53 protein-coding genes and 1 pseudogene (1 of these 54 cut by a window edge) are annotated in these 56,470 nt (G+C 64.6%); 47 read left to right on the plus strand and 7 right to left on the minus strand.

What is annotated here, in order from left to right; genetic code table 11:
• On the minus strand, positions 1-973 hold a 973-nt coding region (locus tag RT282_RS00005), incomplete at its 3' end, for a RecQ family ATP-dependent DNA helicase (RefSeq protein WP_313311009.1).
• A gap of 199 nt (positions 974-1,172) precedes the next feature.
• On the minus strand, positions 1,173-3,146 hold the full coding sequence (locus tag RT282_RS00010) for a gamma-glutamyltransferase family protein (protein ID WP_313311011.1): 1,974 nt from the start codon (positions 3,144-3,146) through the stop codon (positions 1,173-1,175).
• A gap of 180 nt (positions 3,147-3,326) precedes the next feature.
• Between RT282_RS00010 and RT282_RS00015 the strand changes: the two genes are divergently transcribed.
• Positions 3,327-4,364: a homocysteine S-methyltransferase family protein gene (locus RT282_RS00015; RefSeq protein WP_313311013.1), complete on the plus strand. Its 1,038-nt coding sequence runs from the start codon at positions 3,327-3,329 to the stop codon at positions 4,362-4,364.
• Positions 4,365-4,422: 58 nt separating this feature from the next.
• Here the strand turns inward: RT282_RS00015 and RT282_RS00020 are convergent, their stop codons facing one another.
• On the minus strand, positions 4,423-5,028 hold the full coding sequence (locus RT282_RS00020) for a TetR family transcriptional regulator (RefSeq protein WP_313311016.1): 606 nt from the start codon (positions 5,026-5,028) through the stop codon (positions 4,423-4,425).
• A gap of 108 nt (positions 5,029-5,136) precedes the next feature.
• Between RT282_RS00020 and RT282_RS00025 the strand changes: the two genes are divergently transcribed.
• From RT282_RS00025 to RT282_RS00085, 13 genes and pseudogenes are all read left to right on the plus strand, one after another.
• Positions 5,137-6,795: an isovaleryl-CoA dehydrogenase gene (locus tag RT282_RS00025; RefSeq protein ID WP_313311018.1), complete on the plus strand. Its 1,659-nt coding sequence runs from the start codon at positions 5,137-5,139 to the stop codon at positions 6,793-6,795.
• 114 nt (positions 6,796-6,909) lie between these two features.
• Positions 6,910-8,109, plus strand: a complete 1,200-nt coding sequence (locus RT282_RS00030) for a threonine ammonia-lyase (protein ID WP_313311020.1) — start codon at positions 6,910-6,912, stop codon at positions 8,107-8,109.
• A gap of 60 nt (positions 8,110-8,169) precedes the next feature.
• Positions 8,170-8,331, plus strand: coding sequence for a hypothetical protein (locus RT282_RS00035; RefSeq protein WP_312303931.1), 162 nt, complete (start codon positions 8,170-8,172; stop codon positions 8,329-8,331).
• Positions 8,332-8,594: 263 nt separating this feature from the next.
• Entirely contained in the window at positions 8,595-10,463 is a 1,869-nt protein-coding gene (locus RT282_RS00040; RefSeq protein ID WP_313311023.1) for a phosphoenolpyruvate carboxykinase (GTP), read from the plus strand.
• Between the two features lie 243 nt (positions 10,464-10,706).
• Positions 10,707-11,915 (plus strand): site-specific integrase, encoded by a 1,209-nt coding sequence (locus RT282_RS00045; protein WP_227334535.1) that lies wholly within the window; start codon positions 10,707-10,709, stop codon positions 11,913-11,915.
• 38 nt (positions 11,916-11,953) lie between these two features.
• Positions 11,954-12,313: a type II toxin-antitoxin system RelE/ParE family toxin gene (locus RT282_RS00050; protein WP_313311025.1), complete on the plus strand. Its 360-nt coding sequence runs from the start codon at positions 11,954-11,956 to the stop codon at positions 12,311-12,313.
• A gap of 3 nt (positions 12,314-12,316) precedes the next feature.
• A complete protein-coding gene (locus RT282_RS00055) occupies positions 12,317-12,637 on the plus strand; it encodes a helix-turn-helix domain-containing protein (protein ID WP_063598478.1) in 321 nt (106 codons plus the stop codon).
• Between the two features lie 34 nt (positions 12,638-12,671).
• Positions 12,672-13,652 (plus strand): ABC-three component system protein, encoded by a 981-nt coding sequence (locus RT282_RS00060; protein ID WP_063598479.1) that lies wholly within the window; start codon positions 12,672-12,674, stop codon positions 13,650-13,652.
• Entirely contained in the window at positions 13,621-13,869 is a 249-nt protein-coding gene (locus RT282_RS00065; RefSeq protein WP_012249080.1) for an ABC-three component system middle component 8, read from the plus strand. The genes RT282_RS00060 and RT282_RS00065 overlap by 32 nt, the downstream gene beginning before the upstream one ends.
• Entirely contained in the window at positions 13,856-15,652 is a 1,797-nt protein-coding gene (locus tag RT282_RS00070; protein WP_063598480.1) for a DUF2326 domain-containing protein, read from the plus strand. Before RT282_RS00065 ends, RT282_RS00070 begins: the two co-directional genes overlap by 14 nt.
• A gap of 457 nt (positions 15,653-16,109) precedes the next feature.
• A pseudogene (locus tag RT282_RS00075) lies at positions 16,110-16,502 on the plus strand (ATPase).
• Between the two features lie 773 nt (positions 16,503-17,275).
• Positions 17,276-18,103 carry a DUF932 domain-containing protein gene (locus RT282_RS00080; protein ID WP_227334534.1) on the plus strand — a complete coding sequence of 276 codons (828 nt, stop codon included), beginning with the start codon at positions 17,276-17,278 and terminating at the stop codon, positions 18,101-18,103.
• A 65-nt stretch (positions 18,104-18,168) separates the two neighbouring features.
• Positions 18,169-20,238, plus strand: coding sequence for a ParB/RepB/Spo0J family partition protein (locus tag RT282_RS00085; protein ID WP_063598483.1), 2,070 nt, complete (start codon positions 18,169-18,171; stop codon positions 20,236-20,238).
• A 230-nt stretch (positions 20,239-20,468) separates the two neighbouring features.
• Here RT282_RS00085 and RT282_RS00090 read toward each other — a convergent pair whose 3' ends face one another.
• Positions 20,469-21,254, minus strand: a complete 786-nt coding sequence (locus tag RT282_RS00090; RefSeq protein WP_155739997.1) for a hypothetical protein — start codon at positions 21,252-21,254, stop codon at positions 20,469-20,471.
• Positions 21,255-22,243: 989 nt separating this feature from the next.
• On the opposite strand from RT282_RS00090, the gene RT282_RS00095 reads away from it, so the two are divergent.
• Positions 22,244-22,558, plus strand: coding sequence for a DUF736 domain-containing protein (locus tag RT282_RS00095; RefSeq protein WP_063598485.1), 315 nt, complete (start codon positions 22,244-22,246; stop codon positions 22,556-22,558).
• Positions 22,559-22,916: 358 nt separating this feature from the next.
• On the opposite strand, the gene RT282_RS00100 is transcribed toward RT282_RS00095, so the two are convergent.
• Positions 22,917-23,213 (minus strand): helix-turn-helix domain-containing protein, encoded by a 297-nt coding sequence (locus RT282_RS00100; protein ID WP_063598486.1) that lies wholly within the window; start codon positions 23,211-23,213, stop codon positions 22,917-22,919.
• Positions 23,214-23,435: 222 nt separating this feature from the next.
• Here RT282_RS00100 and RT282_RS00105 point away from each other — a divergent pair, with 222 nt between their 5' ends.
• The 12 genes from RT282_RS00105 (at position 23,436) to RT282_RS00160 (ending at position 34,547) form a co-directional block, all read left to right on the plus strand.
• On the plus strand, positions 23,436-23,783 hold the full coding sequence (locus RT282_RS00105) for a DUF2958 domain-containing protein (RefSeq protein ID WP_227334532.1): 348 nt from the start codon (positions 23,436-23,438) through the stop codon (positions 23,781-23,783).
• Positions 23,784-24,126: 343 nt separating this feature from the next.
• Positions 24,127-24,909 (plus strand): DUF2285 domain-containing protein, encoded by a 783-nt coding sequence (locus tag RT282_RS00110; protein ID WP_063598488.1) that lies wholly within the window; start codon positions 24,127-24,129, stop codon positions 24,907-24,909.
• Positions 24,910-24,992: 83 nt separating this feature from the next.
• A complete protein-coding gene (locus RT282_RS00115) occupies positions 24,993-25,274 on the plus strand; it encodes a helix-turn-helix transcriptional regulator (RefSeq protein ID WP_063599493.1) in 282 nt (93 codons plus the stop codon).
• Between the two features lie 26 nt (positions 25,275-25,300).
• Positions 25,301-26,158 (plus strand): replication initiator protein A, encoded by an 858-nt coding sequence (locus RT282_RS00120; protein ID WP_063598489.1) that lies wholly within the window; start codon positions 25,301-25,303, stop codon positions 26,156-26,158.
• Between the two features lie 253 nt (positions 26,159-26,411).
• Entirely contained in the window at positions 26,412-27,050 is a 639-nt protein-coding gene (parA, locus tag RT282_RS00125; RefSeq protein ID WP_063599494.1) for a ParA family partition ATPase, read from the plus strand.
• Entirely contained in the window at positions 27,047-27,331 is a 285-nt protein-coding gene (locus RT282_RS00130) for a hypothetical protein (RefSeq protein ID WP_063598490.1), read from the plus strand. The genes parA and RT282_RS00130 overlap by 4 nt, the downstream gene beginning before the upstream one ends.
• Positions 27,328-27,885 (plus strand): DUF2840 domain-containing protein, encoded by a 558-nt coding sequence (locus tag RT282_RS00135; RefSeq protein ID WP_227334530.1) that lies wholly within the window; start codon positions 27,328-27,330, stop codon positions 27,883-27,885. The genes RT282_RS00130 and RT282_RS00135 overlap by 4 nt, the downstream gene beginning before the upstream one ends.
• Positions 27,882-28,469, plus strand: a complete 588-nt coding sequence (locus tag RT282_RS00140; protein ID WP_313311034.1) for a S26 family signal peptidase — start codon at positions 27,882-27,884, stop codon at positions 28,467-28,469. The genes RT282_RS00135 and RT282_RS00140 overlap by 4 nt, the downstream gene beginning before the upstream one ends.
• Positions 28,470-28,906: 437 nt before the next feature.
• Positions 28,907-30,892 (plus strand): relaxase/mobilization nuclease and DUF3363 domain-containing protein, encoded by a 1,986-nt coding sequence (locus RT282_RS00145; protein WP_313311035.1) that lies wholly within the window; start codon positions 28,907-28,909, stop codon positions 30,890-30,892.
• A 215-nt stretch (positions 30,893-31,107) separates the two neighbouring features.
• A complete protein-coding gene (locus RT282_RS00150; RefSeq protein ID WP_063598493.1) occupies positions 31,108-32,451 on the plus strand; it encodes a ferric reductase-like transmembrane domain-containing protein in 1,344 nt (447 codons plus the stop codon).
• 14 nt (positions 32,452-32,465) lie between these two features.
• Entirely contained in the window at positions 32,466-33,131 is a 666-nt protein-coding gene (locus RT282_RS00155; protein ID WP_012204578.1) for a response regulator transcription factor, read from the plus strand.
• A 3-nt stretch (positions 33,132-33,134) separates the two neighbouring features.
• On the plus strand, positions 33,135-34,547 hold the full coding sequence (locus tag RT282_RS00160) for a histidine kinase dimerization/phospho-acceptor domain-containing protein (protein WP_313311037.1): 1,413 nt from the start codon (positions 33,135-33,137) through the stop codon (positions 34,545-34,547).
• Positions 34,548-34,570: 23 nt separating this feature from the next.
• Here RT282_RS00160 and RT282_RS00165 read toward each other — a convergent pair whose 3' ends face one another.
• Both RT282_RS00165 and RT282_RS00170 read right to left on the minus strand, forming a co-directional pair.
• Entirely contained in the window at positions 34,571-35,278 is a 708-nt protein-coding gene (locus tag RT282_RS00165; protein WP_313233450.1) for a VIT family protein, read from the minus strand.
• Between the two features lie 41 nt (positions 35,279-35,319).
• Positions 35,320-35,874 carry a cytochrome b gene (locus tag RT282_RS00170; protein WP_063598496.1) on the minus strand — a complete coding sequence of 185 codons (555 nt, stop codon included), beginning with the start codon at positions 35,872-35,874 and terminating at the stop codon, positions 35,320-35,322.
• 311 nt (positions 35,875-36,185) lie between these two features.
• On the opposite strand from RT282_RS00170, the gene RT282_RS00175 reads away from it, so the two are divergent.
• From RT282_RS00175 to trbG, 20 genes are all read left to right on the plus strand, one after another.
• Positions 36,186-37,409, plus strand: a complete 1,224-nt coding sequence (locus RT282_RS00175) for an efflux RND transporter periplasmic adaptor subunit (protein ID WP_063599495.1) — start codon at positions 36,186-36,188, stop codon at positions 37,407-37,409.
• A 13-nt stretch (positions 37,410-37,422) separates the two neighbouring features.
• Entirely contained in the window at positions 37,423-40,518 is a 3,096-nt protein-coding gene (locus tag RT282_RS00180; protein ID WP_313311038.1) for a CusA/CzcA family heavy metal efflux RND transporter, read from the plus strand.
• Positions 40,515-40,835 (plus strand): DUF3240 family protein, encoded by a 321-nt coding sequence (locus tag RT282_RS00185; protein WP_062168876.1) that lies wholly within the window; start codon positions 40,515-40,517, stop codon positions 40,833-40,835. Before RT282_RS00180 ends, RT282_RS00185 begins: the two co-directional genes overlap by 4 nt.
• Positions 40,832-42,130 carry a TolC family protein gene (locus RT282_RS00190; RefSeq protein WP_231113295.1) on the plus strand — a complete coding sequence of 433 codons (1,299 nt, stop codon included), beginning with the start codon at positions 40,832-40,834 and terminating at the stop codon, positions 42,128-42,130. Before RT282_RS00185 ends, RT282_RS00190 begins: the two co-directional genes overlap by 4 nt.
• The gene (locus RT282_RS00195) at positions 42,111-42,899 is read left to right on the plus strand and encodes a phosphatase PAP2 family protein (RefSeq protein ID WP_231113296.1); all 789 of its coding nucleotides are present in this window, start codon (positions 42,111-42,113) and stop codon (positions 42,897-42,899) included. Before RT282_RS00190 ends, RT282_RS00195 begins: the two co-directional genes overlap by 20 nt.
• Positions 42,900-42,922: 23 nt before the next feature.
• A complete protein-coding gene (locus RT282_RS00200) occupies positions 42,923-44,569 on the plus strand; it encodes a phosphoethanolamine--lipid A transferase (protein WP_313312556.1) in 1,647 nt (548 codons plus the stop codon).
• An 11-nt stretch (positions 44,570-44,580) separates the two neighbouring features.
• Entirely contained in the window at positions 44,581-45,003 is a 423-nt protein-coding gene (locus RT282_RS00205) for a diacylglycerol kinase (RefSeq protein WP_313311041.1), read from the plus strand.
• 42 nt (positions 45,004-45,045) lie between these two features.
• Entirely contained in the window at positions 45,046-45,972 is a 927-nt protein-coding gene (locus RT282_RS00210) for a LysR family transcriptional regulator (RefSeq protein WP_313233458.1), read from the plus strand.
• 13 nt (positions 45,973-45,985) lie between these two features.
• Positions 45,986-46,216, plus strand: a complete 231-nt coding sequence (locus RT282_RS00215) for an EexN family lipoprotein (RefSeq protein ID WP_063598501.1) — start codon at positions 45,986-45,988, stop codon at positions 46,214-46,216.
• 217 nt (positions 46,217-46,433) lie between these two features.
• Positions 46,434-48,443 carry a conjugal transfer protein TraG gene (locus RT282_RS00220; RefSeq protein ID WP_063599498.1) on the plus strand — a complete coding sequence of 670 codons (2,010 nt, stop codon included), beginning with the start codon at positions 46,434-46,436 and terminating at the stop codon, positions 48,441-48,443.
• Positions 48,440-48,904, plus strand: coding sequence for a hypothetical protein (locus RT282_RS00225; protein ID WP_063598502.1), 465 nt, complete (start codon positions 48,440-48,442; stop codon positions 48,902-48,904). Before RT282_RS00220 ends, RT282_RS00225 begins: the two co-directional genes overlap by 4 nt.
• Positions 48,901-49,953 (plus strand): P-type conjugative transfer ATPase TrbB, encoded by a 1,053-nt coding sequence (trbB, locus tag RT282_RS00230; RefSeq protein ID WP_313233462.1) that lies wholly within the window; start codon positions 48,901-48,903, stop codon positions 49,951-49,953. Before RT282_RS00225 ends, trbB begins: the two co-directional genes overlap by 4 nt.
• Positions 49,950-50,327, plus strand: coding sequence for a TrbC/VirB2 family protein (locus RT282_RS00235; RefSeq protein WP_313233464.1), 378 nt, complete (start codon positions 49,950-49,952; stop codon positions 50,325-50,327). Before trbB ends, RT282_RS00235 begins: the two co-directional genes overlap by 4 nt.
• The gene (locus tag RT282_RS00240; RefSeq protein ID WP_313233466.1) at positions 50,324-50,596 is read left to right on the plus strand and encodes a VirB3 family type IV secretion system protein; all 273 of its coding nucleotides are present in this window, start codon (positions 50,324-50,326) and stop codon (positions 50,594-50,596) included. Before RT282_RS00235 ends, RT282_RS00240 begins: the two co-directional genes overlap by 4 nt.
• 12 nt (positions 50,597-50,608) lie before the next feature.
• The gene (gene trbE, locus RT282_RS00245) at positions 50,609-53,083 is read left to right on the plus strand and encodes a conjugal transfer protein TrbE (RefSeq protein WP_313233467.1); all 2,475 of its coding nucleotides are present in this window, start codon (positions 50,609-50,611) and stop codon (positions 53,081-53,083) included.
• Positions 53,080-53,835 carry a P-type conjugative transfer protein TrbJ gene (trbJ, locus tag RT282_RS00250; protein WP_063598507.1) on the plus strand — a complete coding sequence of 252 codons (756 nt, stop codon included), beginning with the start codon at positions 53,080-53,082 and terminating at the stop codon, positions 53,833-53,835. Before trbE ends, trbJ begins: the two co-directional genes overlap by 4 nt.
• An 11-nt stretch (positions 53,836-53,846) precedes the next feature.
• Positions 53,847-54,146 carry a hypothetical protein gene (locus tag RT282_RS00255; protein ID WP_313233469.1) on the plus strand — a complete coding sequence of 100 codons (300 nt, stop codon included), beginning with the start codon at positions 53,847-53,849 and terminating at the stop codon, positions 54,144-54,146.
• Complete coding sequence (gene trbL, locus RT282_RS00260; RefSeq protein ID WP_313233471.1) at positions 54,143-55,492, plus strand: P-type conjugative transfer protein TrbL; 1,350 nt, start codon at positions 54,143-54,145, stop codon at positions 55,490-55,492. The genes RT282_RS00255 and trbL overlap by 4 nt, the downstream gene beginning before the upstream one ends.
• Positions 55,493-55,503: 11 nt before the next feature.
• Positions 55,504-56,208, plus strand: coding sequence for a conjugal transfer protein TrbF (trbF, locus tag RT282_RS00265; protein ID WP_313311043.1), 705 nt, complete (start codon positions 55,504-55,506; stop codon positions 56,206-56,208).
• Positions 56,205-56,470 carry the 5' portion of a P-type conjugative transfer protein TrbG gene (trbG, locus tag RT282_RS00270; protein WP_313311044.1) on the plus strand. Its footprint extends 727 nt past the window's final position, so 266 of the gene's 993 nt are visible here — the first part of the coding sequence; it begins with the start codon at positions 56,205-56,207; the stop codon falls past the right edge of the window. Before trbF ends, trbG begins: the two co-directional genes overlap by 4 nt.

Here is a 56,470-nt window from a genome sequence, read left to right on the forward strand (position 1 = left end):
CCGTCTCCTGGTAGTAGCCCTCGATGTTCTTGGGCATGTCCACGTGGGCCACGAAACGCACGTCCGGCTTGTCGATGCCCATGCCGAAGGCTATTGTTGCCACCATGACGATGCCGTCCTCGCGCAGAAAGCGGTCCTGGTGCTGCTGGCGCAGCTCGACCGGCAGGCCGGCGTGGTAGGGCAGCGCGCTGATGCCGGCGTCCTGCAGCGCGCGGGCCATCTCCTCCACGCGCTTCCTGGACTGGCAGTACACCACGCCTGCCTCGCCCAGGTGCTCGCGCTCGATGAAACGGATCAGCTGCGCCAGCGGCTCCTTCTTCTCCTCGATGCGGTATCGGATGTTGGGCCGGTCGAAGCTGCTGATGAAAAGGCGCGCGTCCTGCAGCTGCAGCCCGGCGACGATGTCGGCGCGCGTCAGCTCGTCGGCCGTGGCCGTGAGGGCGATGCGCGGCACGTCGGGGTAGCGCTCGTGCAGCAGGGACAGCTGGCGGTATTCGGGCCGGAAGTCGTGGCCCCACTGGCTCACGCAGTGCGCCTCGTCGATGGCGAACAGCGACAGCTGGCCGCGCTGGTGCAGGCCGTCCAGCAGCGCGATGAAACGGTCGGTGGTCACGCGCTCGGGCGCGGCGTACAGGGCGGTCAGCTCGCCGCGCGACAGGCGCTGCTCCACGTCCAGCGTCTGCGGCCAGTCCAGCGTGGAGTTGAGAAAGGCCGCCTCCACGCCCGCCTCCAGCAGCGCACCCACCTGGTCGTGCATCAGCGCGATCAGCGGCGAGACGACGATGGTGACGCCCTGCCCCGCTTCGCGCCGCACGATGGCCGGCACCTGGTAGCACAGCGACTTGCCCCCGCCCGTGGGCATGAGCACCAGGGCGTCGCCGCCGGCGACAACGTGTTCGATGATGGCTTCCTGCGGGCCACGGAAATGCTCGTAGCCGAAGACGTCGTGCAGGACGGAAAGCGCGGGGGACAAGGCGGGAAACTCTCTTTTTGATAGCTGCCAGCGCTTGATGGGCAAGGGCTGGAGGCCAATTTGACGTGCAACCATGGCGGTGCAGGCAGGCGCTTATTTTGCGCCGCGGACCTTGGGCCTTCAACGCAAAGGGGCGCAAGGCGGGCCGATTGTCCCCGGCCGCGCCCCGCGCCCCTTCAGTCGTCGCGTGTACTGGCCCCTACAGCGCCCCGTCGCCCAGCACCAGGCCTTCGCGCCGCGGGTCCACGCCGCCCTGCCACTGCGCCGTCCCGCCGCGCTGCACGCGCATGATGGTGGAGATGCCGCTGGACTGCGCATTGGTCGACACCGTGTGGCCCTTGGCCTGCAGGCCGGCGACCAGGCCGCTCAGATCCATGGTGGTGTTGGAGCCGTCCACGTTGGTGGTGCGGCTGTTGCTCGCGCCGAAGTCGTTGAGCGAGGTGGCCTGCTGCGCGTCCAGCCCCCAGTCCAGCGCGCCGACCACGGTCTTGAGCACGTACTGGATGATGGCGCCGCCGCCGGGCGAGCCGGTGGCCATCAGGAACTCATCCGGGCCGCTGGCGCCCTTGAAGACCAGTGTGGGCGCCATGGTGCTGCGCGGACGCTTGCCCGGCTCCACGCGGTTGGCCACCGGGTTGCCGGCGCTGTCCTGCGGCTGGGCAGAGAAGTCGGTCAGCTGGTTGGTCAGCAAGAAGCCGCCGACCATGTGGAACGAGCCCATGCTGGACTCCACCGTGGTGGTCATGGACACGACGTTGCCGTAGGCATCGACGATGGAGTAGTGCGTGGTGCCGTACTCCGGCGTGCGGTCCACGGCCTGGCGGGCGGTGGTGGTGTCGAACACGCCGGCCTCGGCCACGCCCATGCTGCGGTCGGGGTCGATGAGCGCGGCGCGCGCCTTCAGGTAGTTCTTGTCCAGCAGGCTGGCCATGCCGCGCCCGGGGAGGGAGACGAAGTCGGTATCGGCCACGTATTTGTCGCGGTCGGCATAGGCCAGGCGCTCGGCCTCGGTGACCAGGTGCACGCCCATGACGCTGGGGACGCCGCCCTCGTTGTCCGGGTCGGCCGGCTTGTGCGCTGCCAGATCGAAGTTCTCCAGAATGCCCAGCGCCTGCACGATGGCGATGCCGCCCGAGGACGGCGGCGACATGGAGCACACGTAATAGCTGCTGCGGTAGCTGCTGCACACCGGCTCGCGCTTCTTGGCCTGGTAGCTGGCCAGGTCCTGCAGCGTCATCAGGCTGGGGGTGATGGGCGTGCGCGCGGCGTCGTCGCCCACCGACTGGCCGGCCTTGGCGACGATGGCCTCGGCGATGGGGCCGCGGTGCAGCGCGTCCGCGCCCTGCTCGGCCAGCGCCTTCAGCGTCGCGGCGTAGGGCGCGTTGGTCATGGTGGACAGCGCCGGGCGCGGCGTGCCGTCGGGCAAAAAGTAGATCTGCATGGCGTTGGCGTCCAGCGCCAGGCTGGAGGCGTTGCCGGCGATGGCGCTGGCCAGCCGCTGCGGGATCTTGAAGCCGTTGGTGGACAGCTGGATGCCCTCGTCGAACAGCTGGCTCCAGCGCAGCTTGCCATGCTCGCCGTGCGCCATCTCCAGCATGCGCATCACGCCCGGCACGCCAATGGAGCGGCCGCTGCGCCGTGCGCTGGGCACGGGCGCGGGGGAGTTGGCATCGGCCTGGTCCTGGCGCACCAGGTAGTAGCCCGTGGCGGCGGCCGGCGCCGTTTCGCGGCCGTCGTAGGCGGTGACCTTCTTGGTGGCCGCGTCGTAGTGCAGCATGAAGGCGCTACCGGCGATGGTGCTGGACTGCGGCTCCACCAGGCCCAGCACGGCCTGCACGGCCACAGCCGCATCCACCGCCGAGCCTCCGGCGCGCAGCACGTCGCAGCCGGCCTTGGTGGCCAGCGGCGTGTTGGCCACCACCATGTACTTGCTGGAATGCTTGGCCTTGTAGCCCAGGCGGTAGCCCGAAGCGGCTTCCGGCGCGGCCGGGTCGCCCGGCACGCCCGAGCCCACGACGACCGGCTGGCCGCTGCTGGAGACCACCGAGCAGCTGTCCGGGTTGTTGTCCACGGCCAGGTTGTTGGGCTCCAGCGAGCCGCCGGAACCGCCGCAGCCGGCCAGGGCCAGCAGCGCGGCCAGCGAAGCCGCCGACCAAAGGGGATGGTGCGCCATGATGTCTCCTCGTGTTGCAGATGGAAGAAGCGAGCGTGCGCGCGGCCGTGGCGGCCGGCGCGACCACTCTATCGGCGCACCCCCTGCCGCCCCTGTTCCCAGACGTAACCGGCGCCGCCGCAGCGGTCTTTGCCCTTGCCAGGAGCGCTGCGCGCCCGGTCTTCCTAGAATGCTGGCCCCATGAGCCAGCTTCCCGCCTACACCCGCGCCCGGCAACTGCCCGCCATCCTGCAGCAGCGCATCGCCATCCTCGACGGTGCCATGGGCACCATGATCCAGCGCTTCCGGCTGAACGAAGCCCAGTACCGCGGCGAGCGCTTCAAGGACTTCCCGCGCGACGTGAAGGGCAACAACGAGCTGCTCTCGCTCACCCGGCCCGACGTGATCCGCGACATCCACGAGGGCTACCTGGCCGCCGGCGCCGACCTGGTCGAGACCAACACCTTCGGTGCCACGTCCATCGCCCAGGACGACTACGGCATGGGCGAGCTGGCCTACGAGATGAACCTGGAGAGTGCCAGGCTGGCCCGCGCCGCGTGCGACAAGTTCAGCACGCCGGGCAAGCCCCGCTTCGTCGCCGGCGCCCTCGGCCCGACCCCGAAGACCGCCAGCATCAGCCCCGACGTGAACGACCCCGGCGCGCGCAACGTGACGTTCGAGCAGCTGCGCGCGGCCTACCACGAGCAAACGCGCGGCCTGATCGAGGGCGGCGCCGACGTGCTGCTGGTGGAGACCATCTTCGACACGCTGAACGCCAAGGCGGCGCTGTTCGCCATCGACGAGGTGTTCGAGGAAACCGGCGAGTGCCTGCCCATCATGATCAGCGGCACGGTGACGGACGCCTCCGGCCGCATCCTGAGCGGCCAGACGGTGACGGCCTTCTGGCACAGCGTGCGCCACGCCAATCCCCTGTCCATCGGCCTGAACTGCGCCCTGGGCGCGGCGCTGATGCGCCCCTACATCCAGGAGCTGAACCGCGTGGCGCCGGACACCTTCATCAGCTGCTACCCCAACGCGGGCCTGCCCAATCCGATGAGCGACACCGGCTTCGACGAGACGCCCGAGGTCACCAGCCGCCTGGTGCACGAGTTCGCCGCCGAGGGGCTGGTCAACATCGTCGGCGGCTGCTGCGGCACCACGCCGGATCACATCAGCGCCATTGCCCGCGCCGTGGCGCCGGTGGGCACGCGCAAGCTGTTTCAACTTCAAGCGGCCTGACGCTAGCAAATCAATAGCTGCCAGCGCTTATCCACTAAGCGCCACAGGCCGATTTGGCTCATAGCCTGCGCGGCAGGGCGGCGGCGTAGGCCTGGGCCGCGCGCTGCAGCTCGGCCATGAGGCCAGGGCCCTCCACGCCCGCCGCGCCGCGCGACAGCAGCGCCTGCGAGACGCTGCCGTAGGTCATGGTGTGCAGCATGCGCGCGGCAACGGCCGGGTGCTGCGGCGGATCTGCGGCGGCGGCCAGGGCGGCGCGCCACAGCTCCACCCAGGCCTCGTACTGGCGCGCGAAGGCCTCGCGCGTGGAGACCTGCCGCTCCAGCGCAAACAGCTGCGCCCACAGCGCCGCGTGCTCCAGCACCGGCGCGGCCTGCGCCTCCAGCTGCACGGCGACCACCTGCGCCAAAGGCAGGCCCGCGCTGCGCCGCGCTGCCGCACGCGCCTGCTGCGCCAGCGCCTTGACGTGCTGGTGCACCACCAGCGCCGCCAACGCCTGCATGTTGCCGAAGTATTCGTAGAACGTGCCCACCCCCACGCCAGCCACGGCGACCACCTCGCGCACGGTGGTTTTCTCCCAGCTCACGTCCAGCAGAACCCGAACGAAAGCCTCCTGCAGCGCCTGCGAGCTGGCCCGCGCGCGCGACTGGCGCGGCCTGCGGCGCATGGCGGGCGGCGTTGTAGCCTGCGCCGGCGCAATCCGAACACCCTTGGCTGCCATCGTTCCTAGACTCTCTCCATTCACCGGACAAGCAAGCAAGAAGGAGGCATGCACATGGACTGGCACACCCACGAGGTTTTCAACCAATACCCCGAGCTGACCGGCTACAACCTGCTGGCCACCGACCCAGCCCTGAACGAGGCGCTGCAGCGTGCCGGTGCCGGCTGGGCAGTGCCGCAGCTGGACGCCTACGCCCAGCGGCTGGGCCAGGCCGAGACGTACCAGCTGGCAGCGGACGCCAACCGCCATACGCCGGAACTGGCCAGCTTCGACAGCCGCGGCCGGCGCATTGACCGGGTGGACTTCCACCCCAGCTGGCACCGGCTCATGGCAATGTACCGCGGCGAGGGCCTGGTCTCGCTGCCCTTCAAGGACGAGCGCGCCGGCCGCTGGGCCGCCTGGGCGGCGGGCTTTTACCTGCACAGCCAGGTCGAGCAGGGCACCATGTGCCCGGCCACCATGACCCAGGCCAGCATCCCCCTGCTGCAAAAGGAAAACGCCCTGTGGCAGCAGCTGGGCGCCAAGCTCTACAGCGACGCCTACGACCCGCGCGACGTGCCGGTGGCGGACAAGCAGAGCATCTGGGTCGGCATGGGCATGACGGAAAAGCAGGGCGGCTCGGACGTGCGCGCCAACACCACCGTGGCCACGCCCGTGGGCGCCGGCGGGCGCGGCGGCGAATACCTGCTGCGCGGGCACAAGTGGTTCTTCTCCGCGCCCATGTGCGACGCCCACCTGGTGGTGGCGCGCACCGGCGAGGGCGGACCGTTCGCGTGTTTCTACGTGCCGCGCTGGCGCCCGGACGGCCGCAAGAACGCGGTCAACGTGCAGCGCCTCAAGGACAAGGTGGGCAACCGCAGCAACTCCAGCAGCGAGGTCGAGTTCCAGGACGCCTGGGGCATCCTGATGGGCGAGGAGGGCCGCGGCATCCCGACCATCATCGAGATGGCCACCTACACCCGCCTGAACTGCGTGGCCGGCAGCGCCGCCATCCTGCGCCAGGCCACGGTGCAGGCCATTAGCTATGCGCGCCAGCGCCACGCCTTCGGCAAGGCCCTGGCCGACCAGCCCCTGATGCGCGCCGTGCTGGCCGACCTGGCGCTGGAGAGCGAGGCCACCCTGGTGCTGCTGATGCGCCTGGCCCAGGCCTTCGAGGCCGAGGGCGACCCCGCAGCGCGCGCCTGGAGCCGCCTGATGACACCGGCCGCCAAGTTCTGGGTCTGCAAGCGCGGCGTGGAGCTGACCGGCGAGGCCATGGAGGCCATGGGCGGCAACGGCTACGTGCTGGAAGGGGTGATGGGCCGGTTGTTCCTGGAGTCCCCCGTCAACTCCATCTGGGAGGGCTCGGGCAACGTCATGTGCCTGGACGTGCTGCGCGCCTTCTCGCGCGAGCCGCAGGCGGCGCAGGCGCTGCTGGCCGAGCTGGCGCCCATCGCCCAGGGCGAGCCGCGCATCGCCGCCGCCCTAGCGCAGGTGCAGGCGCTGCTGGCCCTGCCGCCGGGCGACCTGGAAGGGCTGGGCCGGGTGCTGGTGCAGCAGCTGGTGCTGGTGGCCCAGGCCTGCCTGCTGCGCCAGCACGCGCCGGCCTTCGTGGCCGATGCCTTCATCGCCACGCGGCTGGGCGAGGCCGGCATGGGCGCGCGCGTGGTGGGAGCCATCGACACGCGCGGCATGGACGTGCAGGCCCTCCTGCAACGCGCCTTTCCGGCCTGAACGCTTTCAAGCAAAAAAGAGGCTCTAACGCCCGCCAGTAAAGCGCTGGCAGCTATTGAAACGTGAGCGTCCTGGCGCATGCACCGGCCGCCGGTGCATGCGCCACAATGCGCCATGCTTTGCCTCCAAGACATCCAGGACGCCGCCGCCCGCCTGCGCGACCAGGTGCTCGACACGCCGTGCGTGGAGTCGCGCACCCTGTCGCAGATCGTGGGCGCGCAGGTGTTCCTGAAGTTCGAGAACCTGCAGTTCACCGCCTCCTTCAAGGAGCGCGGCGCCTGCAACCGGCTGGCGCTGCTGTCCCCTGAGGAGCGCACGCGCGGCGTGGTCGCCATGAGCGCCGGCAACCACGCCCAGGGCGTGGCCTATCACGCACAGCGGCTGGGCCTGCGTGCCGTGATCGTCATGCCGCGCTTCACGCCCGGTGTGAAGGTGGAGCGCACGCGCGGCTTCGGCGCCGAGGTGGTGCTGCACGGCGACACGCTGGAGGAAGCCCGCAGCCACGCCTACCAGCTGGCCGAGCAGCAGCACCTGACCTTCATCCACCCCTACGACGACGAAGCCGTGGCCGCCGGCCAGGGCACGGTGGCGCTGGAGATGCTGGCCGAGCAGCCCGACCTGGACGCGCTGGTCGTCTCGGTGGGCGGCGGCGGCCTGCTGGCCGGCATGGCCACGGCGGCGCGGGCGCTGAAACCCGGCCTGGAGATCGTCGGCGTGCAGGCGGCGCGCTTTCCGGCCATGGTCAACGCCGTGCAGGGCACGCACCACGCACAGGGCACATCCACGATCGCCGAGGGCATCGCCGTGGGCCAGCCGGGCGAGATCACGCGCGAGGCGATCTGCCGCCTGGTGGACGACCTGCTGCTGGTCGAGGAGGGCGACATCGAGCAAGCCGTGCTGATGCTGCTGGAGATCGAAAAAACCCTGGTCGAGGGCGCGGGCGCGGCCGGCCTGGCCGCGCTGATCCGCCACGGCGCGCGCTTTGCCGGCAAGAAGGTGGGCCTGGTGCTGTCGGGTGGCAACATCGACCCGCTGCTGCTGGCCGCCATCATCGAGCGCGGCATGGTGCGCTCGGGCCGCCTGGCGCGCATCCGCGTGAGCGCGCGCGACGTGCCCGGCGTGCTGGCGCGCATCACCGCCACCGTGGCCGACGCCGGCGCCAACATTGAGGAGGTGCACCACCAGCGCGCCTTCACCATGCTGGCCGCGCAGAACGTGGAGATCGAGCTGGTGCTGCAAACCCGCGGGCGCGAGCACATCGAGCAGGTGCTGGCCGCCCTGCGCGCGGCCGACATGCAGGCGCAGGAACGCTGAGCCTCCGCTACACTGCCGGCACGCGCGAGCCCATCCCATCAGTACACAAGGAGACCGACCATGACGCACGACCCCGCCCTCGCCCCCAACGCCGCCGACGTGGAAGCGGCCGAGGCCGTTGACGCCGTCGAATCGGTGGTGAACGTGATTCCCGTGGTGATCCCGGCCGTGGGCGCGGCCATGATCTTCCTGCTGGCCTTCATTGCCGTCTACGTCGGCTGACCCGGCCCCCTCGCCCGCCCGAAGCCCCGCACCGCGGGGTTTTTTCTTTGCCAGCGCAGAAATCATGCACGCATAACCTAATGCTTCTTTTGCATGGTTTTGACCCCTGTCCGACAGACAAAAAACGGGTCGCTTCTTAAAATTGATGGCTTGCCCCGCCCTGGGCCCTCGGGCGGCGGCATGCAGCCGTTTTTCCAAAGAGCACGCCGACTGGCTGCGCGGCCTTTTGGAAAGACGGTTTTTTCACTTCCAAGGTCGATTTCATGAACGCACCCGCCATGCAGGGGCTGGACATCCAGGCTCCTTCGTACGTCAAGAACGCCAAACTGGTCGCCTGGGTGGCCGAGATGGCCGCGCTGTGCAAGCCCGCGCGCATCCACTGGTGCGACGGTAGCCAGGAGGAATACGACCAGCTGTGCCAGCAGCTGGTAGATGCGGGCACCTTCAAGCGCCTGAACCCGGCCCTGCGCCCGAACAGCTACCTGGCCTGGTCCGACCCGTCCGACGTGGCCCGCGTGGAAGACCGCACCTTCATCTGCTCGCAGCACAAGGACGACGCCGGCCCCACCAACAACTGGATGGACCCACAAGAGATGCGCGCCACGCTGCGCCCGCTGTTCGACGGCTGCATGCGCGGGCGCACCATGTATGTGGTGCCGTTCTCCATGGGCCCGCTGGGCAGCCCCATCGCCCATGTCGGCGTGGAGCTGTCCGACAGTGCCTATGTGGCCGTGAACATGAAGCTCATGACCCGCATGGGCCGCGCCGTGCACGACGTGATCGGCACCGACGGCGACTTCGTGCCCTGCATGCACACCGTGGGCGCGCCCCTGGCCGAGGGCCAGAAGGACGAAACCAGCTGGCCCTGCAACCCGGACACCAAGTACATCGTGCACTACCCCGAGACGCGCGAGATCTGGTCCTACGGCTCGGGCTACGGCGGCAACGCCCTCTTGGGCAAGAAGTGCCTGGCGCTGCGCATCGCCTCCACCATGGGCCGCGACCAGGGCTGGCTGGCCGAGCACATGCTGATCCTGGGCGTGCAGAACCCCGAAGGCAAGAAGTACCACGTGGCCGCCGCCTTCCCCAGCGCCTGCGGCAAGACCAACTTCTCCATGCTGGTGCCGCCGAAGGCCTTCGACGGCTGGAAGGTCACCACCATCGGCGACGACATCGCCTGGATCAAGCCGCAGGCCGACGGGTCCTTGCGCGCCATCAACCCGGAGGCCGGCTACTTCGGCGTGGCCCCCGGCACCAACATGCAGACCAACCCGAACTGCATGCTGAGCCTGAACAAGGACGTGATCTTCACCAACGTGGCGCTCACCGACGACGGCGACGTGTGGTGGGAAGGGATGGAAAAGGACACGGGCGCCCTGCCCGAGCACCTGATCGACTGGCAAGGCCGTGACTGGACCCCGGCCATCGCTCGCGAGACCGGCGCCAAGGCGGCCCACCCCAACGCCCGCTTCACCGTGGCCGCCACCAACAACCCGGCGCTGGACGAGGCCTGGGACGACCCGGCCGGCGTGAAGATCGACGCCATCATCTTCGGCGGCCGCCGCTCCACCACCGTGCCCCTGGTGACCGAGGCACGCAACTGGACGGAAGGCGTGTACATGGCCGCCACCATGGGCAGCGAGACCACGGCCGCCGCCTTCGGTCAGCAGGGCGTGGTGCGCCGCGACCCCTTCGCCATGCTGCCCTTCATCGGCTACAACATGAGCGACTACTTCGGCCACTGGCTGCAGCTGGGCGCCAAGATCGAGGCGCAAGGCGCGCAGCTGCCGCGCATCTTCACCACCAACTGGTTCCGCAAGGGCGAGGACGGCAAGTTCGTCTGGCCCGGCTACGGCGAGAACATGCGCGTGCTCAAGTGGATGATCGACCGCATCGAAGGCCAGGCCGCCGGCCAGGAGACGCCGTTTGGCATCGCCCCGCAGTACGCCGAGATCAACTGGCAGGGCCTGGACTTCACGCCTGCGCAGTTCGACAGCGTCACCGGCGTCGACCGCGCCGCCTGGGCCGAAGAGCTGCAGTCCCACGCCGAGCACTTCGACAAGCTGGCCCAGCGCCTGCCCGAGGCGCTGCGCACCACCCAGGCCGAGCTGCGCGAGCGCCTGGCCGCCTGACGCACGGCTGGTGCCCCGGCCGCAAGGCCCCAGGCCCCTGCAGCAGCGATGCGGCGGGGGTTTTTTTGTTTCACGATGACTCCAGCCCGACATTTCGCTGGACTGCGCTGTAGCCAGATACAGCAGGTTTATCAATAACTTACGCGCGTCCATCATATGCCGGTGCTTTCCGAAACCTGACCCGGCTTCCGCTCTCATGGCTCCCATGTGGCTCTTGGAAATCGGGTCTTCCAAGGAGTCATCATGGCAAAGATCAAGCTCACCAAGACCGCCGTCGAGACGGCGCAACCCCAGGCGCAGGCCGTCGAACTGCGGGACACCGTGGTGCCCGGCTTCCTGTGCAAGATTACACCGGCGGGCCGCCGCGTGTTCATGCTCCAGTACCGCACGAACGCAGGCGAACGCCGCAAGCCCGCTCTGGGTCTGTTCGGCGAGCTGACCGTCGAACAAGCCCGCGTCATGGCGCAGGACTGGCTGGCCGAGGTTCGCCGGGGTGGCGATCCTGGTGGCGCCAAGGCCGAGGCGCGCAAGGCGCCCACGATGGCCGAGCTGTGCAAAAAGTTCATGGAGGACTACTCCAAGAAGCGCAACAAGCCCAGCACCTGGCGCGGCTATCAGGCGGTCATCGACCGCTGCATTGTCCCGATGCTGGGCCGCAAGAAGGTGGCTGACGTGAAGCGCCCCGACATTGCCGGGTACATGGAAAAGCTCTCCTACAAGCCCACCGAGGCGAACAAGGGCTTCGCCATCTTGCGCAAGATGTTCAACCTGGCCGAAGTGTGGGGCTTCCGCCCGGACGGCACCAACCCGTGCCGCCATGTTCCGATGTATCCGCCCGGCAAGCAGACCCGCCTCATCGTGGATGATGAAATGGTGCTGATCTTTCGCCAGTTGGAGACGCTGGAGGCGGAGGGGCTGGAGAGCTATGTCATTCCATTGGCGATCCGCCTGCAATTCGAGTTCGCGGGCCGCCGCTCCGAAATCTGCACGCTCGAATGGGACTGGATCGACCTCGCAAACCGGCGTGTGATGTGGCCCGACAGCAAGACCGGCGGCATGTCCAAGCCCATGAGCGCGGAAGCCTATCGGCTGCTTTCGACTGTGCCGCGCCGGGAGGGTTGCCCCTACGTCCTGCCGTCGCCCAACGACCCGACCCGGCACCTGACCTTCGGCGAACACTATGGCGGCTGGTGCCGGGTGCTCAAGGCCGCCGGCGTCCCACACGTCGGCACGCATGGCATCCGCCACCGCTCGGCGACGGACATTGCCAATTCGGGGGTGCCCATCAAGGTCGGCATGGAACTGACCCAGCACAAGACCGTCGCGCAGTTCATGCACTACGTCCATACCGAGGACAAGCCCGTGCGCGATGCAGCCGAGCTGGTGGCCAGCCGGCGTCAAGCCATCACCGGGGCACGGCGAACTGATCCGGTGGAAACAGCGACTACCTAAGCCAACTTCTTGCGATTCATACCCGAACGAATATAATCATGATTCAGAAGCGCAAGATGCTGTACTGGGAAGGCTCCTCGAAGAAGGACTTCAAGAAGTTTCCCATCGACGTACAGAAGGACATGGGTGTGGCGTTGTTCATCGTCCAGTTGGGCAGCACGCCACATTCGGCAAAGCCCTGGAAGAGGTTGGGCCCCGGTGTGTATGAATTGGTGGAAGACCACCGGAGCGATACCTTCCGGGCGGTCTATACAGTGAAGATGGGCGATGCGGTACATGTACTACATGCGTTCCAGAAGAAGTCTAAGTCCGGCATCGCCACACCGCAGCCGGACGTGGAACTGATCGAGAAGCGGTTGAAGGCCGTGCTGGCCCGTCACAAGACGAGCGGGAGATAAACGATGAAGCGTAGTGACCATTCGCAAGGCACTGACAACGTGCTGCGAGATTTGGGCTTTGACGATGCTGAAGAGCTTTCGGCAAAGGCAGCGCTCGCGCTCAAGCTCAATGAATTGATTGACCATCGCGGCCTGAGCCAGACGGAGACTGCTGCGATCACGGGCATGACTCAACCAAAAGTGTCCCAAGTCCGCCGCTACAAGCTCCAGAACATTTCACTGGAACGGCTGATGCAGGCACTGGTGTCACTGGATCAGCGTGTGGAGATTGTGGTGCAGCCTGCGCAGCGTACTCATTCGGCGTGCATTACGGTTGCCGCATGAGTCGGTGGGGTCTGCATAGAGGGGGATGGGGAGAATGAAGTTTGCTTATGAAGATTTGAGCGACGATCAGTTTGAGGTGCTGATCGTGCTCTTGTGCCAACGCTTGCTCGGTATCGCCGTTCAGGGATTCGCAAAAGGGCCGGATGGCGGGCGTGACGCAAAATTCGTCGGCACGGCGGAACTGCACCCCAGCAAGGCCGCCCCGTGGGTAGGCACAGTCATTGTTCAGGCCAAGCATACCAACGGGTACAACCGCAGCTTTTCGGAACTGGATTTCTACAGCACATCTAGCAGCAACACGGTGGTCGGCAAAGAAGTACCACGCATCAAGAAACTGCGCGATGCCAAGCAACTCGACCACTACATGCTGTTTGCGAATCGCCGCCTGACCGGCAATTCCGAGACAGAAATCCGTGACCACATCGCCGCCGAATGCGGCGTCCCTGCTTCGTCTATCTATCTTTGCGGCCTGGAACAACTAGAACTGTGGCTGAAACGCTTTCCAGAAGTAGCCCAGGAGGCGAATTTGGATGCGGTGGACTCACCGCTGATTGTCAGTCCAGATGATCTTGCAGAGGTTGTCCAGGCGCTAGCACGTCAGAAGGATGGCCTCACGGCGTTACTCGACGACCCGCCCACCGTGCGCGTGACGTATGAGGAAAAGAACACGCTCAACAATATGACGGCAGCGTATGCGAAGGAGCAGCGGCGTAAATACCTGAAGGAAACGGCGCAAATTCGTACTTTCCTGGCTGCACCAGAGAACATCGAATTGCTGCGCATGTACGAATCTGTGGTCGATGAGTTTCAGCTCAAGATCCTTGCGAAGCGCAAGGACTACCAGACCTTCGACGAGATCATGGAGTATCTGGTGGATCTGCTGTTCAATCGTGACCCGGTTCTTCGGCAGCACGCCCACAAGCGACTGACGCGAGCCATTCTTTTCTACATGTATTGGAACTGCGATATTGGGGAGGTGGATGATGCTGCGGCCAACCAAACACTCACACCCTGATCGCACGGTCATTAATGTTTCTCTGCTGCTCCTGTCGCGGCTGAAAGATCGTCGCGTCGATGAGTACGATGTACTGCGCAAATTTGCAAAGAAGCACGTTGTGGGTGGCGACGTGCTTTTCCTGCCTGCGCTCAATTTTCTTTATCTAATGGGCTTGGTTGAATATCGCCCCAAGACTGACGCAGTGGAATACGTGGGGCCAAATGAAGCTATCTAAACTCTATTCCAACAAGCCGGATGTGTTCGAGCCCGTGGACTTTGCTCCTGGGCTGAATGTCGTCATGGCTGAAATCCGACTGCCGGAGAATCGAAACAAGGACACCCACAATCTTGGGAAGACCACGCTGGGGCGTCTTTTGGACTTCGGCTTCCTGGCTGGCAAAGACCCTAAGTTCTTCCTTTTCAAGCATTTTGACTTGTTCAAGGATTTCGTCTTTTTCCTTGAAATTGAACTGGAGGATGGTTCTTTCATCACGATCCGACGCAGCGTAGAGGACGCAACCAAGATCGCCTTCAAGCAGCATGAAGCAGGCCACCAAGATTTGTCGGCGTTGGCGCTCGCGGAATGGGGGCATCGGGACGTTCCTTTTGAACGTGCACGCGAACTGCTTGACGGCCTGCTCGACTGGCGTGCTCTCAAACCGTGGTCTTACCGCAAGGCGCTTGGTTACCTGCTTCGGTCGCAAGAGGATTTTCGTGAGGTTTTCCAACTTCGCAAGTTCGCCTCCAAACATGCTGACTGGAAGCCATTTCTTGCACATCTTCTGGGCTTTGACGCCAAGCTCATCGCTGACCACTATGCGAAAGAGCACGAACTTGCCAAAAAACAGGAGACAGCGCAAACCATTAAAAATGAACTAGGAGGTTCGGTCGAGGACATCAGCAAAATTGAAGGCATTCTTCTGCTTAAGCAAAAGGACGCAGAGAAGAAGCAAGTGCTGCTGGATGCTTTCGATTTTCGTGCCCAAGACAAGGATCGCACCAAGAAGGTGGTTGATGAAGTCGATGAGCGAATCGCGGCGCTGAATTCGGAACGCTATTCCTTGAGTCAAAATAGGAAGAAGGTGCAGGCATCGTTGCAGGAAGATCAAATTCTTTTCAGTCCCGATGAGGCGCAGAGGTTGTTTGGCGAAGCTGGCGTGTTGTTCCAAGGGCAGATCAAGAAGGATTTCCAGCAGTTGATCGCTTTCAATCGGGCTATCACGGATGAGCGCCGCGGCTACCTACAGGAAGAATTTGCGGAAATCGAAGGAGAGTTGAAGCGGGTGAGTGCAGAGCTGAATGTGCTAGGGAAAAAGCGTTCGGAAATGCTCTCCTTTCTGAGCGGGACGGATGTTTTCACCAAGTACAAGCAGCTCTCGGATGAGATGGTGACATTACGCGCGGACATCACATCGTTGGAGCATCAGAAAGGCCATTTGCATCGCCTCCAGGAGTTGCGTACAGAGATTCGATCCTTGACGGAAGAGCGTGACCATTTGCAGGCACGGATTGAAGCCGACGTGGACAAGCAGAACTCCGATCAGGCAAGCCTGTTCTCCACGATTCGCGTTTTCTTCAGCGAGATTGTTGAGGAAGTCATTGATCGCAAGGCGCTGTTGAGCGTGGCGATCAACCAGGTAGGTCATCTGGACTTCAAAGCGGAAATTCTCGATGGATCAGGTAACGCCACCAGTGCTGACCTGGGGCATACATACCGCAAGCTGCTGTGCGTTGCCTTCGATATGGCCGTGCTGCGAGCGCACCTGGGCGAGAAGTTTCCGCGTTTTGTCTATCACGACGGAGTGTTGGAGTCGCTGGACGACCGAAAGAAAGAGAACTTGCTGACGGTTGTACGTCGCTATGCAGATTTAGGGTTGCAGCCGGTCATCACGTTGATTGACTCCGATTTGCCAGTACGAGCAGAAGATGATGCCCCTGTTTTTACAGCAAGTGAAATCGTCGTCACGCTGCACGATGAGGGGGATCACGGTCGAATTTTTAAGATGAGAGGGTGGTAACTCAATCCTCATTGGTTCACGCGATCAGTCAAGCCATCCTTCTAGCATTCAATGTGATGGCTTGTGCGCGTTAAGCAGGTCGATTGTCGTATCACTGGTACGACAATTCAGATACAGAAAATCTTCCCTCTATAAGCATCCGAGCGTCCCGGCGTACCGCCGTCGGGCTCGCGGGCTGCGCCTCGTTCCGAGTCGCGGCCATTCGGCTTTGATCCCTGACGCCTCCGGCCAGTGAGGGCCTGCGCGCTCCGCTTGCCGCAAACCCCGTGTGCAGAGGTAGTGGTGAGGGGGCGGTCTTGCTGTGTCCCTTCACCGTATCACGGCGGTCTTGCCGTCAAGGGCGGCGCGCGCTGGTGCGCGCTTGCGTCCTGGCGGCCGGCTGCGCCCCCTGACTGCTGCGCTGCGCCGTGACTTCGACGGTTCCGGGCAATTCCGCCCTTGCAACCGGAGAGCAGTCATGAATGACAAATCACACGTTTCCCTCGAACAGCACGTTTGCCTGGTCTGCGGCACGGCGTTCGATACCGGCGCGATCCTGCTGGACAAGCGCCTGCGCGCAAGCATGGAGCGTCACACGGCGACAGGCTGAGGCCTGTGCCCCGAGCATCAGAAGCTGTCCGATGACGGCTTTGTCGCGCTGGTCGAATGCGATCCGCAGCGCAGCGGCTCGCAGGCTGGCGGGCGCATGAAGCCCGAGCAGGCGTATCGCACGGGTCGGCTGGCGCACCTGCGGCGCACGGTGTTCGCCCAGGTGTTCAACGTGCCGATCGAGGACAGGCAGGCTTGCGTGTTCGTAGAGCCTGGCGTGATCGACCAGTTGCAGTCGATGACGGCGCCGGCGGCGAGCTGATCGCGCCGCGCTGCCTTCGGTGCGTCGTCCCTGCGGGGGCGGCGCACCTTTCTTTTTGCTGCGCCCGGCGTCGATACCTTCGCGCCTGTGGCGCTGCGCACTTCGCTTGCCTCCAGGGGAAAGCCCTGCGGGCTATCCCCGCCGCACAGGCTTGGCGCCCCTGAACACCGCCGACCCGGCTGCGCCGGATCGGCCAGACAGCATCCGCAGCAGATCCACGATGCCTTGCGTGCGCTCGTCCTGACCCTGTTGTCCATCCGGATTTGAAGTCTGGGCGTCCCCGGCCACCTGGGAGATGGCCGGTCGCGCTGTCGTGCTGCGCATCGAGCCGCCTGCGGCGTCTCGCCCCTGTCGGGCTTCCATCGTTCCCTCGCTCCGCTCGGCTGACGCCTCCGGCCCGGCTTCCAGATCCGGGCCTGCGCGCTTCGCTTGCCGTGCGGTCGGCGTGGAAGGTGCCTGTTGCCTTGTCCAGCCGTCTCCCCTGACTTCATCACCTTGTCCGCGACTGTAGCCCGCTCCCGTGTGCCATCAAGGCGCGCAGGGCCGTGTCCTCGGCTGCGCCTGCGGGCCGCACCAACCCTGCGCTTTTCTCCTTGACGGCCCCCGTCCGCGCGCTCCTGACCGTCGCGGGCGATGAACTCAGGAAAGACGGTGGCAACAGGGCCAACCGGGTTCCTCGTGCCGACCGCACCGAACAGCCACAAAGGCTGGGCTCCGAATCTTGGAATCCGGTGTGCGTGAACAACAAACCTCTTTTTGTCAGGAGAAAGACCATGCAACTCGCTTCCCGTTTCGCTTCCCATTCCCCCGCGCTGCGTTCCGACTATCCCCTGTCGGATGACCAGATTCACCGTGTAGCGCCGTCCATCTTTGCGGATGCCCCGCATGAGAGCCGTTCGCAGCGGTACGCCTATATCCCCACGGCGGCAGTGTTGACCGAGCTTCGCAAGGAAGGGTTTCAGCCCTTCATGGTGACGCAAACCCGTGTGCGCGATGAAGGCAAGCGCGAGCACACGAAACACATGCTGCGCCTGCGCCATGCCAGCCAGATCAACGGCGCGGAAGCCAACGAAATCATCCTGCTGAACTCGCACGATGGCACCAGCAGTTACCAGATGCTGGCGGGCCAATTCAGATTTGTTTGTAGCAATGGCCTTGTCTGCGGCGACACCGTGGCCGATGTGCGCGTCCCCCACAAAGGCGACGTGGCGGGCCAAGTCATCGAAGGCGCTTTTGAGGTGCTGCGCGGTTTCGACCGTGTGCGCGATTCCCGCGATGCCATGCGCGCCATCACGCTGGACGAAGGCGAGGCCGAGGTGTTTGCCCGCGCCGCGCTGGCCCTCAAGTACGACGACCCGAACAAGCCCGCGCCCATCACCGAAAGCCAGATTCTGATGCCGCGCCGGTTTGAAGACCGCCGCCCCGACCTGTGGAGCGTGTTCAACCGCACGCAGGAGAACTTGACCAAGGGCGGCCTGTCCGGGCGCAGCGCCAACGGACGTCGCCAGCAAACCCGCCCCGTGCAAGGCATTGATTCCGATGTGCGCCTCAATCGCGCCCTCTGGATGCTGGCCGATGGCCTGCGCCAGTTGAAAGCCTGACCCGTCCCCCGCAGGAGGGGCGGTTTCCCCTCCACTCCCTTGTTTCACTCGATTGGAGAACCACCATGAACGCCATCACCTACACCGAAGCCCGCGCCGTCAATGCCGCCGCCGCAATCCCGCTGGAAGCTGCCGACCCGACCAAGAACCTGATTCTGGTTCCGCTGTCGCGGCTGGTGCTGCGCCCCACGGGCCGCAACGTGCGCAAGACCTCGCGCATGTCCATCCCCGAGCTGGCCGCATCCATCCAGCGCGTGGGCCTGCTGCAAAACCTGATCGTCATCCCCGCCAGCGATGGCGAGCATTACGAAGTCGTGGCCGGTGGCCGACGCCTCGCAGCTTTGAAGCTGCTGGCGAAAAAGCACCGCATCGCCAAGGATTGGGAGGTGCCTTGCTTGCAAGTGGCCGACGGTACGGCCCGCACCGCCAGCCTCACCGAGAACGTGCAGCGCGAAGCCATGCACCCGGCAGACCAGTTTGAAGCCTTCGCCGCACTGGTGATGGAGGGCCGGCCCATCGAGGACATTGCGGCGGATTTTTCCGTCACGCCGCTGGTGGTGCAGCGCCGCTTGAAGCTGGCGAATGTCTCGCCGCGCCTGATGGCCGACTACCGGGCCGACGCGGTGACGCTCGATCAGTTGATGGCGCTGTCCATCACCGACGACCACGCCGCGCAGGAAGCCGCGTTCTACGATGCGCCGCAGTGGCAGCGCCAGCCGTCCGCGCTGCGCGACCGACTCACTGAGCGCGAAATCGACGCCTACCGGCATCCGCTGGTGCGCTTCGTCGGGCTGGACGCCTACGAAGCCGCAGGCGGTGGCGTGCGCCGTGACCTGTTCGCGGAAGGTGACGCGGGCGTGTATCTGACCGATGCCGCGCTGCTGGACAGGCTGGCGCAAGACCGGCTGGCGGGCATCGCCGCCGAGATGAAGGCCGAAGGCTGGGCATGGGTGGATGCCACGCCGGGCGTGACCCATGCCGACCTGCACGCCTTCCAGCGTGCGCCGAGGGAGCGGCGCGAGCCGACCAAGCGCGAAGCGCAGCGCATCGAAAAGCTGCAAGCCAAGGTGCAGGTCATTGGCGAAGCCCTCGATGATGCGCTGGAAGCCGAGGACGAGGACAAGGCCGACGCGCTGCAAGAGGAAGGCGAAGCCGTGGGCGAGCAGTTGCAGGCGTTGGAAGATGGTTTGCAGGACTACAGCCCGACCGTGAAGGCCGCAGCCGGTGCCATCGTCACTATCGACCGCAACGGGCAGGCCGTCATTCATCGCGGCCTGATGCGCGAAGCCGAGGCCAAGGCGCTGCGCACGCTGGAACGCCTGCGCCAAGGTTTCGGCAGTGAGGATGCCGAGAGCGACGACGAAGGCGAAGACGGAGACAGCGAGGGGCAGCCCAAGACCGCCGCCATGTCCGACCGGCTGGCGCAGCGGTTGAGCGCCCACCGTACCGCCGCGCTGCAAATCGAAGTCGCCCGGCATCCGCAAGTGGCGCTGGCCGCGCTGGTGCATGGCATGGTGCAGACCGTCTTGCAGGAAAGCCACTACGGCCCCCGTCATGATGCGTTGCCGCTGGGCGTGAGCCTGAAAGTGCAAGACCGGCTGGAAGGCATGGCCCCGGACTGGCCGGAATCGCCTGCTGCCGTGGCGCTGCGCGAGTTGCAACAGGTGGCGGGCGAAGCCTTGCCGCAGGACAGCACCGAACTGTTCGCCGCGCTGCTGGCGAAGTCGCAAGACGAACTCGTCAAGCTGCTGGCCGTGTGCGTGGCCTCCACGGTGGACGTGGTGATGCCCCGCGCCACGCCGCACCAACCCGGCGCGGAACTGGCGCAGGCCGTGGGCCTCGATATGGCTGCATGGTGGCAGCCGACCGCAGAAGGATACTTCAAGCACGTTCCCAAGGCCGTGATTCTGCAAGCCGTGGGCGAGTACGCGCCGGACTCCATTAACCGGCTGGCGAAACTGAAGAAGGCCGATATTGCCAGCGAAGCCGAGCGGCTGGCCGATGGCACCGGCTGGATGCCTGCCATCTTCAAGGCCGAAGGCCCGGAAGCTGTGCCGGAGGAAGCGCAGGCGCAGGATGCCCCGAAGGATGCCGAGGCAATGGCGGATGAAACCGCCTTGGCGCTGGCCGCTTGACCCGCGCCGACAGCAAGCGCCCCGGCCTCGACCGGGGCGCTTTGCGTTGTGTGGCGGCTCATCGAGACGAAGGAATGACCCGACCAGCACCGCGCCCAGGCCGGTTCCGCCCTGGGCGCGGTGAACAGCAAAATCCGGGCGCGGCAGTGGCCGCGCCCGGTGTTCAAGGCCAACAGCCGAACCAGAACGCCGCCGCCTTCGCTGTAGCTCAGGCGGCGGCGTTAGAGGTGTCAGCCCCGGAAGGAGGCTGCCACCAGCCCTGGCAGCGCCTCCAGGTATGGGTGGCTCATGAGCTTCGAGCTGGAGGCGTCAATCGTGATTACCTCGCCCGTTCCTTCATCGGCAAAGATTCCAACCGCAGGTGTCACCGCAAATAGGGTGAAGCACCCGAACAGATCAACGGAAGTCACCACACCAACGCTGGGCATGACGGCACAGGTGATGGCATGTTCAGCGTGTCTTGCAGAACGAGCAAACCCGGGCGGTAGCGGCTGGAACGCGGCGCCGGCAATCTTGGTGCGAGCCAGAGCCTCATCACTCTCGGCCATCATCGCAGCCCGTAGCTGCTGACCACTTGGCCCTGTGATTGCCTCGTCACCGAAGATTTTCACTGTCGTGAGATAGGCGATTTTGAACAGTTGCCGCCGGATCATGAGCATGTCGGCGACCAGCCGCATGTTCAGTTGAGGCTGTCCCTGGCTTGTTTCTGCCCCAAGTTCGACGGCGATGCCCTTCTTTGCGTAGTTCGCTGCAATTTGGTTCGCCATCTGTCGGGCTGCATCACCAAAGCCGCGAACACCGATCACTCGCCCCTCGCTGTCGGTGTCCACTGGCTGATGGAACTTCAGATCCAGACCGTTCTGCGAGAACGTAGCTCTCACATCCTCGCCGCTACCGTGGACAGTTCCATTCACGGCTGCTTTGACGTTGCCAGACCGGGAGACCACTCCCTGAGACATAGCCAAAAAACGAACCATCGGATCGTTGACTGTCGGCTCGTCGATGAGGTCATTCATCCGACTGTTTTCAGCGGCTAGCGCGCGAACCGTGAAGCTGGCGGGAGCCCCCAGAGCCACGGGAAGTATGTGCTCGTCGTTGCTTTCTCCCGATGCGAGCGGCGTCAGGGCATATGGGCAAAGTGTCTGAGTCATCGTTAAACGTGTTGGAGTTGTTGTCTGCTATACGCTGGCACTGATTCCGAAAGCTCTATGGTGCCCGATGCTGGTTGTTTTGGGCGTGTCGGCGCAAGCGCCGCCGGGCTTTCGGGCTGCGCCCCGTGCCGTCTGTGTCGTCACGGCCATTCGGCTTCAATCCCTCACGCCTTCGCGCCTGCGGCGCTGCGCGCTTCGCTTGCCTCCGGGGAAAGCCCTGCGGACTATCCCCGCCGCGCGACGCTTGGCGCCCCTCGATACCGCCGAACCGGCTGCGCCGGATCGGCCCGGCCAGCGCCCCGCCGCGATGGACGGGGCGCTGGCGAACACGCTGGCACTTGCTGCGGCAGGTTGTGCAAATGCGTGCCGTCCTCAACGCTGGCAGTTCGTACCCATCACGTCCACGAAGGACGGTTCACGGACAACCCGCCCGGCATCGCTATGGAGCTTCCACGCCACGCCTCAACACCGGCGCCGCAAGGTGCGGTGGGGGCGTTCTCGCTTGTCATTGGGTGGTTGACTTGGCCCGCGTCAGCGGGCGAGCCGGAGCAGCCTTCGTGCGGGGATGCCGAGCCGGCCCTATCTCCTTGCGGTGCGGTTCGGCCCAAGGCGTCCTTGTGTTGTTGTGAATCCTGGCGGTGGCGCGGCTGCGCCTCGGGCTTCATGGCTGCAACCGTCCAGCGAAAACAATTTCCCCTCTGCTGCGCAGATTCCTCGCGGGACAAATTCTTTTCGCCTCCCGGCTCTCCACTGCGTTTCGACCGCAAGCGGTGCAGCCAGCCCGTCCCCCGCCGGCCGGATCACAACAAGGACGCGATGGGCGCGAACCTTGTTCCACCAAAAGGAGTTTCATCATGGCCAACATCGGCACCTTCACCGCAGACAAAGACGGCTTCACCGGCACGCTTCGCACCCTGACGCTCAACGTCAAGGTCAAGCTGGTGCCCAACGACAAGGGCGACAACGAGAAGGCCCCTGACTTCCGCCTGCAGGCCGCCAGCCACGACATCGGCGCGGCGTGGAAGAAGACCAGTGAGGCCGGGCGGGAGTACATCTCCGTGACCCTCGACGATCCTTCGTTCCCGTCCACTGTCTACGCCCGCCTGATCGAAGGCGAGAACGGCACGCACGACCTGATCTGGTCGCGCAGCAAGCCCCAGGCGGCGTAACCGCCGCCCGCAGCGCCCCGCCACACGGCGGGGCGCTGCGCTGTTCGTTCGTCCCGAACGCAGCCGCCGCAGGCAGTGCCCCATATCGGGCTGCGTTTCCCTGTCTGGATATGGCGTCTACGGTTGCAGTCAGGACATGGCGTGTCGGTGCGATGCACCGCCGGGCTTTACGGGCTACGCCCCGTGCCGTCTTTGCCGTCACGGCCATCCGGCTCCAATCCCTCACGCCTTCGCGCCTGCGGCGCTGCGCGCTTCGCTTGCCTCCGAGGGAAAGCCCCTGCGGGCTATCCCCGCCGCGCTGGGCTTGGCGCCCCTCGATACCACCGAACCGGCGGCGCCGGATCGACCCGGCCAGCGCCTACGGCTGCTGGGCCGCCGCTGCGAGCTGGCTTTCAGCCTCGCTCATCAGCACGGCCGTGCTGCATTCGAGCGCGCTGGCGATCTTGAAGATGATCGCCAGCGTGGGCATGTGCTCGCCACGCTCGACCTTGCCCATGTGCGAACGCTCGACACCGGCCAGGTGCGCCAGCGACTCCTGCGCGATGCCGCGTTCCGTCCGCAACGCGCGCACCGCCGCGCCGAAGGCTTGCGCCAACTCGGCATCGTAGGTGGTGGCGCCGGCCGGTCGGCCGCGCTGGATGGATCGCTTCTGCATGGACAGAAGCGTCGAGTCGCAGCACAATTAAACCACGTTATCTTTAACTCTTTCATCAACGCCTCACTGTTTTGTGTTTTTACGGAAATACGCATCCGTGCCTCTGCGGATTTCCACAAAGGCGCAAAGCCACGAAATCACAATCGTGCTTTTTCTCAAATCCGCCGATGCGGCTTTGCGTTTTCACGCTTGGGCGGATTTGTGAATTGGGAATAGACCGCCATGAAGCCACTCATCACCGAGGACGAGCGCCAGCGCCTGCTGGCCCACGGTCAAGCCCGTGCCGACGGTCAGGCCGGCGACCCGCTGCCCGTGGTACGCCTGTTCACCCCGGACGCGCACCTCACCTGGCTGCTCGCTTCGCTCGACCCGGCAGACGGCGATACGGCCTACGGCCTGATCGACCTAGGCCTGGGGATGCCCGAGCTGGGCACCGTGAAGCTGTCCGACCTGGCATCCATCGTCGGGCCGCGCCAGCAGCCCGTGATGCGGGATCGGTATTTCCAGGCGGTGCGGCCTTTGTCGGAATACCTGCGGCTGATGCAGGAAAACGGCGGCATTGTCGATTAAGCCGTTCGTGTTCTGGCGCAGCCGGACGTATTGAGACTATTTCCGTCGCAATTCGGATTTGTCCGGTCTCAATTCGCACTCTTGCATGAAGCCGAGGCTTTGAGACGGAAACGGTCACGATCTTTGGCGCTGGCTACGGCACCTTGATTTGTGCCGCGTGACGTTCTTGGACTGCGTGGCCGTCGTATTCGGACGCATTGCGCAATACCCCGGAGCCAATCGGTCTTTGACACTTGATGTTACAGCTTAATAAACAGACTCGGACGATGTTTTGATGTGGACGCGGTAGCTCCGTTCTGAATGCCCGTGACGACGTTCCTGCAATTCGACGGGAGCTGGCGTCATGGTCAATCCACACCATATCGCGCACTGGTATCCGACCGCCGCGTACCTCTACATCTTGTGCCTGGACACGCTCGCACTGGCCTGGGAGTACCTGCGCCGTCATCCCGACTACCGGCTCGACTGGCTGCGCCACCGTCGCCGGTCGCAAACACATCAGGCCACGCAACAGGCGGCACTTCGCTGGGGCTTGCGCTTGCTGGAAGACCCGGCCCTGGATGCGCGCGACGCGCATCCGGCCTGGCTTCCCGGCCACGATGCCGTAGTTCAGCTCCATCCCGATGCCGACCCGCCACCCGATGCGCTGACCTTCACGTTCTGGCACATCCCTGGCCACAAACAATTGCTGCATGACGGCAAAGGGCTGGCGCTGATCGCGCGCAGCCCCGGCCATTGCGCGCGCTTCGCGCTGGCGCCCGGCCTGGAAGACGGCATGGCTGTCGCCTATGCCAATCGCGGAAGTGGCGGCGGCGCTGCTGCGCCTACGCGCAGCGCGACGCTGGCCACCGCCAGGCCCCGGCCAGCACCGGCAGCGATGCTGGAGCTGCACACCCTGCAGGCGCTCGACGCGACCCTGGCGGGCGCGTCCTTGCGCGAGGTGGCCGAGGGCCTGTTCGGTGCCGACGCCGTGGCGGCCGACTGGCACGCCGACGGCGACTTGCGTGCCCGCGTGCGTCGCATGGTGCGCCGGGGCAATGCGTTGATGCGCGGCGGCTATCGCCGCCTAGCACAACTACCGCCGCTTGAGAAGGGACGTTTTGATGGGGATGCAAAACGTCCCTGAGCAGCGGAGCTTCGTTTTCTGAGACTGCCTCCATCCGGTTGCGCTGTGTGGCCGGAGCTTCAAAACCGATGGAGGTTCACACCATGCGTCCCGCTCCCTTGCGGCCTGCCGCCACTGTTCCCACCGCTGTCGCCCAGCCGCAGCGCTATCTCACCAACGACGAAGCCGCCGACTACCTGCGCCTGTCGCCGCGCACGCTGGAAAAGCAGCGCGTGATCGGCGGCGGCCCGCGCTTTCGCAAGTTCGGCCGGCGCGTCATGTACGCCGTGGCCGACCTCGATGCCTGGGCTGCCGACCGCAGCTTCGAGACGACTTCCGATCCTGAGTACGCCGAACAGCACGCGGCGGACAGTCGTGCGCGCTGATCGCTGGCACGCGCCAGGCCATCGCCATGTCCAGCCCCGCGCTGCCGTCCCGGCAGCGGCCCTCGCAAGAACGCGAACAGCTCGACCTGTTCCGCGCCTTGCCGGGCGACATGGCACCGCGCGACAGCCAGGATTTGATGGCCTTTCCGTTCTTCTCGTTGGCGAAGTCGCGGCGCACAGCGCCGATCGACTTCCACAGCGGCAACGTCACGATCCGCGTGGAGGGCACGGCCGAGCATGGCATTGCCACGATTTGGGATGCCGACATTCTGATTTGGGCGGCCTCGCAGATTGTGGAAGCCCGCGACGCGGGCCTGCGGCCCTCGCGGCTGATGCAGGCCACGCCCTACGAGATCCTGCGCTTCATCGGGCGCGGTACGTCGCTGCGCGACTATCAGCGCCTCAAAGCGGCCCTGGATCGCCTGCAATCGACCACGGTGGCCACGTCTATCCGCGAGACGACGGGGCGACGCTTGCATCGGTTTTCGTGGATCAACGAGTGGAAGGAACTGGCCGATGCGGAGGGCACACCTTTGGGGCTGGAGCTGATCCTGCCGGACTGGTTCTTTGGCGGGGTGATGGATGCCGCCCTGGTACTGACCATCGACCCGGCGTATTTCCGGCTGACGGGCGGCATCGAGCGATGGCTGTACCGCCTGGTGCGCAAGCACGGCGGGCGGCAGGAAGGCGGCTGGCAATTCGATTTCCGGCACCTGTACCGCAAATCAGGCAGTGTCACGCGCTTCTCGGACTTCGCCTACGACCTGCGCGCGCTGGTCGCGCGGCAGTCGCTGCCCGGTTATGTCCTGAGCATCGAGCGGATGCCGGGCGATGGAGTCGAGTTGCTGATGTTTCGGCCCGTGCCGTTTGCGGCACGGGGATAACTTCGGGAAAAGCGGTGGACGGGCTCGTGCTATCAGGAGTACGGGGTATCGTGCTATCGGGAGTACGACTATCGTGCTATCAGGAGTACGGATCGGCCGCAAAGCCAATAACGGCGCGGGTTTCGGCCTCCCTTAACTTACCTAACTTAAATTCTCTAACTTGTAGTAGAGCAACGCCGTCGCGGTGGACAACCGCCACGCGGCCACAAACGCAGCAGACAAAGCCCGGTTTTCCAGCATGGAGGGCCAGGCCATGATCGTCGCGCTGCTCAACCAGAAAGGCGGCGTGGGCAAGACCACGCTCGCCACCCACATCGCTGGCGAGCTGGCGATGCGTGGCCAGCACGTCGTGCTGCTGGACGCTGACCCGCAAGGTTCGTCACTGGACTGGACACAGCGCCGCAGCCAGCAAGGCTTGCCACGGCTGTTCAGTGCCGTGGGCCTCGCCCGTGAAACGCTGCATCAGGAAGCGCCAGAACTCGCCAGGCGGGCCGATCACGTCGTCATCGACGGCCCACCACGCATCGCCGCCTTGGCGCGCTCCGCGCTGCTGGCGGCCGAGCGCGCGCTGATACCCGTGCAGCCCAGCCCCTATGACTTGTGGGCATCGGCGGAAATGGTGGCGCTGATCCGCGAGGCGCAAGTCTTCCGGCCTGCGCTGCGCGCGGCCTTCGTCATCAACCGGCGCGTCAGTACCACGGTCATCGGACGCGAAGCGCGCCAGGCGCTGGCCGAACAGCCGCTTCCTGCGCTGCGCTCGGAAGTGCATCAACGCATCGTTTTCGCCGACAGCGTGACCGCTGGTCGGCTGGCACGCGAGACGGCACCGGACAGCGCCGCCGCCCGCGAAATCACGGCGCTGGTCGATGAACTGCTGCGGTGGCCGTCATGACCACGAAACCACCGTCCAACGGCAAACGCACTGCCAAGCGCGTCGGTATCGGCGCGCGTCCGCCCGCGAATCCTCACGCCGAGGCGTGGATTCGCCAAGGCGACGCCGATGCGCTGAACAAGGGCGATCTCTACACCGCCCGCCTGACCCTCGACATCACGCCCGCCATGCGCTCGCGCATCAAGGTGTCGGCCTTCACGCAGGGCGTGACCGTGGCCGACCTGCTGCGCGGCCTGCTGGAGCGGGAGTTTCCAGAACACCGCAGGGAGAACACACCATGACGGCATTCGCTTCGCCTGTCTGCGCGCCTGCCACTGGCGCGGCCACGGCTGCGCCTCGACCGGCATCCGCCGCGCTCGCTGGCCAGGCGGCCCGCGTACCGCTGACGCGGGTTGCGCTGGCCTACATCGACCAGCGTTTCGACCTCTATCTGCGCTTCGGCGAGCCGGCGCGCATCCTTCGCCTCGACCAATGGCGGCGCTGCGCATTGTTCTTGCCTGGCGCGATGCTCTGCCGCATCCGCTGGCAGGCCAATGCTTACGGCACGATCCGCTGGCAGCTCATGGTGATGCAGGCTTGCACGCCGCTGGATGGCGCGCAGCGCATCCCCGGCGTGCAGCCCGGCGCACGCCTACTGCTGCACGCCGAGGGCGAGAACTCGGTTCGTGCCGTGCTGGCCCGCATCGACGCCATCGAGGCGCTGGGCATCGCGCCCGCCGACGCCTCGCCCGCGTACTGGCGCACGCTGGGCAATCGGCTCGCTGCGCGCCTGCCGCTGCCCGACTACAGCGCCGAGCGGCACGCCGCCTGGCTGGCCGGGAGGGCGCTGCCATGACCACGGTTTCTGCTGGCGGCACGGTGCCGCGTCCTCGTTCGCGCTTGCGCGCTCGCATCGCCTTGGCGTGCTTGTCCGCCTGCGGCCTCGCTGCGCTGGCCTGGGCGTCCTTCGTGCATCCGCTGCCGCGCCTGACCTACAACCCGTCCGACAGCGTGGCGGTCGGCTGGTATCGCGTCGATCTGCTCGACCATCGCGCCGACTCGCTGCCCCCGGCCTTGCCGGTGGGCAGCATCGTCCTGACCAGACTGCCACCCGATGCCACCACGCTGGCTGCGCGTCGCGGCTATCTGCCGGCCCGCATTCTGTTGCTCAAGCGCGTGGGAGCTATCGCGCCGCAGACGGTGTGCGTGGCCGGTGGCGTTCTGAGCATCGACGGCGTGCCTTCGGCCGCCTTGCTGCCCGCCGACCGGCTGGGCCGTCCGCTGCCGTCCTGGGCGCAGTGCCGGCAGCTTCGCCCCGGCGAACTGTTCCTGCTCAGTGTCACCAGTCCGGCGTCGTTCGACAGCCGGTATTTCGGGCCGGTCAGCGCATCCGCCGTGATCGGAGTCGCGCATCCGGTGTGGTTGGAGACACGTCCATGATCGCCGCCGATTCGCTGCGCATCATCGTGCTATCAGGCGTGTCGATCCGGTGGCGTTCCGTGTGTCGTCGCGCGTGCAGAGCGAGCGCATCCGCGCTGCACTTCGCGCTGCCTTCGGCGCAGCCATCCACCGTGCAGGCGTCTTGCCTTGAACGCGCCCGGCCTGCGGCCATCGGCGCGTTCGCCGGCGCGCTGCCCGCTAGCAGCGCAGCGCCACCGGGCCGCCGCTGCCCGCAGCGCCAGCGAGGGGCAAAGGCGGAAGGCAAGACAAAAGGACGCGGCACTGGCCCGCGTCGAAAACCAGTCTGCACGTGGGGGTGGCGCGGCACGGAGCGGCTTTGCCGCCGTGCCGCGTGGGGCGCGAGGCCCGCGCCAATGCAGGCATGTCCGCGTGCTTTCGCACGACAGGACACGCCCCAGCTTTCAGGGAGCACAGCCATGAGCGACCGCCGCGATGACGATTTCCGCGTGCGCCCCAGCGCCCCGAAGAACCGGGGCAAGGGCCAGGGGCAGAGCTTCGTCTCCAAGGTGCTCAAGCAGGCGGGCAAGGCCAGCAGCGGCAAGTCCACGGTGCGCCGTCCGGCGTCGGCTCATGGCACCGGCCAGCGTCCCGGCTCGCGCCTGGGGCGCGGCCACACGGCAGCTCGATTCGCCGGGGCGAGGCTGACGCCCATGTCCCGGCGCGTGACCATCAAGACCTTGCTGGTGAATCACCAGCGGGTCAGCCCGCAGTCGCTCGCCAAGCACCTGCGCTACATCGAGCGCGATGGCGTGGGCCGCGACGGCGAGCCGGGCCAAGCCTACGGGCCGCAGACCGATACCGCCGACCTCGACGCCTTCAAGGAACGCTGCGCCGACGACAGGCACCATTTCCGCTTCATCCTCTCGCCCGAAGATGGCGCGGAACTGGAAGACCTGCGCACCTACACGCGGCACCTCATGGGCCGCATGGAGGCCGACCTGGGCACGGGCCTCGACTGGGTGGCCGTAAACCATTGGAACACCGACAACCCCCATACCCACCTGATCGTGCGCGGGCGCGATGACACCGGCAAAGACCTCATCATCGCGGGCGATTACATCGCCGACGGCTTCCGCCACCGGGCCGCCGAACTGGCGACCGAGTGGCTGGGGCCGCGCACCGAGCTGGAGATCCAGCAGACCTTGCAGCGCGAGGTGGCGCAAGAGCGGTGGACGAGCCTGGATCGCACCTTGAAGCGCGAGGCCGGCGAGGATGGCCGCGTGCAGATCGAACGCTTCAACGAGCCGAACTTGCAACGCCAGCGCCTGCTGCTGATTGGCCGCCTGCAACGCTTGCAGCGCCTGGGCTTGGCCGACGAGACGCAGCCGGGCGCCTGGGCCGTCCATGCCGATGCGGAGAAGACCCTGCGCGCCCTGGGCGAGCGTGGCGACATCATCCGCACCATGCAGCGGGCAATGAGTGGGAAGCCGCGCGAACTGGCGGTATTCGAGCCTGGAGACAATGGCAGAACCATCCTCGGGCGCGTGGCCGCGAAGGGGCTGGCCGACGAACTGCGCGACCGGGGCTATCTGGTCATCGACGGCGTGGACGGCAAGGCCCACTACGTCGCCCTGAACGCCCGCGACGAGCTGGCGAACTACCCGACCGGGGCCGTGGTGGAGGTGAAGGGATCGACCGACGTGCGCGCGGCCGACAGGAACATCGCCGCGCTGGCGAGCGATGGCCTGTACCGCACCGATCATCACCTGGCCGTGGCGCAGGGGCAAGCCGCACCGGGCCGTGACCCGCAGGAGGTCGTGGCCACCCATGTGCGCAGGCTGGAAGCCCTGCGCCGGGCTGGCATCGTGGAGCGCGTGGCCGAAGGGCTATGGAAGGTGCCGGGCGACCTGCCAGAGCAAGGCCGCCGCTACGACGCGCAACGGCTGGGCGGCGTGGCCGTGGAGCTGAAATCGCACCTGCCCATCGAGCGGCAGGCGCGCGTGATCGGGGCCACCTGGCTCGACCAGCAGTTGATCGACGGCGGCTCGGGCTTGGGCGACCTGGGCTTTGGTGGCGAGGCCAAGCAGGCGATGCAGCAGCGCGCCGACTTCCTGGCCGAACAGGGGCTGGCCGTGCGGCGCGGGCAGCGTGTGATCCTGGCGCGCAACCTGCTGGGCACGCTGCGCAACCGGGAACTAGCGCAGGCCGCGAAGGACATTGCCGGCGAAACCGGCCTAGAGCATCGCCCGGTGGCCGACGGGCAACGCGTGGCCGGCATCTACCGGCGAAGCATCATGCTTGCCAGTGGGCGTTATGCGATGCTCGACGACGGCATGGGGTTTTCGCTGGTGCCGTGGAAGCCGGTGATCGAGCAGCGGCTGGGGAAGCAACTGGCCGCGACGGTGCGCGGCGGCGGGGTGTCATGGGAGATTGGGCGGCATCGGGGGCCAACCATTTCTTGAGTCAAGGTAATGCCACAAGCCGGCGGAAAAAATTAGATCCTATTCATTGATGATTGATCAATCCAAAGCGTTTCCAAAGGTTGGGATGTCAGAATTAAAATTTTCTGTAATTGCGGATACATGGTCACATTCAAAGGCACGCTATCGCTTATCTGGATTGATGGTTTCCGACCAGTACCGCATGCGCCTTCCGCAGAATTTGGGGCAAATCCACGATGAAGAGAATAATTTGGACGTTCTGGGTTTTTGCGCTGGCATTGAGCGCTCTATGGTTTTTTGCCGATACGCTGTGGCCTGCACAGTCCAACTACTTCGCCCTGCGGACGGTATGGATTCAATACAGCGGCGTACTGGCCATCGGCACGATGTCCGTGGCGATGGTGCTGGCCACGCGCCCTGCGTGGCTGGAGCCCCGCTTGAACGGACTGGACAAGATGTACCGCCTGCACAAGTGGCTCGGCATAGCCGCTCTGGCCGCCGCAACAGTGCACTGGCTGTGGGCGCAGGGCACCAAGTGGGCCGTGGGCTGGGGCTGGCTGACGCGCCCGGCGCGCAAGCCCCGCGCAGAGGCTGATTCAATGGGCTCCATTGAATCGGCGTTGCGCGGCTGGCGCGGGCTGGCCGAAGACTTGGGCGAATGGGCCTTCTACGCCGTCGCGGTGCTACTGGTACTGGCGTTGCTCAAGCGCTTTCCATACCGGCTGTTCGCCAAGACGCACCACTGGATGGCAGCGATCTACCTGGTGCTGGCCTTCCACACCTTGGTGCTGGTGCAGTTCACCTACTGGGCGCAGCCCGTGGGCTGGGCTTTGGCTATGCTGCTGGCGAGCGGCACGGTATCGGCGGTGTGGGTGCTGCTGGGCCGGATCGGCGCGCAGCGCACCGCGCGCGGCGTTATCGAGTCGCTGCAAGCCTACCCGGCGCTGAATGTGCTGGAAACCACCCTGCGGATGGATCCGGGTTGGCCCGGCCACCGGCCCGGGCAGTTTGCCTTCGCTATGTCTAACCCGAAAGAAGGCCCGCACCCCTACACGCTGGCCTCAGCCTGGGTGCCGGAAGACCGGCGCATTACCTTCATCACCAAGGCGCTGGGCGACCACACCCGCCGGCTGCCTGAGCGCCTACGGGTCGGCGACCGGGTAACGGTCGAGGGGCCTTACGGCTGCTTCACTTTCGACGACGGGCGTGCCCGCCAGATCTGGATCGGTGCTGGCATCGGCATCACGCCGTTCATCGCGCGCATGAAGTTCCTGGCGCAGCACGAGGGCCAGGACGCACGTCCCATCGATTTGTTTCATCCGACGAGCGACGTTGATCCGAAGGCCATCGAGAAACTGCGCGCCGACAGCCAGGCGGCCGGCGTTGCGCTACACCTGTTCATCGACAAAAAGGACGGTCGCCTGACAGGTGAGCGCCTGCGTGCCATGGTGCCGGGTTGGAAAGACGCCAGCGTCTGGTTCTGCGGCCCCACGGCCTTCGGCCGCGCGTTGCGCGCCGACCTGCTGGCCCAGGGGCTGGAGCCGGAGGCGTTCCACCAGGAGCTTTTCGAGATGCGCTGAATGGAAGAAAGCATATGCGCGTATTGATCGTGGAAGACTCGCAAACGCTGGCCGAAGCCCTGAGCCAGAGCCTTCAGTCGGAAGGCTATGCCTGCGATACAGCAGCCGATGGCGTGTCCGCGCTGAAGTTTCTTGCCAGCTACCGGTACGACGCCATTATTCTGGACTTGATGCTGCCCCGGCTGGACGGCTTTGGCGTGTTGCGCGCATTGAGCCGGGAGGCCCATGCCGCACCGGTGTTGGTGCTCTCCGCGCGCGAGTTGCTCGACGACCGGGTGCGGGCCTTGGATGCGGGTGCCGATGACTACCTGACAAAACCCTTCGAGCTGGCCGAACTGCTGGCTCGCCTGCGGGCGCTGGTGCGGCGTCCGCCGCAACGGGACGTTCCAGTTCTGCGCCACGGCGATCTGGAAGTCGATCCGCGCTCGCGCACCGCGAGGTTCAAGGGCATTGATCTTGGGCTCACGCCGAAGGAATATGGACTACTCGACTTGCTGCTGCGTCGGCGCGGCGCCACGCTGTCGCGCCCGCAGATTTTTGAACATTTGTACGACAGCCGCAGCGATGCATCGGACAAGGTGGTGGAGGTGATTGTCAGCACCTTGCGAACCAAGCTCGCCCAGTGCGGCCTGGATGAACTGATCGTGACACGACGTGGCTTCGGCTACATACTCCCCTGAACGATGGTACGTCCCGATTCCGAAGCCCTCTCTGATACGAGTCAAGGCAGATCCTGGTCCTTGCAGCGGCGGCTGGCTGCCAGCCTCGTGATCTGCATTGGAGGAACCTTCGCGATCCTGTTTCCCGTCCTCGACCACTGGATCGACCACGAAATCTACCGACGGATGGATACCACCCTGATGCAACGATCAGCGGCGGTGGGGCGCGTGCTGCAGGAGTTGGATGCGAGAAAGCTCGAAAGCCTCATGCCGGAATACGAGCCTGGCGGGCATACCGAGTTCTTCACGATCTTCGATCCGCAGACCCACCGGGCCTTGCTGCGTTCGCCCAGCAGTGCTGGGGCCGAGCTGGCGCTTGGACCGGTGGAGCAAGGCACCCCACGCTACTACGACGTGATACTCCCGGACGGCCACGCGGGCCGCGCGCTGGCGACGCGCGTGCCGGTAAGAGGTGAGGAATCTCGATTGCTGGTTGTGGCAACAGAACGTCGGGATTGGGATCAAACCGAGCGGCGCATCCACTTCACGCTCCTGGGCGGTATCGCACTGGCGACGCTCCTGGCCACAGGCCTGGCGCTGCTCATGGTTCGGCGCATCGTGGTCATGCTGGAGCGCGTCGGCGTGCAACTGGCCGACCTGCGTTCGGATCGGCCGATTGCGCGGATCGGAGCGGACTTTCCACGCGAACTGCGGCCGTTTGCCGAAGCCTTCAATCAGGGCTTGCATCACCTGTATGCGGCCATTGCCCGCGAGCGCCGCTTCTCCCGCGACGTGGCCCACGAGTTGCGCACGCCCCTGGCAGAAATCCGCATCAGCGCAGAAAGCGCTTTGATCGATTCCGACCCGACCCGAATCCAGCACGCCCTAAATGCAACGATCCAGGCCAGTTCACGCATGCAGCGCAGTGTGGACACTCTGCTGTTGTTGGCGCGGCTTGAATCCGGCCAACACACACTTGCGCTTGATCCTCTGGATCTAACAGCTTTGCTGGAAGAGTTACTGGCGGGATTCAACGTCCAGCAAATGGCGCCCAAGTCACCCATCCGCGTGACTTTGCCTGAATCGGCATGGGTGCAAAGCGATCAGGGCGTGATCGAACGCATCGTCTCCAACCTCTTGCGCAATGCCATCGAATACGCGCCCGAAGGCGACGACATTCAATGTCGGCTGGAGCGCGTGGCTTCCGGCTGGATGCTAACCATCGTCAACACAGCTCCCAATTTGCAGGCATCCGATCTGGATCAATTCGGCCTTCGCTTCTGGCGAAAGGATTCCGAAGGCGGCACGGTGCATCATGCCGGACTGGGGCTGGCGCTTGCGCTGGCGCTCGCACATGCCATAGACCTGCCGCTGGCGTTCTCGCTGGCCAACGGCCGCCTGTCCGCCCGGCTTGGCCCCTGGTCGCCGCTGCTCTGAGATGGATGCAGCGGTGCCGTTATCTACACGGCAGTACCGAACACGGCCCCCACGCCCGCTGTCACCGCCATGGCCAATGTGCCCCAGAACGCGACGCGCAGCGCACTTTTGAAGAGCGGCGTACCACCCACGGCAGCGGCCGTAGCGCCGAGCAGGGCCAGGAAGACAATCGCCGTCGCAACGATCCAATAGAGCAGACTCTGCTCTGGCGCCAACAGAACCACGGCCAGCGGCATGGCCGCACCCACGGCGAAGCTTCCTGCGGACGCTATGGCGGCTTGCAGCGGGCGAGCGCTCAAGGTTTCAGAAATGCCCAATTCATCGCGCGCGTGCGCGCCCAGCGCATCATGCGCCATCAATTGCGTGGCGACCTGATCCGCGAGTCGATGATCCAGGCCACGCCGGACGTAGATGGCTGTCAGTTCCCGGTGCTCTGCTTCCGGACTGTTCTTCAGTTCATCACGTTCCCGCGCCAGGTCTGCCTTCTCCGTATCAGCTTGTGAATAGACCGATACGAATTCGCCTGCAGCCATGGACATGGCACCGGCTACCAGCCCCGCGATGGCCGTGGTCATAATGCTGGCATGGCTTGCATGGGCCGCAGCCACGCCGGCGACCAGGCTGGCCGTGGAAATAATGCCGTCATTGGCACCCAGAACAGCGGCGCGCAGCCATCCGATATGTTCAGTGCGATGACTTTCAGGGTGAGCGCGATGGTGGAATTTTGTCATTGGAAAATCAAACCCATGTGAAGCAATCTGAGGCCAGCAGTTCAGGGGTGATGACCGGGAAGCATGCGAACCAGGGTGTTGTCACGCATGACGTAGTGGTGCAACAGCGCCGCCATCGCATGCAATCCGATCAAGACATAGCCCAATGTCGCCAGCGCCTCATGGACATCCTTGAGTTGGCGAGACAGAGCGACATTGGCATCGATCAGAGAGGGAATCGGCAAGCCAAACAGAATGATCGGCTTGCCTGCCGCGCTCAAGGTGAGCCACCCGAGCAGCGGCATGGCGAGTATGAAGATGTAGAGCGCATAGTGCATGGCATCCGCGAGCGTGGCCTGCCAGCGTGGCATGGGTGGTCGGATAGCGGGCTTCGCTCCCGCCTGGATGCGCACCCAAATGCGGATCACGACGACCGCCAGAACACCCAGGCCCAGCAGGTAGTGCGAGGATTTCATAGCGTCTCTCAAGGAGCTGCCCTTGGGTGCCAGTCCGCGCAGTTCCATGCTCGCATAGACCGCGATGATGAGGAGCACGGTCAGCCAATGCAGTCCTATGACAAAAGGACTGAAACGGTATTCGGAATTTCTGATGCTCATGGTATATGGCTCCGACGTTTCAGATAGTAAAGGCGCACCGCTGGCATATCAGAGCAGGTTACTGAAAAATCAGTTTATCGATTGCTTGCTGCTCAAAACAGGCGTTTCGCCAAAATACATCGTACTGAGCAAATTTCGTTTTCTCCAAAGCTTTCTCAAAGCTTCACCGAGGAAGATGAGTCGATCTTTAAGTAAGAGATCGACAGCATGTTTCGCCTCGCCAACTTCGCGCACCGCTTCATCTGCGACGGATTCTCAATCCACGCTGTGTGCTCGCTACTCTGTTCTACGTCGTTTGGGGCGGCAAAAACATGAGCTTCTCGACCTTGAAAGCGGCGGGCACTTCCAGCCGAACCAAGACCCTGGCCCTGTCCGCCATCGGTGTGACGGCTCTGGCTACCGCAGGGTACGGCTGGTGGGCTTGGACAACGCAGCAGACAACCGTAGCCGATAAAGACGCGAGCGAGGCTGTCGCCCAACCGAACGCTGGCGGCGTTCGCCTCAACGCCTCTCAGCTTCGTGCGCAGGGTGTGGAAACCGCACTCGTCAAGGATGCCGCAGTGATACCGCTGGATGGCTTACCCGCCCAGACGGTGGCACCACTCTCGACCAGCGCGCAGGTCGTGGCGCCATATGGCGGTGTGGTGACGCGCGTTCTGGTCGATGAAGGCGCCTCAGTGCGCCAAGGACAGGCGCTGGCGCGCATCCAGAGCAAGGACGTTCTGACGTTACAGGCTGATCTGGCGCGTGCTCGCACCGAAGCGGCGGTAGCCGCGGCGCAGGCCCGGCGCGATGCCGCGCTCTTGGCCGAGGGCATCATCCCAGCCACGCGCAACGAGCAAACCCAGGCGCGCGCGGCGGCTGCGCAAAGTACGTTGCAAGAGGCCAATGGCGCTCTTGCGCGGCTTAGACCCGTTAGCGGCGGGCAGGCCGGCGAGTATGAATTGCTGGCGCCTTTGTCCGGGCGGGTGATGCGTCGTCACCTGAGCCTCGGGCAGGCGGTCGCGCCGCTCGACATCGCCTTCATAGTGGCTCAGCCTGGCCCGCTGGATGTCAGCGTCGCGGTTCCGCTGCGCTGGCGCTCGGATCTCCACCCCGGCTTGGAAGTACGTCTTCCCGATGGCACGACCGCTCGCGTGACGGCTGTTGGTGGCGACACTGACCTCAGTAGCCAGAGCCTGCGGGTACGTGCCCGCGTCGATGCCGATCAGGCAGGGGCAGACCGCTATGCGGCCGGGCAGCAGATCAGTGTCGCGCTGTTGCTGCCAGCATCGCAGGGCACCTTGAGCGTGCCAACGTCCGCACTGCTGCCAGCGGGCAGCGGCCACGTGCTCTACGTTGCGGAACCGACATCGCAAGACAAGCAAGGCGACCTGCGCGTCCGCGCCGTTCCAGTGCAACTGCTGGGGCAAGACGAATCAGAGGCGTCAAGCGCCGTGCGTGCCGTCTCGCCAGACACTGCGCCGCTTGCGGCAGGCATGCAGGTCGTCGTGCGCGGTACGGCACTGCTCAAATCCATGATTCCATTGCAATGAGGGGCGACCACGCATGTTGTCCCGTCTGATTGAGTTTTCCCTGCGCCAACGCGCGCTGGTGCTGCTCGGCGTGCTGGCTTTGGCGGGCGCGGGCCTGGCGGCCTTCCTGCAATTGCCGATCGACGCCTATCCGGACATTTCTCCAACGCAGGTCAAGATGATTATCAAGGCCCCTGGCATGACGCCCGAGGAGGTGGAGTCACGCGTGATCACGCCGCTGGAGATGGAGTTGCTCGGCGTGCCGCGAGGCGTGATGCTGCGCTCCACCGCCAAGTACGCCATCGCGGACATCACGCTGGACTTCGCCGAAGGCAGCGACATCTACTGGGCGCGTCAGCAAGTGGCCGAACGCTATGCCGGCGTTTCGGGCAGCCTGCCCGAAGGCGTCAGCGGCGGGTTGGCGCCGATTTCGACACCGCTGTCGGACGTGTTCATGTTCACCATCGAAGGCGGTGGCCTCACGTTGAGCGAGCGCCGCGCCCTGCTGGACTGGACGCTGCGCCCGGCCCTGCGCACGCTGCCCGGTGTTGCTGATGTCAACGTGCTGGGTGGAGAAGCCAAGAGCTTTGCCGTGGTGCCGGATCGCGCACGGCTTTCCGCTGCGGGCCTCAGCTTCTCTGATGTCATCACGGCGATCGGCCGCAACAACCGCAATGACGGTGCGGGCCGCCTGGATGCAGGCGAAGACACGCTGATCGTGCGCGCTGAAGGCGCGATCCACACTTTGGACGATTTGTCCCGTCTGATCCTGCGCGCGGGGGCCAATGGCACGGCCCCAGTTCGCCTGGGCGACGTGGCCCAGGTGCGCATCGAAGGCGTGACGCGCTATGGCGCCGTCACCCGGGACGGCGCGGGCGAAGCGGTGGAAGGCATCGTGGTGGCGCTGCGCGGGGCCGATGCCTCGGCGCTGGTCAAAGCTATTCGAGCGCGGCTGGACGAGGTGACTCCCAGCTTGCCGCCCGGCGTCAAGGTGGTGCCGTTTTATGACCGCAGTACGTTGATCGAGCGCGCTGTGGGCACGGTGGAAAGCGCCTTGCTGGAAGCGACGGTACTGGTTGTCATCCTGCTGCTTCTGTTCCTCGGCGAGCTGCGCGCCGCGCTGGTGGTGGCGGTGATGCTGCCGCTGGCGGCGCTGGGTACCTTCTTGCTGATGCGCCTTGTCGGCATGAGCGCCAACTTGATGAGCTTAGGGGGCCTCGCAATCGCCATCGGCATGCTGGTGGACGCTGCCGTAGTGGTGGTGGAAAACGCCGTCAGTCGGCTCGACCCGCACGCACCCAGTGCGCACCAGCCGCGCCTGCACCGCATATTCGCGTCGGCGCGCGAGGTCGCCGTGCCCGTGGCCTCCGGCATCCTCATCATCTGTCTGACCTTCATGCCCCTGCTCACGCTGCAAGGGTTGGAAGGCAAACTGTTCGTGCCGGTGGCGCTGACCATCGTGTTCGCCCTGGGCGTCTCGCTGCTGCTGTCGCTCACGTTGGTGCCGGTGCTTGCCTCCCTGCTGCTCAAGGAACACGCGCACACCGAGCCGTGGGTGATGCGCTGGGCCACGCGCCTGTACCAACCGCTGCTGGAGGCTGCGCTTCACCACCCGCTACGCGCATCGGCGGTCGCCATCGCGGCCCTGGCATTGGGTGTGGTGGCCTACCTCGGCACGGGCAAGGCGTTCATGCCGACGATGGACGAGGGCGATATCCTGCTGCAACTGCAAAAACCGCCGTCCATTGGGCTGCAGCGCTCGCTAGAGATTGACCTGGCGGTGCAGAAGGCCATCGGTACGGCGGTGCCCGAGGTGCGGCACAGCATCGGGCGGGTGGGCTCCGACGAGCTGGGGCTCGACCCGATGGGCCTGAACGAAACCGACCTGTTCATGCAGCTCGCACCGCGCAAGGATTGGCATGCAGCTAACAAGGACGCGTTGAGTGCCGAGATACGCAAGGTGATGGATGCCTTCCCCGGCCTGGAATTCGGCTTTACCCAGCCCATCGAGATGCGCATCTCGGAAATGCTCACCGGCAGCCGGGGCGACGTGGCCGTCAAGCTGTTCGGCCCTGATCTGCAAACACTGGGCGATCTGGCGCAGCGCATGGCCGCTCGCATCGAGAAAGTGCCCGGTGCGCGCGACGTGCTCACCCAGGCCAGCGACAGCGTGGAATACCTGCAGGTGAAGGTGGATGCGCAGGCCGCAGGCCGCGCCGGGCTGGCCGTGACACAGGTTCAGGACGAGTTGCGCGCGCAGCTCGAAGGCGTGCCGGCCGGGCTGGTGATCGAGCCGGACAGGCGCACGCCCATCGTGGTGCGCGGGGATGCCCGGCTGCGCGGATCGGCCGAGCGGTTCAAGGACTTGCAACTCGCCCGTGGCGATCAGGGCGAAATCCCCCTGGCCTCGCTGGCGCGCATCGCCACCACCGATGGCCCCGTGCTGGTGCGGCGCGAGAACGGCTCGCGCTTCGCGCTGATCCAGTCCAGCGTGAGCGGGCGCGATCTGGTCGGCTTCGTGGATGAAGCGCGTGCCGCCGTGGCGCGCGACGTGCCGCTGCCGCCCGGCTACCGCGTCGAATGGGGCGGCCAGTTCGAGAACCAGCAGCGCGCGGCGGCCCGCCTTGGCATGGTGGTGCCGGTGGCCCTGGCGTTGATCTTCTTCGTGTTGTTCATGACCTTCGGCTCGGTGCGGCAGGCCGCGCTCATCCTCGGCAACGTGCCGTTTGCCATGGTCGGCGGCGTGGCGGCGCTGTGGCTGTCGGGGCAGTACCTGTCGGTGCCTGCTTCGGTCGGCTTCATCGCGCTGCTGGGCATCGCCGTGCTCAACGGATTGGTGCTGGTGACGCACTTCAACCACTTGCACGCGCTAGGCCTGCCCATGGAACAGGTGGTGCGCGAAGGTTCGTTGCGACGGCTGCGCCCAGTGCTGATGACGGCTTCCATCACCGCCTTTGGCCTGGTGCCCCTGCTGCTGGCCAGTGGCCCTGGCTCTGAGATCCAGCGCCCACTCGCCATCGTGGTGATTGGCGGACTGGTCAGCTCCACGGCGCTGACCCTGATCCTGCTGCCGGTGCTGTACCGGCGATTCGGCCAGGCCATCTCCTCACAACAAGGAGTCCGCGCATGAACGGATTGAAAGAAGCGCAACTGGTGCGCCTGAATCTGGTGTTTCCACCCACGCTCGAAGACGCCGTCACCGATGCCCTGATGGCCGACCCGGTGCTGCCAGGGTTCACCCTGTTGCACGCAGAAGGGCATACCGGCGACTTCGCGCGCGCGTCCATTCGCGAGAAGGTTCGCGGCCGTGTGGATCGGCGTGTCATCTGGGTGTTGATCGAACCCGAACGGCTGGAACAGGTTCTGGCGCATCTGCGCCAGCGCATCGCATCGAGCGACGTGCGCTGGTGGGTGGAGCCGGTGTTGGCAAGTGGAAGACTGGTATGACGAATAAAAACAAAGGATGCAGCCTGGTACTACCGACTGGTGCCGTCATGGTGGCCATCGCGGCTTTGACATTCCATCCCGCGCAAGCGCGTGCCGATGATCTCTCCTGGCTGCCTGCGCAGGCGCAAGTCGAAACGGCGATGAAAACCCAGCCGGTCGTGAATGCCGCAGCCGCTCGCTTGAACGCGGCGGCTGCCACGCAAAGCGCCCTTGAAGCCGGTAGTCACGAATTTGAACTCAGCAGCGGCCTACAACGCCGCAACGTGACCAACGAAGCGCGCCGCTACAACGAATGGGAAATCCAGCTCAGCCGTGCTGTTCGCCTGCCGAACAAGGCGCGTCTGGATCGGGACATCGGCAGCAGCACCCGCAGGGTGGCCGACATGCGCCTTGAAGATGCCGAGCACCAAATGGCAAGGCGACTGTTGGAAGTCTGGGCCGGATGGCTGCGCAGTTTCGTCGTAGCCGACGAGATGCAAGCGCAGGAAAAGTTGCTTATTCGTGAGCAGGAAGCAATGGCCCGGCGCGTGGCCCTGGGCGATGCCGCGCGGCGGGACAGCGACGTTCTGCAAGCCGAGCTTGCAATGCTTGCAGCCCAGGTCAGCGCTGCGCGCGACGCAGAACGGGCAGCGCGTCAAACGGTGGTGATCGAATTCCCCGGCATTGAGATTCCCGCCCGGCCATCCACGCTGCCAGATCCCGCTCCCTTACCAGGAGGCTCACAGGACTGGCTGGCGCGTATCGTGCGGCAGAGCGTCGAAATCGGCATTGCAGATGGAGAGGCGGCCCGTCTTGCCAAGGTGGCTGAGCGCGCCCACGCCAACCGCACGCCCGACCCCACAGTCGGGGTACGCATGATGTCTGAACGCGGCGGGGCGGAACGTGTCATTGGCGTTGTCCTGACGGTGCCATTTGGCACAGACTATCGCAGTGCAATGGCTGCCACGGAAAGCGCCAACGCGGCGGCCGCAGAGGCGGAGGCGCTCGGCGTGCGGCGCGCGGTGGAGCAAAGTGCGTGGGTCGCCGCGCAGGCTGTTGACAGCAAGCGCACGCAGTGGCAGTCATTCGCGCAGGCGCTGGCCGCGCAGACCACGGCCAGCAACCACACGCGGCGGGCTTGGGAACTGGGAGAGGCCGCCTTGGCCGAATACCTCTTGACGTTGCGCAACCTGCGCCAGACACGACTCGCCGAGGCACAGGCTCGCGTCGATGCGCTGCAAGCGTCAGCACTGGTGCGTATCGATGCGCATGCGCTGTGGCATTCGAAGGAGGCACATGTCGATGCCCCCCAATGAATTCCGACTACTGGGCAACGCCCCACCATCCAACGCACCATTCGCACCTCGATTCTTAATCACTCATCTAGCGCTACCAGCGGGTGCGGCGCTGATCATAAGCAGTCTATTGATGGATGGCGGTGGGGACTTCTGGGTCGCCGATCATCTCTATCGCTTGCAGGGCAGCCGATGGGCTTTGCGAGATGCCTGGCTAACCAACAATCTGCTGCATCGGGGAGGAAAGAATCTTTCCACCTTGCTGGCAATTGCGGTTGCAGCAACGTGCATCTGGGCTTGGAGAAAAAAACGTAGCAACAAATGCGCGGCATACCTACGCTGGCCGCTACTGTATCTTTTTTGTGCGTACTTGATAGGGGCACTGACGGTTTCGGCGCTGAAATCGTTCACTAACATGGATTGCCCTTGGAACTTGGTGCGCTATGGCGGAGCGCGAGTGTTTGTGGGCCTGTTTGAAACACGCCCGCTCGGTATGCCCCGCGGTGTGTGCTTTCCCGCAGGGCATGCAAGTGCCGGATATGCATGGGTCAGCCTATATTTCTTTACCTTGATGGTTCGTCCTGCCTGGCGTTGGATGGCCTTGGCCGCAAGTTTGATGATAGGTGCCATCTTTGGATGGACCCAGCAGGTGCGCGGAGCCCACTTCCTTTCCCATGACTTGTGGACGCTCCTGATTTGTTGGGTCGTTGCCTTGGGTCTTTTCATGGTCTGGCAACGCTGGTTTGTTGATGGCTCAGGCGATGTCCATTCATCGGGGTTCCAAGCATGAGAACTTTCAAACAGGCTCTCGGTATGGTGCCGCGATTCAGAACTGCAAACCTCAAGAACCTAAGCCATTGGCGACCACAATGCAGCGTCGAGTGGCTGATCTTGATGACCAGTATTTTCTTTGCACTGGCCTGCAATGGTCTATTTTGGAGTAGCGCCTTAGGCATCCAGTCCAGCTTACGCATGGGCACATCCGTACTGCTGTTTTTGGTGGGAATTCATAGTCTGCTGTTGAGTTTGATTGTGTGGCGCTGGAATGCCAAGGTTTTACTTGCGGTGCTGTTTGTTGCCTCTGCCCTCGCGACACACTACATGCGCAGCTTTCATATCTACCTCGATTCGAGCATGTTGCGCAATGTTCTAGCCACAGACTTCAAGGAAAGTCGCGAGCTACTGACGCCTGCATTGATTGCTCCACTAAGCCTGCTGGCAGTAGTGCCGATTATTTTGCTTTGGCGAATCCGATTGATCGGGCGTACTTGGCTGAAAGCAACCGTGTGGCGTATGGGATTGATGCTGTTTTCGGCACTGATGATTTCAGGTGGTGCCATGCTGTCATTTCAGGACATGTCCGCACTGATGAGAAATCATCGCGAAGTTCGATACTTGATTACACCGGGAAACTATTTGGTGGGCTTGCCAAAGGCACTGAAAGGTTCCTCTATCACGCAATCCGCTGAAAAAAAAACCATTGGAGCTGATGCCGTCGCAACAGTCAGGCCCGAAGGCAGTCGGCCACGTTTATTAGTCTTCGTCGTAGGTGAGACGGCTCGCGCCCAAAACTGGGGATTGAACGGCTATGCACGCGACACAACGCCTCAATTGACTCAGATGGGTGTGATCAATTTCTCCGACATGCACTCCTGTGGAACTAACACCGAGGTTTCTGTGCCTTGCATGTTCTCGTCCTTTGGTCGCCGAAACTACGATGAGGACAAGATTCGCTCACACCAATCCTTACTGCATGTTCTGGAGCGCGCCGGTATTACCACCTTGTGGAGGGATAACCAGTCAGGCTGCAAAGGGGTGTGCGATGGTCTCGAATATCAACACCTAGGGAGTGCACAAAGTCCCTCTTTATGCGTTGATGGTCGGTGTTTCGATGAGATTTTGCTTGAAGACTTACCAGCTCAGGCTCGAAAAATTCCCGGTGATCGTGTGATTTTTTTGCACCAGCTTGGAAATCATGGCCCGAGCTACTTTCAACGATACCCAGCAGCGTATCGCAAATTCATCCCAACATGCGACACACCGGAAATGGGGAAATGCACCCGCGAACAGATCGTGAATAGCTACGACAACGCTATTCTCTACACAGATCATTTCCTAACCCAAGTCATCAAAAAATTGCAGGGGCTTTCCGACTACGACACAGCTATGATATTCGTCTCGGATCACGGCGAATCCCTGGGCGAGAAGGGACTTTTTCTGCACGGTATGCCTTATTCGATTGCTCCACAAGAGCAGACTCGTGTTCCTTTGGTTATGTGGTTCTCTTCAACGTTTACGCAAAGTCGCGGGCTGAATATTGGCTGTTTGAGTGCGCGAGCCCGCTCTTATGCGAATCACGACGCATTGTTTCCGTCTGTCTTGGGGCTAATGCAGGTTAAAACAATTGAGTACGACAAGAATTTCGATTTTTTCTTTGGCTGTGATGATAAGAATATGTAAGAGTTATTCTCATGAAAGATGAAAAACACACGGTCACAACTGCGCCCTTGTCCGCATTCGAAAATAAACAAAAATCTCGCCGAGGAATATTGAGAGTTTGGCATGCCTCCCATTACTCAATTCAGGGATTGCGCGCTGGATGGAATGAGCCGGCCTTTAGACTTGAGTCAGTACTTTCCTTTGTGTTGGTCCCATTGGCCTTCTGGTTGGGGCGGGGCTGGGTGGAGGTCGCTCTTCTCTCAGGAAGTATCCTTATTTTGATGATTGTGGAGCTGCTCAATACTGCTGTGGAATCGGCGATTGATCGTATTGGCCCTCAATGGCATGAGCTATCAAAGCGTGCAAAGGACATGGGAAGCGCTGCCGTGCTGTTAGCCACTTTGTTGACCGGGGGGGTTTGGCTGTCAGCACTCTGGCAAAGGCTAATTAATTAGCCGCGCAAATGAAATTAGACGAATTAAAGTGGAGTGAGCACAATGGAGCTTCGACATCTTCGCTGTTTTCTCATCGTTGCGGAGGAGCTTCATTTCGCTCGCGCCGCTGAACGGCTACATATCGACCAATCTCCACTTTCACGCACTATCAAAGAATTGGAAGAGGAGCTTGGTGTTCGTTTATTCATTCGTACTACCCGAAACACTCAACTAACCCGTGCCGGGCGACAGCTTCTGGAGCATGTCCCGCGCATTTTTACCGCGTTGGATCAGGCCCGTGATGGCGTCAAGTCGGCCGCCAACGGATTTTTCGGCCAGTTACGCATTGCCGTGTCTGATGGGGTAACACCCGCACGGTTGTCAACTTTGCTGGCGCGATGCCGTGAAGAGGACCCCGAAGTTGAGATACGTCTGTTTGAGGTGCCGCTCGGGCAGCAGATCAAGGGTTTGCATGAAGATCTGTATGACGCAGGTTTTTCGATGGCAGAGGATGGAGGCGACGGTATCTTGGTCACACCTGCTTGGGAGGATGAACTGATGGTAGCGGTGCCTGCTCGCCATTCGCTACTTGCCCATAAGCGTGTCCCGCCGGAAGAGGTACTACGTCACCCGTTGGTGCTCGGCGACCCCGCGGTGTGCGAAGGCCATGCTCGCCAAGTCGATCGTTTCCTCCGCAAACTCAATCAGGAGCCATTGATAGTCCAGCGCGTAGCGACCTTTGACGTGATGATGGCTTTGGTATCTGCCGGTCTGGCTTTGGGCCTGGCAGGCACGGCGCATATAGCATCCTGCCGAGAGTTAGGCATCGTAGGTCGTCCGTTGGCGGGCAAGCCGCCAATGCTGAGTACCTATCTGCTGTGCCGTGATGCGGAGCCTTCTCAGATGCTGGCCCGGTTCATCGAACGAGTGACCTTCATTGATTCAGCGGATCACCTGAACACCGGCGAAGGATCTCCTCCTACCCGATGAAAGGACTGGAACCATGAACAAAGTGCTGCCGCTGATGATGATGACCGCCACGCTGACCGCATGTGGCCAATCCCAACCTTCGGAAACCGTGGACTACCTTGTGGCCCATCCCGACCGCATCAAGGAACTCCAGCGCCAATGCAAGGAGGATCGCGCAAAGGTCAGTGATGAACTCTGCGTGCGCGCGGCCGAAGCCGCCAACCGACGCTTCTTCGGTGATCGGCCGGAGCAAAAGACGAAGTAACGTCCGCTGCTGTCGTATCGCTGCGACGAAGCTCTCACTATTACCTCCATACGCCACAACGCGCCCGCGTTCGCGGCGTTTTTATTGTCTTCGCCCCTGCAAGAAATCTGGCCTTTTCAGCCTGAATTACCGCCATAACGGCCTTTGACCGGCCTGCGCACGCGCCTTGATCCTCCGTGCTGCGGCACCTCCGTGTGCCGTGATTGGAGGCAAGGTCATGCAAGGGACGAACGTGCTGTTCGGTCAGATTGCCGTTGTATTCGGCATCGTGATCGCCGGCGTGTGGGCAGCCACACAATGGACGGCAGCAGCCCTTGGCTATCAAGTACGCCTTGGCTCGCCCTGGTTCGATTTCCTGGGCACGCCGGTCTACCACCCGTGGCGGCTGTTCGAGTGGTGGTTCTTCTTCGACGCCTACGCGCCCCGTGTTTTTGACATCGGTGGTGCGATTGCCGGTGGCAGCGGCCTTGTCGCCGTGCTGGTCGCCATCGGCATGTCGATCTGGCGTTCGCGCCAATCACGCCTCGTCACCACCTACGGCTCGGCACGCTGGGCGAACGCGGATGACATTCGCAAGGCTGGGTTATCGAGCCCGGCGGGCGTCTTCCTTGGCCAACACCACGGCCAGTACTTGCGGCACGAAGGCCCGGAACACGTCCTGACCTTCGCGCCGACGCGCTCCGGCAAGGGCGTCGGCCTGGTGGTGCCGACGCTGTTGAGCTGGCCGGCGTCCGCCGTCGTCCACGACATCAAGGGCGAAAACTGGCAGATCACTGCCGGCTGGCGCTCGCGCTTCTCGCACTGCCTGCTGTTCAACCCGACGGATGCGAAGTCGGCGGCCTACAACCCGCTACTGGAAGTTCGACGCGGCGCGCACGAGGTGCGCGACGTACAGAACATCGCGGACATCCTGGTCGATCCCGAAGGCGCGCTCGAACGCCGCAACCATTGGGAGAAGACTTCGCACGCGCTGCTGGTCGGCGCCATCCTGCATGTGCTGTACGCAGGCGAAGACAAGACGCTGCGCGGCGTAGCGAACTTCCTCAGTGATCCGGCTTGCCCGTTCGAGGTGACGCTGCACCGGATGATGACCACGCGGCATCTGGTGAGTGTGGAAGGTGGTGGCCCGCATCCGGTCGTCGCCTCGGCTGCGCGTGAAGTCCTGAACAAATCCGACAACGAACGCTCGGGCGTGCTGTCCACGGCCATGTCGTTCCTTGGCCTGTACCGCGACCCGACGGTAGCCGAAGTCACGTCGCGCTGCGATTGGCGCATCGCCGACCTGATCGCCGCCGAACATCCGGTGTCGTTGTACCTGGTGGTGCCGCCCTCGGATATTTCGCGCACCAAGCCGCTGATCCGTCTGATCCTCAACCAGATCGGGCGGCGCCTCACCGAATCGCTGGACGGCTCCGACGGCATCGAGCGCCGTCACAAGCTACTGCTGATGCTCGATGAGTTCCCGGCCCTGGGGCGCCTGGATTTCTTCGAGACGGCCTTGGCCTTCATGGCGGGCTACGGCATCCGCAGTTTCCTCATCGCGCAAAGCCTGAACCAGATCGACAAGGCGTATGGGCAGAACCACTCGATTCTGGACAACTGCCATGTCCGGGTGACGTTCGCCACGAACGACGAGCGCACGGCCAAGCGCATCTCCGAAACCCTCGGCACCGCCACCGAGCTGCGCGCGCAGCGCAACTACGCCGGCCACCGGCTCGCGCCGTGGCTGGGGCACCTCATGGTGTCGCGCCAGGAGACGGCCCGCCCGCTGCTCACGCCGGGCGAGGTGATGCAGCTACCGACCGACGAGGCCGTGGTGATGGTATCCAGCGTGGCACCGATCAAGGCCAAGAAGTTGCGCTATTACGCGGACACCAATTTCAAGCGCCGCGTGCTGAAGCCGCCTGTGCTGGCTGCCGGGCGCTATGCCGATGTTCCTCCGGCACGCGCTGACGATTGGAGTGGCCTGGCGATTCCCGCTGTTCCAGCCGCCCCGGCTACCGAAGCCGTCGAGGGCATCGGCAGCGCCGACGACGGCGGCCCACGCCGCCAGCCCGAGCTTTCCGAAACCGTCGCCTACGACCCCGAGTTGGCCACCAGCACTGCCGACCTCGGCCTGCTCGATGACGACGACCTGCCGCTTCCCCTTCCTCGCCAGCTTGATCCGGCCATGCAGCGCACGGCCCGGCTGGCATCCCTCGACCCCAACGACGGAATCGAGCTATGAGCCACTACCGCCTGAATCTCTTTATCCAGCCCGAGCACGCCCAGCGGCTCGATGAACTGGCCGCCAAGAAAGGCGTGTCCAAGTCATCCATCGTCGCAGCGGCGCTCGCATCGTGGCTGTCGCCCGATGCGGCCGACCAGCGCGAGGCGGCCATCGCCAAGCGGCTGGATCGCCTGTCGCGCCAGGCCGAACGCATCGAGCGCGACCAGAACATCGCCATCGAAACGCTGGCGCTATTCATCCGCTATTACCTCACGGTCAGCACGCCGATTCCCGAGGCGCACCAAGACGCGGCCCGCGCCCAGGGCAAGGCGCGCTTCGAGCAGTTCACCGAGCAGCTTGGCCGCCACCTGCTGCGCGGACGCAGCCTGGTGCGTGACGTGGTGGAGGAGTTGCATCCCGACATCACGACCATGGCGGATGCGGCGGTACGGGCCGAAACGCAGGAGCGTGTGTCATGAGCGCCGTTCCCCAATCCATGACCACCGCCGCGCTCGACCGGCGCATCCAGATGCTGCGCACGGCGATGGGGCCGTTGATCGCCGCTGCGCTCGAAGACCCGGACGTGGTGGAAATCATGCTCAACCCGGATCGCACCCTCTGGGTGGATCGCCTGTCCTCGGGGCGCGCGCCGATGGGCGTGGAGATGCCCGAGGCAGATGGCGAGCGAATCATCCGCCTGGTCGCGGCCCACGTCGGTGCAGAAGTCCATCGCGGCCAGCCGCTGCTATCGGCCGAGCTGCCCGAAACCGGCGAACGCTTCGAGGGCATCTTGCCGCCCGCCGCGCCGGGGCCGGCCTTCGCGCTGCGCAAGCGGGCCATCGGCGTGATCCCGCTGGAGCGGTACGTCGTGGACGGAATGATGACCACCGCCCAGGCGGGCTTTCTGGTGCGCGCTGTGCGCGAGCGCCAGAACGTCCTGATCGCCGGGGCCACCAGTAGCGGCAAGACCACGCTCGCCAATGCCTTGCTCGCCGAAATCGCCGCCACCGGCGACCGCGTGCTGGTGCTCGAAGACACGGTGGAACTGCAATGCGCGGCCCGCGACCACGTACCGCTGCGCACGCGCGCTGGCGTGGTGTCGATGACCGAGCTGGTGCGCTCGTCCATGCGCCTGCGGCCGGATCGCGTCGTGGTCGGCGAGGTGCGCGGCGCCGAGGCGCTGGATCTCATCAAGGTGTGGGGCACCGGCCACCCCGGCGGCATCGCCACGATCCACGCCGGCTCCGCGCTCGGTGCACTGCTGCGCCTGGAGCAACTGATTCTCGAAGTGGCGGTGAACCCGCCGCGTGCGCTGATCGCCGAGGCGGTCAACGTGGTGATCCACATCGCCGGACGCGGACGCAAGCGCCGCATCGAGAGCATCGCCCGCGTCGTCGGCTTTGACGGCGTGGGCTACCAACTGGCGGACGCGCTGGAAGCGCCGTTTCCCGAGCTGCCGCCACTTCCCGATGCCGCACCCGCTGCGGCGATTTCCCCGTCCCCTGACCAACCTGGAGAACTGCCATGACGCAGATGATCGTTCCTGCTTTCCGTTTTTCTGCAAATCCGGCTTTGCGCCTGCCCACGCTGTCGCGGCTGCACAGCCTGGGCCGCCCTGCAGCGCAAGGGCTGCTGCTGTTCCTGGCCGGCACGGCGCAGGCCGCCGGCTCCTCGATGCCGTGGGAAGGCCCGTTGCAGTCGATCTTGGAGTCGATCCAAGGGCCGGTAGCGCGCATCGTGGCCGTCATCATCATCATCGCCACGGGCCTCGCGCTGGCCTTCGGCGACACATCGGGCGGCTTTCGCAAGCTGATCCAGATCGTGTTCGGCCTGAGCATCGCCTTCGCCGCATCCTCGTTCTTCCTGTCGTTCTTCAGCTTCTCCGGCGGAGCTGTCGTATGAGCGGGCCTGACACCTTCGCGGCCGGGTTCGAGGTGCCGCTGCATCGCTCGCTGACCGAGCCGATCTTGATGGGCGGCGCGCCGCGCACCGTGGCGATCGCCAACGGCACGCTGGCCGCCGCTGTTGGGCTGGGCCTGCAACTGTGGATTCCCGGCGTCGTGCTCTGGATCGTCGGCCATGCGCTGGCGGTCTGGGGTGCGCGCCTTGACCCGCAGTTCATGGCCGTGTTCGCTCGGCATATCAAGCACCGCCCATTGTTGGACGTGTGAGGGGACGCCGCCATGCTGAACCTCGCCGAATACCGCCAGCGGCCCGCGCTGCTGGCCGACTGGCTGCCCTGGGCCGGGCTGGTCGCGCCGGGTGTCGTCTTGAACAAGGATGGCAGTTTCCAGCGCACGGCCCGATTCCGCGGGCCTGACCTCGACAGCGCCACACAAGGCGAACTGATCGCCACTAGCGCACGGCTGAACAACGCGCTGCGCCGGATGGGCTCGGGCTGGGCGCTGTTCATCGAAGCCGAGCGCCGCGCTGCCGCCGGCTATCCGCACTCGGAGTTTCCCGAGCCGCTGTCGTGGCTGGTGGACGAGGAACGCCGGGCAGCGTTCGAGGAATCGGGCAACCATTTCGAGAGCGGCTATCACCTGACGCTGGTGTACCTGCCGTCCGAGGAATCCCACGCCCGCGCGGCGGGCATGTTGTACGAGAACCGTCCCACCGAAGGCGTGGACTGGCGCGAGCGCCTGACCGCCTTCGTGGCGGAAACGGAACGGGTCTTTGACCTGCTCGACGGCGTGATGCCGGAAATCGCTTGGCTGGACGACAGCCAGACGCTGACCTACCTGCACGCGGCTATCTCGACGCGGCGCTACCGTGTGGGCGTACCTGAAGTGCCGTTTCACCTCGATGCGCTGCTGGCCGATGCCCCGCTGGTCGGCGGCCTCGCGCCGATGCTGGGCGACCAGCACCTGCGTATTGCGACAGTGCGGGGCTTCCCGACCTCGACCTGGCCGGGGATTCTGGACGACCTCAACCGCCTGGGATTTGCGTACCGCTGGAGTACGCGCTTTCTGTGCCTCGACAAATCCGAGGCGGAAAAAGAACTCGCCCGCCTGCGCCGCCAGTGGTTCGCCAAGCGCAAGAACGTCATCGCACTGCTGCGCGAAACGATCTTTCAGCAGGAGTCGCCGCTGGTGGATACCGACGCCAGCAACAAGGCCGCCGACGCGGACGTCGCCTTGCAGGAGCTGGGCAGCGATCAAGTGGCCTTCGGCTACCTGACGGCGGCCGTCACCGTCATGGACGAGGACGCCGGCGCAGCCGACGAGAAGCTGCGCATGGTGCAGCGCGTCATCCAGGGACGCGGCTTCGTCACCATCCCCGAAACGCTCAACGCCGTGGATGCGTGGCTGTCGTCCATTCCGGGTAACGCCTATGCCAACGTGCGCCAGCCCATTGTCTCGACGCTGAACTTGGCGCACTTGATGCCCTTGTCTGCGGTATGGGCGGGGCCGGAGAAGAACAACCACCTCGACGGCCCGCCGCTGATCGTCACGCGTACCGATGGCGCGACGCCGTTCCGGCTGGTGACGCACATCGGCGACGTGGGCCACACGCTGGTAGCGGGGCCGACCGGCATGGGCAAGTCGGTCTTGCTCGCCACGCTGGCGATGCAGTTCCGCCGCTATCGCGGCTCGTGCATCTTCGCCTTCGACATGGGGCGTTCGATGCGCGCCACGATCCTCGGGCTGGGAGGCGAGCACTACGACCTGGGCACGGATGGCGAAATCGCCTTCCAGCCACTTGCTCGCATCGACCGCGAGGGCTACCGCACCTGGGCCGCGGAATGGATCGAAGGACGCTTGCTGCACGAGGGCGTGGCGGTCGGCCCGGACGAGAAGGCGGCCATCTGGTCGGCGCTGCAAAGCCTTGCCGGTGCGCCGGTGGAGCAGCGCACAATGACCGGGCTGTCCGTGCTGTTGCAGAGCAATGCGCTGCGCCAGGCGCTCGCGCCGTATGTGCTCGGCGGTGCGCACGGCAAGCTGCTGGACGCCGATCACAACCGGCTGGGCATGGCCGACGTGCAGTGCTTCGAGATGGAGGAGCTGATGCACAGCAAGGCCGCCGTCATGGCCGTGCTGCACTACCTCTTTGCGCGCTTCGACGAACGCTTTGACGGTGCACCCACGCTGCTGATCCTTGATGAGGCATGGCTGTTTCTCGATGACCCGGTGTTTGCCGCACGCATCCGGCAGTGGCTCAAGACGCTGCGCAAGAAAAACGTCAGCGTCATCTTCGCCACGCAGAGTCTGGCCGACATCAAGGATTCGAGCATCGCGCCAGCAATCATCGAGAGCTGCGCCAGCCGCATCTTCCTGCCGAACCCACAGGCGACCGAGCCGCAGATTCGCACGATCTACGAGGGTTTCGGACTGAATTCGCGCCAGATCGAGATCGTCGCCACCGCGCAGCCCAAACGCGACTACTACTACCAATCCCGCCTCGGCAACCGCCTGTTCGACCTTGACCTGGGGCCGGCGACGCTGGCCTTCGCGGGCGCTTCCACGCCGCAAGACCAGCGCGACATGGACGCGGTGCTCGCCGCAGCCGATGCCAGCTCCGCAGCGTCTTCCCCGTTCGCAGCCGCCTGGCTGCGCCATCGCGGCCTCGATTGGGCGGCCGACCTGCTGCCCTCATTCCCCGGCCTCGCGCCGGGCTCCGTCCGTACCGCCAACCACTCACAGGAGAACCAGCCATGAAACTGCATACCCCCAAGCTCGCCGCATTGACCGCAGCCTGCGTGCTCGCCTTCGGCATCGTGCAGCCCGCGCACGCGCTGTTCGGCGTCGGCGACATCGTGCTCGACCCGACCAATCTGGTGCAGAACACGCTCACCGCCGTTCGCACCTTGGAGCAGATCAACAACCAGATCCGCCAGCTCCAGAACGAAGCGCAGATGCTCATCAACCAGGCCCGCAACCTGGCAAGCCTGCCGTCCAGCGTGGTGGGCCAGTTGCGCGCGAACCTGGCGACCACCCAGCGGCTTATCGCGCAGGCCAAGGGCCTGGCCTACGACGTGACGAGCATCGACCGCGAGTTTGCGCGCCTGTATCCCGAGAAGTACGCCGCCACGGTGAGCGGCAATCAGATGTACCTCGATGCACAGGAGCGTTGGAAAAACACGCTCAACGGCTTGCAGACCACCATGCAGATGCAGGCACAGGCATCGCAGAACCTGAGCGACGACGAAAGCTTGCTGGCCGACCTCGTGGGCAAGAGCCAGTCGGCAGAAGGCGCGTTGCAGGCGATGCAGGCCATGAACCAGTTGCTCGCCCTGCAAGCCAAGCAGTCGATCCAGACGCAGCGGCTCCAGATCACACAAGACCGGGCCGCTTCGCTGGAGCTGGCGCGGCAGGCCGCGGCCACGGAGCGCGGGCGCGAGGTGACGCGCCGCTTCCTGGGTGAAGGCACGCCGTACACGCCGCAGCCCGTCAATTTCTACAACCGCTGAGGGGGACGGCCATGAAGAACGCGCCCGTCCTGTTCGCTCTCGCGTCCCTGCTGGCCAGCTGCGACCGGCCGCCTTCGGTGGATGCGCTGGCCGCCGACCCGTCCCGGCTGCACGCGCTGCGCACGCAATGCTGCGCGGGCGAGCACGGCGGCGCGTTCTGCGCGCAGGTGGCCCAAGCCGACCTGCGCCGCTTTCTCTCCGGCAAGGCCGGCCCCGGTGAGTACCAGACGCTCGCTGACCTGCCGCCGATTCCGCCCAGCTTCGATGAACCCGCCAATGACAACGGGCCTGGGCAGGAGAACTCGCCATGAATGACGTGACCATCATCGACCGCTTCCTCGATACGTTCTCGCGCTACATCGACTCGGGCTTTGGCCTGCTGCATGGCGAGGTGGCGTTTCTGACTGCCACGCTGATCGTCATCGACATGACGATCGCCGGCCTGCTCTGGGCGATGGGCCATGCCACCGGCCAGGGCGAGGACGTGATCGCCAAGCTGATCCGCAAGGTGCTCTACGTCGGCGCCTTCGCCTACATCATCGGCAACTTCAACTGGCTGGCCGGCATCGTGTTCCGTTCGTTCGCGAGCCTGGGCCTGACGGCAAGCGGCTCGACCTTGAGCATGGAGAATTTCCTGCAACCGGGCAGGCTGGCCAAGGTCGGCATCGACGCCGGGGCGCCGATCCTCAAACAGATCGGCGACATGGCGGGATTCCCCGAGGTGTTCGTGAACATCACGCCCATCGTCGTGATGTTCCTCGCGTGGCTGATCGTCCTGCTGTGCTTCTTCGTGCTGGCGATCCAGCTTTTCATCACGCTGATCGAGTTCAAGCTGACGACGCTGGCGGGCTTCGTTCTGGTGCCGTTCGCGCTCTGGAACAAGACCGCGTTCCTCGCTGAAAAGGTCTTGGGCAACGTGGTGTCGTCGGGCATCAAGGTGTTGGTGCTGGCCATCATCGTGGGCATCGGCTCGGGCCTGTTCGCCGAGTTCCAGGTGCAGCCAGCCGAGCCGTCCATCGACCATTCGGTCGTCGTCATGCTGGCCTCGCTGACCCTGCTGGCGCTGGGCATCTTCGGGCCGGGTATTGCGACCGGGTTGGTTTCAGGTGGCCCGCAGCTTGGCGCGGGCGCGATGGCCGGTGCCGCGCTGGGCGCGGCCGGCGCTGCGGTTGCCGTGGGCGCAGCGGCCACGGGCGTCGGTGGCGCCGTCGCAGCCGGCGCACGCATGGCCCCGGCTGCGGCCAAGCTGGCCGGCAGCGGTGCTCGCGCGATGGCATCGACCGCCGGCAGTGCCAAGTCGGCATATCAGGCCGGCTCGGCTTCGGCGGGCGGCGGCCTCAAGGGCGCCGCCGCCGGCGTGGGCAATGTCGCCAAGACCGGCGCGCAAGCCGCCGGGCAGAAGGTTGCCGATGGCGCACGCTCGATGAAGGAGCGTGTCGCTGCCGCCTTCCGGCCCGATGACGCCGCCGCGTCTGGCGGCCCGCAGGGCGCAGCCGATTCCGCAGCGCCTGCCGCTGCCGAACAGCCCGCCTGGGCCAAACGCCTGCACCGCAGGCAGCAACTCACCCACGCCGCGACCACCGCCGCCCACACGCTGCGCGGTGGCGATGGCGGCAGCTCCAGCCAAGGCCCGAGCCTGCGCGATTCCGATTCATAAGGAGACGAACCATGCGATTCAAAAGACCCCAAGTGCGCTACGCCGACACGCCGCAGCCAGCCACGCCGTACCAAGCCGCCGGCCAGGTGTGGGACGAGCGCATCGGCTCGCCGCGCGTGCAGGCGAAGAACTGGCGCTTGATGGCCTTCGGCTGCCTCGCGCTCGCGCTGCTGATGGCCGGTGGCCTGGTCTGGCGCTCGGCGCAGTCCATCGTCACGCCCTATGTGATCGAGGTCGATCAGGCTGGGCAGGTGCGTACCGTGGGCGAAGCCGCCACGCCGTACCGGCCCAGCGATGCCCAGGTGGCCTACCACCTGGGCCGCGTCATCGGCCTGGTGCGTTCGCTGTCCATCGACCCCATCGTGGTGCGGCAGAACTGGCTCGATGCCTACAACTACACCACCGACAAGGGCGCCGTGGTGCTCAACGACTACGCCCGCATGAACGACCCGTTCGCGCGCATCGGCAAGGAGTCGGTGACGGTGCAGATCACTTCCGTGACCCGCGCCAGCGACACGTCGTTCAACGTGCGCTGGACGGAGACGCGCTACGTCAACGGCGCACTGGATCGCACCGAACGCTGGAACGCGGTGATTTCCATCGTGCAGCAGACCCCGCGCACCGAGCAGCGGCTGCGCAAGAACCCCTTGGGCATCTACGTCAACGGCCTGTCGTGGAGCCGCGAACTCGATTCATCCGAAGGAGCCAAGCCATGAATCCGTATTTCCGTAAATCCGTTTTGCCGCTGATCCTGCTGGCAACAAGCGTCTTGTTTGCAGGCTGCGCCACGCAAGGCACGCCGCCGCCGGTCATCTCGCTGGATGAGCCCGTGCAGGCCCAGCCGCTGCCCGAGGCACCGAAGCCGGTGGAGGTCGTGACCGTGCCCGAGGTGTTGCCGATGCCGGCGCAGATGAAGCCTGTAGCGGACGCCAAGCCTGCGGCGGAGCCCGCCGACGAAACCGTGCGCGTAGCCCGCGC

Source organism: Pulveribacter sp., from assembly GCF_032079985.1.
Lineage (GTDB): Bacteria > Pseudomonadota > Gammaproteobacteria > Burkholderiales > Burkholderiaceae_C > Melaminivora.

Bases quoted from the DNA above. Each gene is read 5' to 3' on its own strand.
- RT282_RS00010 (WP_313311011.1), bottom strand. From the start codon at position 3,146: ATGGCGCACCATCCCCTTTGGTCGGCGGCTTCGCTGGCCGCGCTGCTG.
- RT282_RS00015 (WP_313311013.1), top strand. From the start codon at position 3,327: ATGAGCCAGCTTCCCGCCTACACCCGCGCCCGGCAACTGCCCGCCATC.
- RT282_RS00020 (WP_313311016.1), bottom strand. From the start codon at position 5,028: ATGCGCCGCAGGCCGCGCCAGTCGCGCGCGCGGGCCAGCTCGCAGGCG.
- RT282_RS00025 (WP_313311018.1), top strand. From the start codon at position 5,137: ATGGACTGGCACACCCACGAGGTTTTCAACCAATACCCCGAGCTGACC.
- RT282_RS00030 (WP_313311020.1), top strand. From the start codon at position 6,910: ATGCTTTGCCTCCAAGACATCCAGGACGCCGCCGCCCGCCTGCGCGAC.
- RT282_RS00035 (WP_312303931.1), top strand. From the start codon at position 8,170: ATGACGCACGACCCCGCCCTCGCCCCCAACGCCGCCGACGTGGAAGCG.
- RT282_RS00040 (WP_313311023.1), top strand. From the start codon at position 8,595: ATGAACGCACCCGCCATGCAGGGGCTGGACATCCAGGCTCCTTCGTAC.
- RT282_RS00045 (WP_227334535.1), top strand. From the start codon at position 10,707: ATGGCAAAGATCAAGCTCACCAAGACCGCCGTCGAGACGGCGCAACCC.
- RT282_RS00050 (WP_313311025.1), top strand. From the start codon at position 11,954: ATGATTCAGAAGCGCAAGATGCTGTACTGGGAAGGCTCCTCGAAGAAG.
- RT282_RS00055 (WP_063598478.1), top strand. From the start codon at position 12,317: ATGAAGCGTAGTGACCATTCGCAAGGCACTGACAACGTGCTGCGAGAT.
- RT282_RS00060 (WP_063598479.1), top strand. From the start codon at position 12,672: ATGAAGTTTGCTTATGAAGATTTGAGCGACGATCAGTTTGAGGTGCTG.
- RT282_RS00065 (WP_012249080.1), top strand. From the start codon at position 13,621: ATGCTGCGGCCAACCAAACACTCACACCCTGATCGCACGGTCATTAAT.
- RT282_RS00070 (WP_063598480.1), top strand. From the start codon at position 13,856: ATGAAGCTATCTAAACTCTATTCCAACAAGCCGGATGTGTTCGAGCCC.
- RT282_RS00080 (WP_227334534.1), top strand. From the start codon at position 17,276: ATGCAACTCGCTTCCCGTTTCGCTTCCCATTCCCCCGCGCTGCGTTCC.
- RT282_RS00085 (WP_063598483.1), top strand. From the start codon at position 18,169: ATGAACGCCATCACCTACACCGAAGCCCGCGCCGTCAATGCCGCCGCC.
- RT282_RS00090 (WP_155739997.1), bottom strand. From the start codon at position 21,254: ATGAATGACCTCATCGACGAGCCGACAGTCAACGATCCGATGGTTCGT.
- RT282_RS00095 (WP_063598485.1), top strand. From the start codon at position 22,244: ATGGCCAACATCGGCACCTTCACCGCAGACAAAGACGGCTTCACCGGC.
- RT282_RS00100 (WP_063598486.1), bottom strand. From the start codon at position 23,213: ATGCAGAAGCGATCCATCCAGCGCGGCCGACCGGCCGGCGCCACCACC.
- RT282_RS00105 (WP_227334532.1), top strand. From the start codon at position 23,436: ATGAAGCCACTCATCACCGAGGACGAGCGCCAGCGCCTGCTGGCCCAC.
- RT282_RS00110 (WP_063598488.1), top strand. From the start codon at position 24,127: ATGGTCAATCCACACCATATCGCGCACTGGTATCCGACCGCCGCGTAC.
- RT282_RS00115 (WP_063599493.1), top strand. From the start codon at position 24,993: ATGCGTCCCGCTCCCTTGCGGCCTGCCGCCACTGTTCCCACCGCTGTC.
- RT282_RS00120 (WP_063598489.1), top strand. From the start codon at position 25,301: ATGTCCAGCCCCGCGCTGCCGTCCCGGCAGCGGCCCTCGCAAGAACGC.
- parA (WP_063599494.1), top strand. From the start codon at position 26,412: ATGATCGTCGCGCTGCTCAACCAGAAAGGCGGCGTGGGCAAGACCACG.
- RT282_RS00130 (WP_063598490.1), top strand. From the start codon at position 27,047: ATGACCACGAAACCACCGTCCAACGGCAAACGCACTGCCAAGCGCGTC.
- RT282_RS00135 (WP_227334530.1), top strand. From the start codon at position 27,328: ATGACGGCATTCGCTTCGCCTGTCTGCGCGCCTGCCACTGGCGCGGCC.
- RT282_RS00140 (WP_313311034.1), top strand. From the start codon at position 27,882: ATGACCACGGTTTCTGCTGGCGGCACGGTGCCGCGTCCTCGTTCGCGC.
- RT282_RS00145 (WP_313311035.1), top strand. From the start codon at position 28,907: ATGAGCGACCGCCGCGATGACGATTTCCGCGTGCGCCCCAGCGCCCCG.
- RT282_RS00150 (WP_063598493.1), top strand. From the start codon at position 31,108: ATGAAGAGAATAATTTGGACGTTCTGGGTTTTTGCGCTGGCATTGAGC.
- RT282_RS00155 (WP_012204578.1), top strand. From the start codon at position 32,466: ATGCGCGTATTGATCGTGGAAGACTCGCAAACGCTGGCCGAAGCCCTG.
- RT282_RS00160 (WP_313311037.1), top strand. From the start codon at position 33,135: ATGGTACGTCCCGATTCCGAAGCCCTCTCTGATACGAGTCAAGGCAGA.
- RT282_RS00165 (WP_313233450.1), bottom strand. From the start codon at position 35,278: ATGACAAAATTCCACCATCGCGCTCACCCTGAAAGTCATCGCACTGAA.
- RT282_RS00170 (WP_063598496.1), bottom strand. From the start codon at position 35,874: ATGAGCATCAGAAATTCCGAATACCGTTTCAGTCCTTTTGTCATAGGA.
- RT282_RS00175 (WP_063599495.1), top strand. From the start codon at position 36,186: ATGAGCTTCTCGACCTTGAAAGCGGCGGGCACTTCCAGCCGAACCAAG.
- RT282_RS00180 (WP_313311038.1), top strand. From the start codon at position 37,423: ATGTTGTCCCGTCTGATTGAGTTTTCCCTGCGCCAACGCGCGCTGGTG.
- RT282_RS00185 (WP_062168876.1), top strand. From the start codon at position 40,515: ATGAACGGATTGAAAGAAGCGCAACTGGTGCGCCTGAATCTGGTGTTT.
- RT282_RS00190 (WP_231113295.1), top strand. From the start codon at position 40,832: ATGACGAATAAAAACAAAGGATGCAGCCTGGTACTACCGACTGGTGCC.
- RT282_RS00195 (WP_231113296.1), top strand. From the start codon at position 42,111: ATGTCGATGCCCCCCAATGAATTCCGACTACTGGGCAACGCCCCACCA.
- RT282_RS00200 (WP_313312556.1), top strand. From the start codon at position 42,923: ATGGTGCCGCGATTCAGAACTGCAAACCTCAAGAACCTAAGCCATTGG.
- RT282_RS00205 (WP_313311041.1), top strand. From the start codon at position 44,581: ATGAAAGATGAAAAACACACGGTCACAACTGCGCCCTTGTCCGCATTC.
- RT282_RS00210 (WP_313233458.1), top strand. From the start codon at position 45,046: ATGGAGCTTCGACATCTTCGCTGTTTTCTCATCGTTGCGGAGGAGCTT.
- RT282_RS00215 (WP_063598501.1), top strand. From the start codon at position 45,986: ATGAACAAAGTGCTGCCGCTGATGATGATGACCGCCACGCTGACCGCA.
- RT282_RS00220 (WP_063599498.1), top strand. From the start codon at position 46,434: ATGCAAGGGACGAACGTGCTGTTCGGTCAGATTGCCGTTGTATTCGGC.
- RT282_RS00225 (WP_063598502.1), top strand. From the start codon at position 48,440: ATGAGCCACTACCGCCTGAATCTCTTTATCCAGCCCGAGCACGCCCAG.
- trbB (WP_313233462.1), top strand. From the start codon at position 48,901: ATGAGCGCCGTTCCCCAATCCATGACCACCGCCGCGCTCGACCGGCGC.
- RT282_RS00235 (WP_313233464.1), top strand. From the start codon at position 49,950: ATGACGCAGATGATCGTTCCTGCTTTCCGTTTTTCTGCAAATCCGGCT.
- RT282_RS00240 (WP_313233466.1), top strand. From the start codon at position 50,324: ATGAGCGGGCCTGACACCTTCGCGGCCGGGTTCGAGGTGCCGCTGCAT.
- trbE (WP_313233467.1), top strand. From the start codon at position 50,609: ATGCTGAACCTCGCCGAATACCGCCAGCGGCCCGCGCTGCTGGCCGAC.
- trbJ (WP_063598507.1), top strand. From the start codon at position 53,080: ATGAAACTGCATACCCCCAAGCTCGCCGCATTGACCGCAGCCTGCGTG.
- RT282_RS00255 (WP_313233469.1), top strand. From the start codon at position 53,847: ATGAAGAACGCGCCCGTCCTGTTCGCTCTCGCGTCCCTGCTGGCCAGC.
- trbL (WP_313233471.1), top strand. From the start codon at position 54,143: ATGAATGACGTGACCATCATCGACCGCTTCCTCGATACGTTCTCGCGC.
- trbF (WP_313311043.1), top strand. From the start codon at position 55,504: ATGCGATTCAAAAGACCCCAAGTGCGCTACGCCGACACGCCGCAGCCA.